49 protein-coding genes (2 of these 49 cut by a window edge) are annotated in these 56,597 nt (G+C 71.6%); 30 read left to right on the top strand and 19 right to left on the bottom strand.

Annotated elements, in window-relative coordinates:
- From ACZ4Z3_RS33535 to ACZ4Z3_RS33520, 4 genes are all read left to right on the top strand, one after another.
- On the top strand, positions 1-13 hold the 3' end of the coding sequence (locus ACZ4Z3_RS33535) for an amidohydrolase family protein (protein ID WP_468504572.1). Its footprint begins 1,181 nt before the window's first position; 13 of the gene's 1,194 nt are visible here — the last part of the coding sequence; the start codon falls outside the window, past its left edge; its stop codon occupies positions 11-13.
- Between the two features lie 16 nt (positions 14-29).
- Entirely contained in the window at positions 30-1,160 is a 1,131-nt protein-coding gene (locus ACZ4Z3_RS33530; RefSeq protein WP_468504571.1) for an acyl-CoA dehydrogenase family protein, read from the top strand.
- Positions 1,161-1,343: 183 nt separating this feature from the next.
- Positions 1,344-2,228, top strand: coding sequence for an acyl-CoA dehydrogenase family protein (locus ACZ4Z3_RS33525; RefSeq protein ID WP_468504570.1), 885 nt, complete (start codon positions 1,344-1,346; stop codon positions 2,226-2,228).
- Between the two features lie 504 nt (positions 2,229-2,732).
- Positions 2,733-3,260 carry an ATP-binding protein gene (locus tag ACZ4Z3_RS33520; protein WP_468504569.1) on the top strand — a complete coding sequence of 176 codons (528 nt, stop codon included), beginning with the start codon at positions 2,733-2,735 and terminating at the stop codon, positions 3,258-3,260.
- A gap of 511 nt (positions 3,261-3,771) precedes the next feature.
- Here ACZ4Z3_RS33520 and ACZ4Z3_RS33515 read toward each other — a convergent pair.
- Positions 3,772-4,704 (bottom strand): cyclase family protein, encoded by a 933-nt coding sequence (locus ACZ4Z3_RS33515; protein WP_468504568.1) that lies wholly within the window; start codon positions 4,702-4,704, stop codon positions 3,772-3,774.
- A gap of 105 nt (positions 4,705-4,809) precedes the next feature.
- Between ACZ4Z3_RS33515 and ACZ4Z3_RS33510 the strand changes: the two genes are divergently transcribed.
- The 4 genes from ACZ4Z3_RS33510 to ACZ4Z3_RS33495 all read left to right on the top strand — a co-directional run bounded on the left by ACZ4Z3_RS33510 (position 4,810) and on the right by ACZ4Z3_RS33495 (position 9,667).
- Entirely contained in the window at positions 4,810-5,730 is a 921-nt protein-coding gene (locus ACZ4Z3_RS33510; protein ID WP_468504567.1) for an SDR family NAD(P)-dependent oxidoreductase, read from the top strand.
- Between the two features lie 296 nt (positions 5,731-6,026).
- Complete coding sequence (locus tag ACZ4Z3_RS33505; RefSeq protein ID WP_468504566.1) at positions 6,027-7,160, top strand: acyl-CoA dehydrogenase family protein; 1,134 nt, start codon at positions 6,027-6,029, stop codon at positions 7,158-7,160.
- 64 nt (positions 7,161-7,224) lie between these two features.
- On the top strand, positions 7,225-8,274 hold the full coding sequence (locus ACZ4Z3_RS33500) for a Zn-dependent alcohol dehydrogenase (protein WP_468504565.1): 1,050 nt from the start codon (positions 7,225-7,227) through the stop codon (positions 8,272-8,274).
- Between the two features lie 181 nt (positions 8,275-8,455).
- Entirely contained in the window at positions 8,456-9,667 is a 1,212-nt protein-coding gene (locus ACZ4Z3_RS33495; protein WP_468504564.1) for a glycosyltransferase, read from the top strand.
- A gap of 88 nt (positions 9,668-9,755) precedes the next feature.
- Here the strand turns inward: ACZ4Z3_RS33495 and ACZ4Z3_RS33490 are convergent, their stop codons facing one another.
- Complete coding sequence (locus ACZ4Z3_RS33490; protein ID WP_468504647.1) at positions 9,756-10,793, bottom strand: GlxA family transcriptional regulator; 1,038 nt, start codon at positions 10,791-10,793, stop codon at positions 9,756-9,758.
- Positions 10,794-10,870: 77 nt separating this feature from the next.
- On the opposite strand from ACZ4Z3_RS33490, the gene ACZ4Z3_RS33485 reads away from it, so the two are divergent.
- Entirely contained in the window at positions 10,871-12,232 is a 1,362-nt protein-coding gene (locus tag ACZ4Z3_RS33485; protein ID WP_468504563.1) for an MFS transporter, read from the top strand.
- A gap of 106 nt (positions 12,233-12,338) precedes the next feature.
- On the top strand, positions 12,339-12,881 hold the full coding sequence (locus ACZ4Z3_RS33480; protein ID WP_468504562.1) for a hypothetical protein: 543 nt from the start codon (positions 12,339-12,341) through the stop codon (positions 12,879-12,881).
- A 78-nt stretch (positions 12,882-12,959) separates the two neighbouring features.
- On the opposite strand, the gene ACZ4Z3_RS33475 is transcribed toward ACZ4Z3_RS33480, so the two are convergent.
- The 3 genes from ACZ4Z3_RS33475 to ACZ4Z3_RS33465 all read right to left on the bottom strand — a co-directional run bounded on the left by ACZ4Z3_RS33475 (position 12,960) and on the right by ACZ4Z3_RS33465 (position 16,878).
- Entirely contained in the window at positions 12,960-13,619 is a 660-nt protein-coding gene (locus ACZ4Z3_RS33475; RefSeq protein ID WP_468504561.1) for a flavin reductase family protein, read from the bottom strand.
- Positions 13,620-13,739: 120 nt separating this feature from the next.
- Positions 13,740-14,567, bottom strand: a complete 828-nt coding sequence (locus ACZ4Z3_RS33470; RefSeq protein ID WP_468504560.1) for an enoyl-CoA hydratase/isomerase family protein — start codon at positions 14,565-14,567, stop codon at positions 13,740-13,742.
- Between the two features lie 58 nt (positions 14,568-14,625).
- Complete coding sequence (locus ACZ4Z3_RS33465) at positions 14,626-16,878, bottom strand: acetate--CoA ligase family protein (RefSeq protein ID WP_468504559.1); 2,253 nt, start codon at positions 16,876-16,878, stop codon at positions 14,626-14,628.
- Between the two features lie 232 nt (positions 16,879-17,110).
- On the opposite strand from ACZ4Z3_RS33465, the gene ACZ4Z3_RS33460 reads away from it, so the two are divergent.
- The gene (locus ACZ4Z3_RS33460) at positions 17,111-17,293 is read left to right on the top strand and encodes a hypothetical protein (protein ID WP_468504558.1); all 183 of its coding nucleotides are present in this window, start codon (positions 17,111-17,113) and stop codon (positions 17,291-17,293) included.
- A 13-nt stretch (positions 17,294-17,306) separates the two neighbouring features.
- Here ACZ4Z3_RS33460 and ACZ4Z3_RS33455 read toward each other — a convergent pair whose 3' ends face one another.
- The gene (locus ACZ4Z3_RS33455; RefSeq protein WP_468504557.1) at positions 17,307-18,515 is read right to left on the bottom strand and encodes a flavin-containing monooxygenase; all 1,209 of its coding nucleotides are present in this window, start codon (positions 18,513-18,515) and stop codon (positions 17,307-17,309) included.
- Between the two features lie 305 nt (positions 18,516-18,820).
- On the opposite strand from ACZ4Z3_RS33455, the gene ACZ4Z3_RS33450 reads away from it, so the two are divergent.
- From ACZ4Z3_RS33450 to ACZ4Z3_RS33430, 5 genes are all read left to right on the top strand, one after another.
- A complete protein-coding gene (locus tag ACZ4Z3_RS33450) occupies positions 18,821-19,267 on the top strand; it encodes a DoxX family membrane protein (protein ID WP_468504556.1) in 447 nt (148 codons plus the stop codon).
- The gene (locus tag ACZ4Z3_RS33445) at positions 19,267-19,692 is read left to right on the top strand and encodes a Zn-ribbon domain-containing OB-fold protein (RefSeq protein ID WP_468504555.1); all 426 of its coding nucleotides are present in this window, start codon (positions 19,267-19,269) and stop codon (positions 19,690-19,692) included. Before ACZ4Z3_RS33450 ends, ACZ4Z3_RS33445 begins: the two co-directional genes overlap by 1 nt.
- A 35-nt stretch (positions 19,693-19,727) precedes the next feature.
- Positions 19,728-20,396 carry a GNAT family N-acetyltransferase gene (locus ACZ4Z3_RS33440; RefSeq protein ID WP_468504554.1) on the top strand — a complete coding sequence of 223 codons (669 nt, stop codon included), beginning with the start codon at positions 19,728-19,730 and terminating at the stop codon, positions 20,394-20,396.
- Positions 20,397-20,484: 88 nt separating this feature from the next.
- Positions 20,485-21,318 (top strand): class I SAM-dependent DNA methyltransferase, encoded by an 834-nt coding sequence (locus ACZ4Z3_RS33435; protein WP_468504553.1) that lies wholly within the window; start codon positions 20,485-20,487, stop codon positions 21,316-21,318.
- A gap of 37 nt (positions 21,319-21,355) precedes the next feature.
- Positions 21,356-22,144, top strand: a complete 789-nt coding sequence (locus ACZ4Z3_RS33430; RefSeq protein ID WP_468504552.1) for a DUF5995 family protein — start codon at positions 21,356-21,358, stop codon at positions 22,142-22,144.
- 127 nt (positions 22,145-22,271) lie between these two features.
- On the opposite strand, the gene ACZ4Z3_RS33425 is transcribed toward ACZ4Z3_RS33430, so the two are convergent.
- Positions 22,272-22,958, bottom strand: a complete 687-nt coding sequence (locus ACZ4Z3_RS33425) for a pyridoxine/pyridoxamine 5'-phosphate oxidase (protein WP_468504551.1) — start codon at positions 22,956-22,958, stop codon at positions 22,272-22,274.
- Positions 22,959-22,993: 35 nt separating this feature from the next.
- Complete coding sequence (locus ACZ4Z3_RS33420; protein WP_468504550.1) at positions 22,994-24,199, bottom strand: thiolase C-terminal domain-containing protein; 1,206 nt, start codon at positions 24,197-24,199, stop codon at positions 22,994-22,996.
- A 125-nt stretch (positions 24,200-24,324) separates the two neighbouring features.
- On the opposite strand from ACZ4Z3_RS33420, the gene ACZ4Z3_RS33415 reads away from it, so the two are divergent.
- Entirely contained in the window at positions 24,325-25,521 is a 1,197-nt protein-coding gene (locus ACZ4Z3_RS33415; RefSeq protein ID WP_468504549.1) for an acyl-CoA dehydrogenase family protein, read from the top strand.
- Positions 25,521-26,021, top strand: a complete 501-nt coding sequence (locus tag ACZ4Z3_RS33410) for a nitroreductase family deazaflavin-dependent oxidoreductase (protein WP_468504548.1) — start codon at positions 25,521-25,523, stop codon at positions 26,019-26,021. Before ACZ4Z3_RS33415 ends, ACZ4Z3_RS33410 begins: the two co-directional genes overlap by 1 nt.
- 153 nt (positions 26,022-26,174) lie before the next feature.
- Here ACZ4Z3_RS33410 and ACZ4Z3_RS33405 read toward each other — a convergent pair whose 3' ends face one another.
- On the bottom strand, positions 26,175-26,822 hold the full coding sequence (locus tag ACZ4Z3_RS33405; RefSeq protein WP_079049852.1) for a TetR family transcriptional regulator: 648 nt from the start codon (positions 26,820-26,822) through the stop codon (positions 26,175-26,177).
- Between the two features lie 268 nt (positions 26,823-27,090).
- On the opposite strand from ACZ4Z3_RS33405, the gene kbpA reads away from it, so the two are divergent.
- The 4 genes from kbpA to ACZ4Z3_RS33385 all read left to right on the top strand — a co-directional run bounded on the left by kbpA (position 27,091) and on the right by ACZ4Z3_RS33385 (position 33,129).
- Entirely contained in the window at positions 27,091-28,020 is a 930-nt protein-coding gene (gene kbpA / locus ACZ4Z3_RS33400; RefSeq protein WP_468504547.1) for an AfsK-binding protein KbpA, read from the top strand.
- A 303-nt stretch (positions 28,021-28,323) separates the two neighbouring features.
- Positions 28,324-30,669 (top strand): protein serine/threonine kinase AfsK, encoded by a 2,346-nt coding sequence (gene afsK, locus ACZ4Z3_RS33395; RefSeq protein WP_468504546.1) that lies wholly within the window; start codon positions 28,324-28,326, stop codon positions 30,667-30,669.
- Between the two features lie 423 nt (positions 30,670-31,092).
- A complete protein-coding gene (locus ACZ4Z3_RS33390; RefSeq protein WP_468504545.1) occupies positions 31,093-31,662 on the top strand; it encodes an RICIN domain-containing protein in 570 nt (189 codons plus the stop codon).
- Between the two features lie 180 nt (positions 31,663-31,842).
- On the top strand, positions 31,843-33,129 hold the full coding sequence (locus tag ACZ4Z3_RS33385) for an acyltransferase family protein (protein ID WP_468504646.1): 1,287 nt from the start codon (positions 31,843-31,845) through the stop codon (positions 33,127-33,129).
- Here ACZ4Z3_RS33385 and ACZ4Z3_RS33380 read toward each other — a convergent pair.
- Positions 33,119-33,688, bottom strand: a complete 570-nt coding sequence (locus ACZ4Z3_RS33380; RefSeq protein WP_468504544.1) for an RICIN domain-containing protein — start codon at positions 33,686-33,688, stop codon at positions 33,119-33,121. The two genes, ACZ4Z3_RS33385 and ACZ4Z3_RS33380, sit on opposite strands and share 11 nt — an antisense overlap.
- Before the next feature lie 444 nt (positions 33,689-34,132).
- Positions 34,133-34,297: a hypothetical protein gene (locus ACZ4Z3_RS33375; RefSeq protein ID WP_468504543.1), complete on the bottom strand. Its 165-nt coding sequence runs from the start codon at positions 34,295-34,297 to the stop codon at positions 34,133-34,135.
- 281 nt (positions 34,298-34,578) lie between these two features.
- Between ACZ4Z3_RS33375 and ACZ4Z3_RS33370 the strand changes: the two genes are divergently transcribed.
- On the top strand, positions 34,579-36,069 hold the full coding sequence (locus tag ACZ4Z3_RS33370) for an alpha/beta hydrolase (RefSeq protein ID WP_468504542.1): 1,491 nt from the start codon (positions 34,579-34,581) through the stop codon (positions 36,067-36,069).
- A gap of 102 nt (positions 36,070-36,171) precedes the next feature.
- Here ACZ4Z3_RS33370 and ACZ4Z3_RS33365 read toward each other — a convergent pair whose 3' ends face one another.
- Positions 36,172-39,210, bottom strand: coding sequence for an MGH1-like glycoside hydrolase domain-containing protein (locus ACZ4Z3_RS33365; protein WP_468504541.1), 3,039 nt, complete (start codon positions 39,208-39,210; stop codon positions 36,172-36,174).
- A 429-nt stretch (positions 39,211-39,639) separates the two neighbouring features.
- Between ACZ4Z3_RS33365 and ACZ4Z3_RS33360 the strand changes: the two genes are divergently transcribed.
- Together ACZ4Z3_RS33360 and ACZ4Z3_RS33355 are read left to right on the top strand one after the other, a co-directional pair.
- Positions 39,640-42,165, top strand: coding sequence for a GH32 C-terminal domain-containing protein (locus ACZ4Z3_RS33360; protein ID WP_468504540.1), 2,526 nt, complete (start codon positions 39,640-39,642; stop codon positions 42,163-42,165).
- 147 nt (positions 42,166-42,312) lie between these two features.
- Complete coding sequence (locus ACZ4Z3_RS33355) at positions 42,313-42,831, top strand: hypothetical protein (protein ID WP_468504539.1); 519 nt, start codon at positions 42,313-42,315, stop codon at positions 42,829-42,831.
- Positions 42,832-42,862: 31 nt separating this feature from the next.
- Here the strand turns inward: ACZ4Z3_RS33355 and ACZ4Z3_RS33350 are convergent, their stop codons facing one another.
- The 3 genes from ACZ4Z3_RS33350 to ACZ4Z3_RS33340 are packed head-to-tail and all read right to left on the bottom strand — an operon-like array spanning position 42,863 to position 45,243.
- The gene (locus tag ACZ4Z3_RS33350) at positions 42,863-43,642 is read right to left on the bottom strand and encodes an enoyl-CoA hydratase/isomerase family protein (protein WP_468504538.1); all 780 of its coding nucleotides are present in this window, start codon (positions 43,640-43,642) and stop codon (positions 42,863-42,865) included.
- Positions 43,639-44,055 (bottom strand): Zn-ribbon domain-containing OB-fold protein, encoded by a 417-nt coding sequence (locus ACZ4Z3_RS33345; RefSeq protein ID WP_468504537.1) that lies wholly within the window; start codon positions 44,053-44,055, stop codon positions 43,639-43,641. The genes ACZ4Z3_RS33350 and ACZ4Z3_RS33345 overlap by 4 nt, the downstream gene beginning before the upstream one ends.
- A gap of 39 nt (positions 44,056-44,094) precedes the next feature.
- Positions 44,095-45,243: a lipid-transfer protein gene (locus tag ACZ4Z3_RS33340; RefSeq protein WP_468504645.1), complete on the bottom strand. Its 1,149-nt coding sequence runs from the start codon at positions 45,241-45,243 to the stop codon at positions 44,095-44,097.
- 116 nt (positions 45,244-45,359) lie between these two features.
- Between ACZ4Z3_RS33340 and ACZ4Z3_RS33335 the strand changes: the two genes are divergently transcribed.
- A complete protein-coding gene (locus tag ACZ4Z3_RS33335) occupies positions 45,360-47,036 on the top strand; it encodes a FadD3 family acyl-CoA ligase (RefSeq protein WP_468504536.1) in 1,677 nt (558 codons plus the stop codon).
- A gap of 249 nt (positions 47,037-47,285) precedes the next feature.
- Here the strand turns inward: ACZ4Z3_RS33335 and afsS are convergent, their stop codons facing one another.
- Both afsS and afsR read right to left on the bottom strand, forming a co-directional pair.
- Complete coding sequence (gene afsS / locus ACZ4Z3_RS33330; protein WP_249828919.1) at positions 47,286-47,519, bottom strand: regulatory protein AfsS; 234 nt, start codon at positions 47,517-47,519, stop codon at positions 47,286-47,288.
- Between the two features lie 209 nt (positions 47,520-47,728).
- Positions 47,729-50,779, bottom strand: coding sequence for an SARP-family global regulator AfsR (afsR, locus tag ACZ4Z3_RS33325; RefSeq protein WP_468504535.1), 3,051 nt, complete (start codon positions 50,777-50,779; stop codon positions 47,729-47,731).
- A gap of 199 nt (positions 50,780-50,978) precedes the next feature.
- On the opposite strand from afsR, the gene ACZ4Z3_RS33320 reads away from it, so the two are divergent.
- From ACZ4Z3_RS33320 to ACZ4Z3_RS33310, 3 genes are all read left to right on the top strand, one after another.
- On the top strand, positions 50,979-52,229 hold the full coding sequence (locus ACZ4Z3_RS33320) for an amidohydrolase family protein (RefSeq protein WP_468504534.1): 1,251 nt from the start codon (positions 50,979-50,981) through the stop codon (positions 52,227-52,229).
- A 44-nt stretch (positions 52,230-52,273) separates the two neighbouring features.
- Positions 52,274-53,176, top strand: a complete 903-nt coding sequence (locus ACZ4Z3_RS33315) for an LLM class F420-dependent oxidoreductase (protein WP_468504644.1) — start codon at positions 52,274-52,276, stop codon at positions 53,174-53,176.
- Between the two features lie 117 nt (positions 53,177-53,293).
- A complete protein-coding gene (locus ACZ4Z3_RS33310; RefSeq protein WP_468504533.1) occupies positions 53,294-53,998 on the top strand; it encodes a LuxR C-terminal-related transcriptional regulator in 705 nt (234 codons plus the stop codon).
- A gap of 154 nt (positions 53,999-54,152) precedes the next feature.
- Here the strand turns inward: ACZ4Z3_RS33310 and ACZ4Z3_RS33305 are convergent, their stop codons facing one another.
- Both ACZ4Z3_RS33305 and ACZ4Z3_RS33300 read right to left on the bottom strand, forming a co-directional pair.
- Positions 54,153-54,944, bottom strand: coding sequence for a hypothetical protein (locus ACZ4Z3_RS33305; RefSeq protein WP_468504532.1), 792 nt, complete (start codon positions 54,942-54,944; stop codon positions 54,153-54,155).
- Between the two features lie 160 nt (positions 54,945-55,104).
- Positions 55,105-55,842: a hypothetical protein gene (locus tag ACZ4Z3_RS33300; RefSeq protein ID WP_468504531.1), complete on the bottom strand. Its 738-nt coding sequence runs from the start codon at positions 55,840-55,842 to the stop codon at positions 55,105-55,107.
- A 194-nt stretch (positions 55,843-56,036) separates the two neighbouring features.
- Here ACZ4Z3_RS33300 and ACZ4Z3_RS33295 point away from each other — a divergent pair, with 194 nt between their 5' ends.
- Positions 56,037-56,597, top strand: partial view of an SDR family NAD(P)-dependent oxidoreductase gene (locus ACZ4Z3_RS33295; RefSeq protein ID WP_468504530.1) — the 5' portion only. Its footprint extends 195 nt past the window's final position; only the first 561 of its 756 coding nucleotides appear in the window; it begins with the start codon at positions 56,037-56,039; its stop codon lies off the right edge, out of view.

Below are 56,597 nucleotides of genomic sequence, written 5' to 3'. Positions count from 1 at the left end.
CCTCGACACGTGACGGGCGGCCCCCGGTCATGGATCTGGCGTACAGCCCCGAGGAGGAGGAGTTCCGGGCCGGGCTGCGGGAGTGGCTGGCGAAGGTCCTGCCCGCCCTGCCGCCGAAGCCGTCCCCCGACGACTGGCCCGCACGGCGCGCGTACGACCTCGGCTGGCAGCGGACGCTGTACGACGCCGGGTACGCCCACGTCCACTGGGACGCCTCCCCGACCGTCCGGCTGATCTTCCTGGAGGAGACCGAGAAGGCCGGCGCCCCCTACGTCGGCGCCAACTTCGTCGGACTGCTGCACGCGGGGCCCACCATCGCCGCCGAGGGCACCGCCGAGCAGCGGGCGCGCTGGCTGCCGCCCGTGCTGCGCGGTGAGGAGGTGTGGTGCCAGGGGTTCAGCGAACCGGACGCCGGATCCGACCTCGCGGCGCTGCGCACGCGTGCGTACCGCGACGGCGACGACTATGTGATCACCGGGTCCAAGATCTGGACCTCCCACGCGGAGGTCGCCGACTGGTGCGAGCTGCTGGTGCGGACCGACCCGTCGGCGCCGAAGCACCGGGGCATCTCCTGGCTGGCCATGCCCATGGACGCGCCCGGGGTGACCGTACGGCCGCTGCGCACGCTCGCCGGGTCCACCGAGTTCGCCGAGGTGTTCCTCGACGAGGTCCGGGTCCCCGTCGCCAACCGGGTCGGCGAGGAGAACGACGGCTGGCGCGTGACCATGGTGACCCTGTCGTTCGAGCGAGGCACGGCCTTCGTGGGTGAAGTCGTCGCCTGTCGACGGGTATTGGGGGAGGTCGCACGGGAGGCGCGGGCGAACGGGCGGTGGGACGACCCCGGTGTCCGGCGCCGGCTCGGGCGGCTGAACGCGGAGTTCCGGACGCTGTGGCGGCTCACCCAGTGGAACGTCAGTGAGGCGGAGTCCTCCGGAGGGGTGCCGGGGGTGGGGGGTTCGGTCTTCAAGCTGAGGTACTCGCGGGCCCGGCAGGAGCTGTACGACGCGGCGGCGGAGGTGCTGGGGCCGGAGGGGGTCGATCTCGGGCGGGCGTGGGTGCTCGATCGGCTCAGTTCGTTGTCGTACACGATCGCGGCGGGGACGTCGGAGATTCAGCGGAACATCGTGGGCGAGCGGATTCTTGGGCTGCCGAAGGGGTGAGGTTTTGGCCGGGGCGCCTGGGGGGTGGGGGTGTGCGGTGGGTTGGCGGGTGCGGGTTGTGTGTGGCTGGTCGCGCAGTTCCCCGCGCCCCTGAAAGACAGGGCCGCGCCCTGCTTTCGACGCGCAGTTCCCCGCGCCCCTTGAAAAGCGTTGGTGTGCTCGGCTCTGACTGGGGGTCCTTGGATGCGGTTTCGACTTGATGAGCAGCAGCTTGACTTGAAGCGTGCTGTGCGGGGGTTGCTTGATCGGCGGTTCGGGCGGGACGCCTTGCGGGAGGGTGCCGACGCTCCTCGGATCAATCGGGGGCTCTGGCGGGAGCTGGGGGACGCCGGGTTCTTCTCGCTGCGGTTGCCGGAGGCTGAGGGTGGGGTCGGGCTGGGGCTGCCCGAGGCCGTGTTGGTGTTCGAGGAGGCGGGGCGTGCGCTGCTGCCCGGGCCACTCGTGGCCACGCATCTCGCGGCGGGAGTGGTGCCGGGGGCAGCGACCGGGGAGACCGTCGTGACCACCGTCGGAGGCGGGGGCCTGGTGGAATGGCTGGACGCGGCCGACGTGGTGACGGGGGACGCGACCGGCGCGGTCGCGGTGCGGTCCGTCGACCCGTTGACGCCGCTGCACCGGGTCCCGGCGGGCTCCCGTGCCGCCGAGCCGGACGGCCTCCTCGTCCTGCTCACCGCCGCCGAGCAGCTCGGCACGGCCGTGCGGACCAGTGAGGCGGCCGTGCAACACGCCCGGACCCGCGAGCAGTTCGGGCGGCCCATCGGCGCGTTCCAGGCGGTCAAGCACCTCTGCGCCGAACTGCTGGTCCGCGTGGAGGTCGCCAGGGCGGCCGTCTACGCGGCGGCCGTCACCGCCGACCCCGTGGACATCGCGGCGGCCCGGCTGCTGGCCGACGAGGCGGCGGTGCGCGGCGCCCGCGACTGTCTCCAGGTCCACGGCGGTATGGGGTTCACCTGGGAGGCCGACGTACACCTGTGTCTGAAGCGGGCGTGGGTGCGGGCAGAACGTGGCGGATCGGTGACGGACAGTGAGGAAGTGCTGGCGGGGGAACTGTTGGTCGAGTCCCGTTGACCGCGCTGACCAGGGTCGCTGTGAAGTCCGTGGCGGCATCATGAGTGAATGTCGCGGAACGTGGCATACCGGAATTACCGAGTGTTGATACCGGGTTGTGTCCTAGGTGTGACTTGTCACGGCCTGGAGTCGGAGTCTTACTCCGGTACCTTCTGGGGGATGCGAGTGGTTCCGAGGCTCAGCCGGCCCGGTGTTGCCCCTGTGGCGGCCCCGGACGCGGCGGTGCCCGTCGCTCGTGAAGTGGGCCGGAGGCGCGTCACTCCGGTCTGTTCGACTCCCCGCGACGAGCGTCGCACAGTATGCCCCAGGCGTACTCCTTCGCGCTGGAATATGCCCGAAGCGCTTGTTGGGGTGACTGTACGTCAACCATGCTGTCTAGTAAGGGGATCACGTTCCGTGATCCCGGTGCCGACGGCAGTGGAGTCGGCCGAGCAGAAGATGACCACGATCGTGGCCCCGGAGGGGCGTGCGGCGATGTGTCCGCCGGTTCGGATGGTGTGAGCGGTGCAGGTGCTTCAAGTGCAGCTGGAGATCCGGCCCGACCCCGCAGAAGTGGGTCGCGCCCGGAGATGGGCCCGTTCACGGCTCGCCGGGTCCGGGATAGGGGACGACGAGCCGCTGGGCGAGACGCTGATCCTGCTCGTCTCCGAGCTGGTCACCAACGCGGTCGTCCACACCGGGCGGCCGGCTGTGCTGCGGCTGCTGCTGTCCGGGCTCCGTGACGGCTCCGCCGACACGGTCCGCCTGGAGGTCGCCGACGCCAGCCCGTGCCCGCCGGCGCCCCGCTGCGCCGACGGCGACGAGACGGGTGGGCGCGGCCTCGCGCTCGTCGAGGGGCTCGCCGACCGGTGGGGCTGGAGCCACGAGGGCATCGGCAAACGCATCTGGTGCGAACTGGACCGCGCCACCCCCGGCCCGCCCGGAACGGCCGGCGCGGGCGGCGTCGCGACCCCCGCCGGGTGCCCGTCGGGCCGCGCCGTCACCGGCGTGGCGGCGGTGTCCCGCGGCGGACTGGCGTACGGGGCGGTCTAGGGCGGGGCGGACTGGCGTACGGGGTGGTCGGGGGTGGGCGGTCCAGGCCGGGCTTGGGCGGGGCGGGGTGGTTCTCGTCCCGCTGTGCGTCTGCCCGTGTGCGTGCGCATCTGCCGTGTGGCGCGCATTTCCGGCCCGGCAGGCGCCCGGCGCGCGCCTCGGTGTCGCATGCGCCTGCGCGTCGAAGCACGGCATCGGGCCTCTCGCTCGCAGTGGCGGCTGTGTGCGCCGGGGGTGCTCCCGTACGCGGGCGCCGGGAGCCGGGCCCTGCGGCCCAAATCCCCGAACGGGTGTTGACGTACCGTGTCCGTTTGATCACGCTTGTGGTCATCGATTCGCCGCGAGGGGACGACGAGGGCTTCGGTGACGGAAGTCCTCGGCGAGTGTGGGTCGTGTTTCGGCGTCGGCTCCCGACCGGGCCCGGGGAGCGGGGCGGGTACGCCGAGGCCGGATGGCGGCGCGCGGTGCCGAGCTCGGGGCGGGCAGCGGCGCGCCGCCCACCGATCCCGTCTCACAGCACCGCCACCGGGGCCACCGGTGCGCCCGTACCGCCGACGAACGGCTCCGGCATCGCCGACAGCAGGAAGTCGTACCGGCCCGCTTCTCCACAGGCTGTGGACAACTCCTCCAGGTTCCAGTTCTGGCCCTGCGGCATCCCCATCTCGACCAGGTGCAGCGCGTGCACCGGGAGCCAGAGGTCCTCGATCTCCGGCGGGAAGATCTCGAAGGTCATCGTGTCGTTGGCGACGGCGGCGACGTCCCGCGCGTGGAACCACTCCGGGGTGCGGATCGACAGCCCCGGTGACGGGAACGCGTACCCGTGCTTGTCGCCCGCGAGGTACGCCTGGACCTGCCCGGTGCGGACGAGGACGATGTCGCCCGCGCGGACCCGTACCCCGGCCGACTCCTCCGCCGCGTCCAGGTCCTCCGGTGTGACCGTGTGGCCGCCGGGCAGCCGGCCGGTGTCGAGGCCCAGGGCGCGCGGGACGTCGAGGAGCACGCCGCGCGAGACGATGTGGCGGGCCTTGTCGATGCCGGCGAACGCGGCCCCGGCGTGCGGGGTGATCGTGTCCGCCGGGCGGCCGTTGTAGACGCGGCCCGAGTGGGAGACGTGGGTCAGGGCGTCCCAGTGGGTGCCCGCCTGCAGGCCCATCGTCACGGCGTCGTCGCTGCACGCGACCGTGCCCGGCCCGAAGATCTCCTGGTTGATCTGCACCATGACGTGCAGCGGATTGACCCGGCCCGGGATCATCCCCGTCTGCACACCGTCCTGCCTCAGGGGCAGCGCGAGCGGGACGCGGCGACCGGAACGCACCGAGCCGACGGCCTCGCGGACCACGTCGTCGGTGATCAGGTTGAGCGTGCCGATCTCGTCGTCCGCCCCCCAACGCCCCCAGTTGTTCACGCGCTTGGCGATCTCGTGGAACTCCGTGGGCAGTGACATCGGCCCTCCCCGGGGCTTGTGTCGGTGTATCTGACGGGTCGTAGAATCGGCGTGCGAGCAAATCTAACGGTCCGTCAGAAACCGCGATGAGGGGAAGGGGCCGGGGTGGGAAACTTCTTGGCAGGCAAGGTCGTCGCCGTCACGGGCGCGGGACGGGGGATCGGCCGCGCGGTCGCCCTCGCCGCGGCGGCGGAGGGCGCGCGGGTCGTCGTCAACGACTACGGCGTGTCCGTCGACGGCTCCGAACCGACCAGCTCCGTCGCGGAGACCGTCGTCAAGGAGATCGAGGCGGCCGGGGGCGAGGCCCTCGCCGTCGCCGACGACATCTCCACGATGGCGGGCGGGCAGCGGGTCGTGGACGCGGCGGTCACCGCGTACGGGCGGATCGACGGGGTCGTGTGCGTCGCCGGGATCCTGCGGGAGCGGATGCTGTTCAACATGTCCGAGGAGGAGTGGGATCCGGTGGTCGCCACGCATCTGAAGGGCACGTTCACGGTGTTCCGGGCGGCGTCGGCGGTGATGCGGAAGCAGCGGGCCGGGACGTTGATCGGGTTCACCAGCGGCAACCATCAGGGGTCCGTGTCGCAGGCCAACTACAGCGCGGCCAAGGGCGGGATCATCTCGCTGGTGCGGAGCGCGGCGCTCGGACTGCACCGGTACGGGGTGACCGCGAACGCGGTCGCGCCGGTCGCGCGGACGCGGATGTCCGCGGGGGTGCCGGTGGAGTTGACCGACATCGGTGAGCCGGAGGACGTGGCGGCGTTCGTGGTGTACCTGCTGTCCGAGCGGGCCCGGGAGGAGCGGATCACCGGGCAGGTGTACACGGTGGCGGGGCCGAGGATCGCGGTGTGGGCCCAGCCGAGGGAACTGCGTTCGGCCTGGGCGGAGGGAGGGTGGACGCCGGAGCGGATCGCCGAGGTGTTGCCCGGGGTGGTGGGGGTGGATCCGATGCCGATGCTGGGGCGGGTGGAGGAGATGGCGCGGGCCGCGGCGGCGGGGGCGCGGCCGAACGAGGGCGCCTCATAGCTCGGGGCCGCGGGGTGTCGGGCGGCTGCGGGTGGAGTGTGGCTGGTCGCGCAGTTCCTCGCGCCCCTGGGGGGTGGGGGTGTGGGTTGTTCGGTTTGTGCGGGTGGGTTGTGGCTGGTCGCGCAGTTCCTCGCGCCCCTGGGGGTGGGGGTTTGCGTTGCTTGGTTCGTGTGGGTGGTTCGTGGCTGGTCGCGGAGTTCCTCGCGCCCCTGTGCGGAGTGGGGGTGCGGCTTTGATGTCAGTTGTTCTGCCTGGGTGACAAGGGTTCGTGCGGTCGACCGGAGGCGGTGTGGGGCGTGGACTTTGGGGTGGAGGACGGGGCGTTTCGGGGGGAGGTGCGGGCTTGGCTCGCGGAGCATGCCGGGGCGGCCGGGGACCGGCGGGACTGGGAGCGGACGCTCGGGGCCGACGGGTGGATCGGGCTCGGGTGGGCGGAGGGCGGGTACGGGAACCGGACGGCCACGCTCGTGCAGCAGGTCGTGTGGGCCGAGGAGTACGCGCGTGCCGGTGTGCCGCCCAGGTCGGGGCACATCGGGGAGAAGCTGCTCGCGCCCACCCTGATCGCCTTCGGGACGCGGGAGCAGAAGGAGCGGTTCCTGCCGCCGATAGCCCGCGGTGAGGAGCTGTGGTGCCAGGGCTACAGCGAGCCCGGCGCCGGCTCCGACCTCGCGGCCCTCCGCACCAGGGCCGAGCGCCGCCCGGACGGGACGTACACCGTCACCGGGCAGAAGATCTGGACCTCGCTCGCCCACGAGGCGGACTGGTGCTTCGTGCTGGCGCGCACCGAACCCGGGTCGCGGCGGCACCACGGGCTGTCGTTCCTGCTCGTGCCCATGGCGCAGCCGGGCCGCGTCGAGGTGCGGCCGATCCGGCAGATGACCGGCACGAGCGAGTTCAACGAGGTGTTCTTCGACGGGGCGCGCGCGACCCACGTCGTCGGCGGCGAGGGCGACGGCTGGCGGGTCGCCATGGGCCTCCTCGGCTTCGAGCGCGGCGTGTCGACGCTCGCCCAGCAGATCGGGTTCGCTCAGGAGCTGCGCGACGTCGTACGGGCCGCCGTGGCGAGCGGCGCCGCCGACGACCCCGTCGTACGGGAGCGGCTCGTACGGCAGTGGGCCGAGCTGCGGGTGATGCGGTGGAACGCCCTGCGGACGCTGGGCGGTTCGGAGGAGCCGGGCGCGCCGAGCGTGGCCAAGCTGCTGTGGGGGCGGTGGCATCAGCGGCTCGGCGAGCTGGCGATGGAGGTGCGGGGCGCGGACGCGGCGGTGGGGCCCGTGGAGTGGTCGCCGGGTGCGCCGTACGCACTCGATCCGCTGCAGCACCTGTTCCTGTTCAGCCGGGCCGACACCATCTACGGCGGTTCGGACGAGGTGCAGCGCACGATCATCGCCGAGCGGGTGCTCGGTCTGCCGAGGGAACCGAGGGGTTGAGGGGCGTGACGACGGTGCGGAGGGCGAGGGTCGGCCTGTCGACGGTGGGTCGGGAGGTGCCGGCGTGAGAGGCGTCGTGTTCGACGGGAAGCGGGTCGAGGTCGTCGACGATCTCGACGTACGGGAGCCGGGGCCCGGCGAGGTGCGGGTCGCCGTCGCGGCGGCCGGGCTCTGCCACAGCGATCTGTCGGTGGTGGACGGGACGATCCCGTTCCCGGCGCCGGTCGTGCTCGGGCACGAGGGCGCGGGCGTCGTCGACGCGGTCGGCGCCGGCGTCACCCATGTCCGGCCCGGTGACCATGTGGCGCTGTCCACCCTCGCCAACTGCGGGACCTGCGCCGACTGCGACCGGGGGCGGCCCACCATGTGCCGTCGCGCGATCGGGCGCCCGGAGCGGCCGTTCACCCGCGGCGAGGAGCCGGTGTTCCAGTTCGCCGCCAACTCCGCCTTCGCCGAGCGGACGGTCGTCAAGGCCGTGCAGGCCGTGCGGATACCGGACGACATCCCGTTGTCGTCGGCCGCGTTGATCGGGTGCGGTGTGCTGACCGGGGTCGGCGCGGTCCTCAACCGGGCGCGCGTCGACCGGGGCGAGAGCGTGCTCGTCATCGGGGCCGGGGGCATCGGGCTCAACGTCATCCAGGGGGCGCGCCTCGCGGGCGCGACCCGGATCGTCGCGGTCGACGCCAACCCGGAGAAGGAGGGCGTCGCCCGGCAGTTCGGCGCCACGCACTTCCTCACCTCCGCGGACGGCGCACGGGAGGTCGTGCCGACCGGTGTCGACCACGCCTTCGAGTGCGTCGGCCGCGTCGAACTCATCCGCCAGGCGATCGATCTGCTGGACCGGCGGGGGCAGGCGGTGCTGCTGGGCGTACCGGCGGCCACGGCCGAGGCGTCCTTCCGGGTCTCCTCCCTGTACCTGGACAAGGCGATCCTGGGCTGCCGCTACGGATCGTCCCGGCCCCAGCGGGACATCGCGCTCTACGCCGAGCTGTACCGCGAAGGGCGGCTGCTGCTGGACGAGCTGGTGACCGCCACGTACCCGGTGGAGGACTTCGCGAAGGCGGCCCAGGACGCGGCGGAGGGGAGGGTCGCGCGGGCGGTGCTCACGTTCTGAGCCGGGGGAGGGAGCCGTGGGCGCGCCGCTGAGCGCCGGGGCGCAAACAGAAAGGCAAGGAGTCACCGAACTCCTTGCCGTGCTCAACTTATAGCGCACGGGGGGTCTTGCGGCAAGGGCCCGGTCGTACCGCAGAATCACCGGCCTGAGCGGGAGTTCGGCGGAGATCGGGAGTGGTGGAGTGCGCGTTGTGCTGTCGACCTACGGGTCGCGGGGGGACATCCAGCCGATGGCGGGACTGGCCGCGAGTCTGCGGGAGTGGGGCGCCGAGGTACGGGTGTGCGGCCCGTCGGACGAGGAGTTCGAGAAGCTGTTCGCCGGGATCGGCGTGGAGATGGTGCCGTACGGGCCGTCGGCGCGGTCGCTGACGAAGGCGGCGCCGCCCGCCTCGACGATTCCCGAACGTGCCGCACAGGTGATCGCCAGCCAGTTCGAGGTGATCACCGCGGCGGCCGAGGGCTGGGACGTCCTCGTGGCGACCGGCATGATCCCGGCCGCGGCCGGTGCGCGCTCGGTGGCCGAGAGACTCGGCATCCCCTCGGTGTCCGTGACCTTCCAGCAGCTCACGCTGCCGTCGCCGCAGCGCCCGCCGCTGGCGTACCCGGGGCGTCCGCTGCCGCCGGACGTGACCGACAACCGGGCGCTGTGGGACCTCGACGCCGAGGCCGTCGACGCGCTGTTCGGGGAGGCGCTGAACACCCACCGGGCCGCGGCCGGGCTGACCCCGGTGGACGGTGTCCGCGACCATGTCGTCGGCGACCGGCCCTGGCTGGCGACGGACCCGGTCCTCGACCCGCCGACGGAGATGCCGGACTTCGACGTCGTCCAGACCGGCGCGTGGTTCCTGCCCGACGAACGGCCCCTCCCGGACGGGCTGTCGGCGTTCCTGGACGCCGGCGACCCCCCGGTCTACGTGGGATTCGGCAGCATGCCCCTGCACGCCTCGCGGGACGTCGCCCGGGTCGCCGTCGACGCGGTGCGGGCTCAGGGCCGTCGGGTGCTCGTCGGGCGCGGCTGGGCCGATCTCGCCCTGATCGACGAGCGGGACGACTGCCTCGCCGTCGGCGAGGTCAACCACCAGGCGCTGTTCGGGCGGGTGGCCGCCGTCGTCCACCACGGGGGCGCCGGCACCACGACCACGGCCGCCCGGTGCGGCGCGCCCCAGGTCGTCGTACCGCAGCTGGCGGACCAGCCGTACTGGGCGGGCCGGGTGGCGGCACTCGGCATCGGCGCGGCCCACGACGGCCCCGTCCCGACCTACGCGTCCCTGTCGGCCGCGCTGGAGGTGGCGCTCGCCCCGGAGACGGGGGAGCGGGCGGGGGCGGTCGCCGCCACGGTCCGCACCGACGGGGCGGCGGTGGCCGCGCAGCTGTTGCTCGACGGGGCCGTGTGAGGACGGTCGGGGGCGCCCACGGGGTCGGGTGACGGCGGACGGGCGCCGCCGCCGGAGCCCCGGTCGGGACTGTCGCCGAAGGTCGCGGTCAGGGCTGTCGCTGAGGGGCCGCCGGTGTCGCTCCGCCCGAGCGGAACGTGCGCCGGTACGCCGTCGGGGTCACCCCCAGGGCCCCCTGGAGGTGCTGGCGCATCGACTGGGCCGTGCCGAACCCCGCGTCGTGGGCGATCTGGTCGATGGACAGGTCGGTGGACTCCAGGAGGTGGCGGGCCCGTTCGACGCGCTGCCGGGTCAGCCACTGGCCGGGGCTGACCCCGACCTCCTCCCGGAAGCGGCGCGTGAACGTACGCACCGACATGGCCTCCTGCCGGGCCATGTCGCGCAGTTGGATCGGCTCGTGGAGGCGGGCGAGGGCCCAGGCGCGGGCGGCGGTCGTCCCGGCGGCCTGCTGCTCCGGCAGGGGCCGCTGGATGTACTGGGCCTGACCGCCGTCCCGGTGCGGCGGCACCACCGTGCGGCGGGCCACGTCGTTGGCGACGGCCGTGCCGTGGTCGCGCCGGACCAGATGCAGGCACAGGTCGATGCCGGCGGCGACACCCGCCGAGGTGAGGATGTCGCCGTCGTCGACGAACAGCACGTCGGCGTCCACCCGTACCTTCGGGAACAGCCGCTGGAAGTGCTCGGCGTGGTACCAGTGCGTGGTCGCCGGGCGGTTGTCGAGGAAGCCGGCGGCGGCCAGGACGTAGCCGCCGGTGCAGATGGAGACGAGCCGGGTGCCGGGGCGGATGTGGGCGAGGGCGGCGGCCAGTTCCGGGGTGAGGACGCCGTCCTCGTAGACCGGGCCCAGCTCGTGCGAGGCGGGCACCACCACGGTGTCCGCGGTCGCCAGGGCTTCCGGTCCGTTCGCGATGAGGACGGCGAAGTCGGCGTCCGTCTCCACCGGTCCCGGCGGCCGGATCGAGCAGGTGACGATCTCGTACAGGCGTCGGCCGTCCGCTCCCCGCGCCTTGCCGAAGATGCGCTGCGGGATCCCCAGCTCGAACGGCAGCAGGCCGTCCATGGCGAGGACGACGACACGGTGCCGGGCACCGGGCCGGGCGGGCTTGCGGGATGGCTCCGGGGTCATCGTCATGGCCCGATCCTAACGAATGCTGTCCTTCGGGCCACTCGTTCCGGAAGATCGCAGGTCCGAAGCTTGTCCGCATGACGCAGAGAGCCGACGACGCACCCGCGCTCGCCCGCACCACCACCGATCAGCGGCCCCACGAGTCCCGCCCCCCGAAGTCCTCCCGAGTGCACCGCGCATGGTTCGTCGCGGCCGTCACCTTCGTGACGATCATCGGCGCGGCGGCCTTCCGCTCCCTGCCGGGTCTGCTGATCGACCCGTTGCACGACGAGTTCCACTGGTCCCGCGGCACCATCGCGTCCGCCGTGTCGATCAACCTTGCGCTGTACGGGCTGACGGCGCCGTTCGCCGCCGCGCTGATGGACCGCTTCGGCATCCGCCGGGTGGTCGCGGCGGCCCTCACGGTGATCGCGATCGGCGCCGGTTCGACGGTGTGGATGACCTCGGCCTGGCAGCTGATGCTCTGCTGGGGCCTGCTCGTGGGGCTCGGCTCCGGCTCGATGGCGCTGGCGTTCGCGGCGACGGTCACCAACCGCTGGTTCACCGAGCGGCGCGGCCTCGTCTCGGGCATCCTGACCGCCGCCTCGGCCTCCGGGCAGCTGATCTTCCTGCCGCTGCTGTCCTGGATCGTCACGGAACACGACTGGCGGCCCGCCGCCGTCACCGTGGCCCTCGCCGCCCTGGCCGTCGTCCCCTTCGTCTGGCTGCTGCTGCGCGACCACCCGGCGGACGTGGGGCTGAAGCCGTACGGGGCGACGGAGTTCGTGCCCAAGCCGGCGCCCGTGCCGGGGGCGGCGCGCAGGACGATCCGGGTCCTGATCTCGGCGGCGCGGACCGGCCCCTTCTGGCTGCTCGCCGGCACCTTCGCGATCTGCGGGGCCTCCACGAACGGCCTCATCCAGACCCACTTCGTGCCCGCCGCCCACGACCACCACATGCCCATCACCGCGGCGGCCTCCCTGCTGGCCGTCATCGGCGTCTTCGACGTCGTCGGCACGATCGCCTCGGGCTGGCTCACGGACCGCTACGAGCCGCGGCGGCTGCTGGCCGTGTACTACGCGTTCCGCGGCCTCTCCCTCCTCTTCCTGCCGCATCTGCTGGCCCCCTCCGTGCACCTCCCGATGATCTTCTTCATCGTCTTCTACGGCCTCGACTGGGTCGCCACCGTCCCGCCCACCATGGCCCTGTGCCGTGAGCACTACGGCGACGACAGCGCCATCGTCTTCGGCTGGGTCCTCGCCTCCCACCAGGTCGGCGCCGCCCTCGTCGCCTTCCTCGGCGGCCTCGCCCGCGACACCTTCGGCGAGTACGACGTCGTCTGGTACGCCTCCGGGGCGCTGTGCGCGGTGGCGGCGCTGATGGCGCTGGTCATCCGGCGCCGACGGCCGACCCCGACAGCGACCACCGGGGGCGGGGGCGTGGCGGTGGCCGGGGCCTGAAGTACGGCGGTTCCGGGCGGAACCCGCCCTGCGGCGGTTCCGGGGTGGGGCGGGCGCAACCGTTTCGGGGCGGGCACACTCCCTTTAGGCGGGGAGGGTGCTGGTGATGTCCATGGCGAAGGCGGAGACGGCGGGCGAGGGCGTGGCCCGTGGGAGCGCCGAACCGTCGGCGGTGTCCATGGCCGTGCTCGGGGTCGAGGGCGCGCTGGTGTGTGCCGCGCTGTTCGTCGCCGTGCTCGGCGCCCAGTCGGGCCCCGGCGGCGGGGAGCCCTTCGCGGCCCTCGCGGTCGTTCCGCTGATGCTCGTGCTGATCCTGTTCGCCGGTGGCCTGCTCACCGCCGCGTACGTCGTCCCGGCGGTGCGCCTCGCCCACTGGACCGCGCGGCAGCTGACCGGCCGCACCGCCTGGTGGTGGATCCCGCCCGCCTGCACCCTGTGGGTCCTCCCGGCCCTGGCCGTCCCCGCCTGGCACCTCGCGGGCCTCGGGCTCTACGCCGTGGCCCTGCCCCCGGCCCTGGCGGTGCACGTCACCGTCGTACGGGCCCGAGCGGGCCGGCCCGTCCAGCCCTGCGCGGCGATCCTCTCCTGGGGCGCGCTGGCCGCCGGGTGCGTGGTGATCGGCGGCGGGGTGGTCGTGGCGGTGGGGTGAGGGCCAGAGGGGGCCCCGGCGCCTCAGCCGGTCGTGAAACCGCGGGGTGTCTCAGCCTGGTGTGAAACGGCGGGGGTCTCAGCGTGTTGTGAAGCCGCCGAAGCGGCCGCGGTGGAACAGCAGGGGTGCGCTCGACGCCTCGTCGGCGTCGGCGGTGCCCAGGGCCTCCACCCGGCCCACCACGATCAGATGGTCCCCTCCGGGGTGCACGGCGTGGATCGCGCAGTCGATCCAGGCGGCGGCGCCGGCGAGGCGGGGCGAGCCGGTGACGGGGGCCGGGTCGTGGACGACACCGGCGAACTTGTCCGACCCGCTCACCGCGAAGCGCCGGCACAACTCGCCCTGATCCGCGCCGAGTACGTTCACGCAGAAGACGCCGGCGCGAGCGATGAGGGGCCAGGTCGTCGACGTACGGCCGACCATGAAGACGACGAGGGGCGGGTCGAGCGAGAGCGAGGAGAAGGACTGACAGGCGAAACCGGCGGGGCGGGGCGCCGGCCCTGGGATGTCCGGGGTGGTGTCGGGCGCCGGTGGGGCGGTGATGACCGTCACGCCCGTCGCGAAGCTGCCCAGGACGCGGCGGAACTCCGCCTGGTCGACCGGCACCCGCTCGCCCTCGCGGACACAGCGCAGCTCGGGGCGGGGCAGTGCTTCGACCGGGCGCGAGGGCGCGGTCGCCCGCGTCCGGTCGGACCGTAGATATCGGACGGCGGCCGCCGCCATTCCCGCATGTCCCATCACAGCCCCATTGAAACTGACGGACCGTCAGAAGTGAAGGGCCGCAACGGCCGCGCGTCGCCCGCCGTGCCGGTCGCTCCGGCGGTGATCGGTCCGTCGCTTTCCCCGGGGGCGGGGTGTTCAGCGGCCCTCGAAGCGGGGCGCGCGGCGTTCGGTGAAGCTCGCCACGCCCTCCTGGGCGTCCGCCGTAGTCATGTTGATCTCCTGGGCGGCGGCCTCGGCGGCGAAGGCGGTGGCGCGGTCGGCGTCGAGGGAGGCGTTGACCAGGTGCTTGGTCAGCGCCAGGGCCCGGGTGGGGCCGGCGGCCAGGCGCCCGGCCCACTCGCGGGCCGTCTGCTCCAGGGCGGCGGCGGGGACGACCCGGTTGACCAGGCCGAGCCGTTCCGCGTCCGCTGCGGACAGGGCGTCGCCGAAGAACATCAACTCCTTCGCGCGCTGCGGCCCGATCAGCCGGGACAGGAGGTAGGCGCCGCCGCCGTCGGGGACGAGTCCGCGGCGGACGAACACCTCGATGAAACGGGCCTCCTCGGCCGCCAGGACCAGATCGCAGGCGAGGGCGAGATGCGCGCCGATACCGGCCGCCGTGCCGTTCACCGCCGCCAGCACCGGCTTCTCGCAGTCGAGGACGGCCGCGACGAGCCGCTGGGCGCCGAGACGGATGGTGCGGGCCACGTCGCCGGCGACCCGGTCGGCGGGGCGGGCCGCCCCGCCGCGCAGGTCGGCGCCCGCGCAGAACCCGCGGCCCGTCGCGGTGATCACCACGGCCCGCACGGCGGGGTCCGCGGAGGCGTCCGAGAGCAGCTGGACGAGACGGTCGCGCTGGTCGGGGGTGAGGGCGTTCATCGCCTCGGGGCGGTTGAGAGTGATCCACGAGACGGCGTTGTCAGTGGCGTGCAGTATCAATGAGTCACGGGATTTTTCCGTACGTTCAAGGGGGGAAGCGGACATGTGGGTGCTCCATCTGTCACGGGGTGCGACGGCCTTGTCCGGTGTGGTGGGTCGGCGTTCAGCGGCACACCGCCAGCGCGTCCAGGGCCACGGCGCCCTGCCCCCTCGGCAGCACCATCAGCGGGTTGATGTCCAGCTCCGCGATCTCGTCCCCCAGTTCCAGCGCCATCCGCTGCACCCGGAGCACGACCTCCACGAGCGCGTCGACATCGGCCGGGGGTGCCCCGCGGACCCCGTCCAGCAGGGCCCGGCCGCGCAGTTCGGCGAGCATGGCGCGCGCCTGGTCCTCCCCGAAGGGCGGCACGCGTACGGCCGCGTCGTGGAGCACCTCGACGAGGACACCGCCGAGTCCGACCGTCACCGTCGGCCCGAAGAGGTCGTCGTGCGTGACCCCCACGACCATCTCCACACCCCGCTCGACCATCTGGCAGACGAGCACCCCGTCGAGCGACACGTCCTCGTAGCGGGCGATGTCGGTGAGTTCGCGATAGGCGTCACGGATCTGGCTCGCGGAGGTCAGCCCGATCTTCACCAGGCCGAGTTCCGTCTTGTGGGCGATCCGCGCCCCGGACGCCTTCATCACCACCGGGTAGCCGACGAGGCTCGCCGCGCGCACGGCCGCCGCCGCGCTCGTCACCAACTGCTCGCGCGGCACCCGTATCCCGTAGGCGCGCAGCAACTGCTTGGCCGCGTGCTCGCTCAGCTGCTGCCCCGGCCGCATCAGGGCCTTCGCCTTGCGGAAGGAGGGCGACGGGGAGCGCGGCGCCTCGTCGAAGGGGGAGCGGTAGGCGGTGGTGAAGCGGGCGTGGTCGAGGTGGGCGCGGACGGCGGTGATGCAGTTGGCGAAGGTGCGGAAGGTCGCCACCTTCGACGACCCGAGCAGCGTCTTCCGGTAGGCGTCCTCGGTGCCCACCGGCGACCCCCACACCACGCACACCAGCTTGTCGGTGCGTTCGGCGGCGTCCACCAGGTCCTGGGCGAGCTTGTCGCTCATCGGCGGGAAGGGGCCGGTGATGGGGCAGATCAGCACGCCGACCGCCGGGTCGTCGAGGATCGCGTCGAGGATGCGGGGGCCGCGCCAGTCGCCCACCGGGTGCCCGCCGTTGTCGACCGGGTTGGCCACGTTCAGATAGCCGGGGATCCACTGGTGCAGTTCGGCCTGCTTGGCCTCCGACAGCGTCGGCAGGCGCAGCCCGGCCTCCGTCGCCAGGTCCGCGAAGTGCGCGCCCGTACCGCCCGAGATCGAATAGACGACGACACCGTCGGCCACCGGACGTGACGGGGCCCCGGCGCGCGGACGCCGGGCCCGCGCCAGCAGGGTGGCCGTGTCCTGGAGTTCGTCCAGCCCGTCCACGCGGATCACGCCGTACTGCCGCATGGCCGCGTCGACCACCGCGTCCGCGCCGGTCAGCTTGCCGGTGTGGGTGGCGGCGGTGCGGGCGCCGGCCTCGGTGCGGCCGACCTTCACGGCCACGACGGGCACCCCCCGGCGGGCGGCCCGGTCGGCGGCGAGGAGGAAGGAGCGGCCGTCCTTGAGGCCCTCGATGTAGCAGGCGATGGCGCCCACCTCGGGGCGCTCGGCGAAGTAGGAGATGAAGTCGGCGGTCTCCAGATCGGCCTCGTTGCCGGTGGGGGCCCAGTGGGAGAGGCGGATGCCGAGTTCCTGGAGGGAGAAGACCGGGCGGCCCTGGTGGCCGGACTGGGTGATCAGCGCGATAGCGGGCCCGTCCAGGTCGTCGCGGAAGCGTTCGAAGGCGTTGAGGTTGGTGTTCGGGCCCAGCAGCCGCATGCCTCCTGAGCGGGCGACGGCCGCGGCCAGCCGCTCCTGGGCGAGGGCGCCCTCCTCGCCGGTCTCCGCGAACCCGGAGGCGAAGGCGACGGCGAACTTCACCTTGGCCTCGGCGAGTTCGTCGATCAGCGGGAGGGGGTCGGAGACGAGCAGCACGGCGAGGTCGACCTGTTCGGGCAGGTCGGCGACGGAAGGGGAGCAGGGGACGCCGAAGACGGAGGGGCGCGTCGGGTGCACCGGGTGGAGCCGGGCGCCGACCCGTTCGGCCCAGGCGAGCAGCTGCCGGGTGATCCCGGTGTTGGGGCGGCCCTCCGCGTCCGAGGCGCCCACCACGGCCACGGACTCGGGGCGGAAGAACCGGTCCAGATCGGGGACGGCTGCGTACAGCGGGCGCCCGCTGACGTCCAGGTCGCCGGCCTCGGCAGGTCTGCCGTGCACGATCTGCTGGGGGGTCTCGCCGCAGGCGATCGCCCGGGCCCGGCGGGAGTCGGTGGTGAGGGTGCCGTGGGTTGATCCAAGCATCGGTCCGCCCGCTCCTGTGTGACAGCCAATTCACTGAGGTGACGCGGTCACGTATCACTCATCCAACTGACGCAACGTCAGATTTCAGATTACTGAACTGACGCTGCGTCAGGAATGGGTGTGCGGGCAAAGTTACGTGGCGGTACGGGGATTTGTACCCGCCGGGGGTGGCCGTCAGACGTATACGGCTGCGGTCGGCTTCGACGGCCGGGCGGCGTCGAAGGTCGGCCGGGTGTCCACCGTCGGCCGGATTCCGCCTCCGGGCGGCTGCGACCGTCGGCTCGTCCCGGCCGCCCGACTGTCGACCAGGATCACACCCGGCGCGACCGGAGCGGTGAGCGGCCACCCGGTGTCCGGGCGGTTCGCGTTCGACCCGGACACGTCGAACAACACGGCGGTGCTGGCGGTGAACTGATCTCGGCGCCCCCTCAGCGCGCGACGCGTACCTGGACGGTGACCGCGTCGCGCGTGGCGACGCCTCCGGTGCGGGCGACGGCCTTGGCGATCTTCTCGGCGTCGAGGGCGAGTTCGCGGAACATGCCGCTGATGGGGTTGGTGAAGCCGGTGAAGTACAGGCCGGGCGCGTTCCGCGGGGAGCGCGCTCCGTGTACGACCGGCTTGCCGCGCCCGTCCAGGACGTCGAGATGGCCGAGCAGTCCCTCCAGGGCCCGGCGGTAACCGGTGGCGGCGATCACGGCGTCGGTCTCGACGTGCGAGCCGTCGGCGAGGACGACCTTGCCGTCCTCGAACTTCTCCACCGCGGCGACGATCTCCACCTTCCCCTTGCGGACGGCGTCGATGATGCCGACGTCCTGGACGGGGATGGAGCCCTCGTTGACCCGCGAGTACAGGCCGGAGGTGGGGCGGGGCAGCCCGTGCGCGGACAGGTCGGGCACGCTGAGCCGGGCCATCGGCTTGGCGATCCGGTCCACCAGGGCGACCGGGAGCCGCCGCACGAGGACGGCGCTGTACTGGGCGGCCCAGCCGGCCGTGGAGCGGCGCACGATGTGCGGGGCCGTCCGCACCGCGAGCCGTACCCGCTTCGCCCCGCCCTCGACGAGGTCGACGGCGATCTCGGCGCCGGTGTTGCCGATACCGACGACGAGGACGTCACGGCCGGCGTAGGGCTCGGGGTTGCGGTACGCGGAGGCGTGCGACAGGTCGCCGGTGAAGGTGTCGCGGCCGGGCCAGTCCGGGATGTGCGGCGTGTGGTTGTAGCCGGTGGCGACGACGACCGCGCCGGCGGTCAGCTCACGGCCGCCGGTGGCGCGCAGCAGCCAGGTGCCGTCGGGGTTCCGCTCCACGCGGGTGACCTCGACGCCGGTCACGATCTCCAGCGCGTGGACCTCGGCGTACTTCTCCAGGTAGCGCACCACGTCGTCCCGCGCCACCCACCTGCCGAAGCGGCGCGGTATCGGCAGGCCGGGGAGCGCCGACAGCCGCCGGGTGGTGTGCAGGCGCAGCCGGTCGTAGTGGCGCCGCCAGGACGCGCCCACCGCGTCGGACTTCTCCAGTACGACGGCCCGTATCCCCCGGGCACGCAGCGCGTGGGCGACGGCCAGCCCGCCGGGACCGCCACCGATCACATAGACCGGGTGGTCGGAGGCGGGGGTCGCGGAAGCTCTGGAGTCGGCCATGAGCCGAGCGTATTCACGTCCATCATTGATGGGTCTCGGTCAAGACCGGAATTGGTTGCGGATTGATCACGGCTGAGGAGGAGCGCGTGAGGTCTGTGGCGTAGGTCTCCCGGAATATGGCGGGCGCGTGGCGTGGGTGGGGGTGGCGCGGAGCCCCGGTGTGCGCCGCGTCCCCGTGGTCCGCACCTCATGCCGCTGTCGCCGGGTTGTGCGCTTCCCGCTCCACGTCTTGCGCTTCCCCCTCCCGTCCGCTGAACTGACGTACCGTCAGAAACTCCGCGCGGACGCGTCGAAGGGCGGCAGCCATGGACTCGGTCTGGCTCTCCGGTGGTGAATGGCTGGCTGTGCTGCGGATTGGGCTCGGGCTGTGGTGGCTGGAGAGCTGGCGGCACAAGGACAAGAAGACCTGGTTCCAGGGCGCCGGGATCGCCTGGGCGGCCGGGGTGGCCGGGAAACACAGGTGGGAAGCGGTGCGCACCGGCTTCGACGTGGTGGTGAAGCCCCGGCCCCGGACCATGGCGTATGTCGTCGCGTACGCCGAACTCGCCCTCGGGCTCGGCCTGATCCTCGGCTTCCTCACCCCCGTGGCGCTGGTCGGGGGGCTGCTGCTCAACCTCGTCTACTTCGTGCTGATGATCCACGACTGGGCCGAGCAGGGGCAGAACTCGATGATGGCGCTGATCTCGGTCGTGGCGCTGTTCGGGATGTCGTGGCAGAGCTGGTCGCTCGACAGCGCGCTGGGGCTTTTCTGATGGGCTCCGGCGGGACCGGCGGCCGGTTCGATCTGCCGGAGGCCGACGCCTTCAGCCGTACGTACTGGGACGCGGCCGCCGAGGGGCGGCTGCTCGTACGGCGGTGCGGGGCCTGCGGGCGGGCCCACCACTACCCCCGTGAGTTCTGCCCCCACTGCTGGAGCGAGGACGTGCGCTGGGAGGAGGCGAGCGGCCGGGCCACGCTGTACACGTGGTCCGTCGTCCACCGCAACGACCTGCCGCCCTTCGGGGAACGGGTCCCGTACGTCGCCGCCGTCGTCGACCTCGTCGAGGGGCCGCGGATGATGACCGAGGTCGTGGAGTGCGCGGCGGCGGACCTGCGGGTGGGGATGGAGGTGAAGGCGGTGTTCCGGGAGGCCGGGGGGTTCCGGGTGCCGGTGTTCAAGGTGTGCGTGACCCCGTAGGGCCGGGGCGGACGGGCCTCGGTTTCAATGGCGGTGTGAGTCGTACTCCTGAGTCGTGTGCCGATGAATCGCCCGCCGAGTCCGTCGGGTTCGTAGGGTCCGCCGGGGCCGCCGAGTCGTCCGGGGCCGCGTCCCGTGCCGAGGTGCACGGGCACGGGCTCGTGCTGTGTGCCTGGGACGCCGAGTCCGACGCCGACGTGGACGCCTGGTTCCGGGGGCGTTCCGACCCGGAGTTCCGGCGGTGGAACACGCCCCTGATGCTGGACGACGGGCCCGCGGGGGCGCGTGAGTCGTTGCGGCGGCGCGCGGAGACCGACGCGGAGGGGAGCACCGCGACGTTCCGGGTCGCGGACGCGGAGAGCGGGGTCACGCTCGGACAGGTCGGGTTCAGCGGGATCGACCGGCTCATGCGGCGGGCCATGATCGGCTACTGGGTGCTGCCGGAGGCCCGCGGCCGGCGGGTCGCCCGCCACTCGGTCGACCTCGCCACGCGCTGGGCCTTCACCGAACTCGGCCTCCACCGCATCGAACTCGACCACGCCCTCGGCCACGACGCGTCCTGCCGGATCGCCGAGCGGTGCGGGTACCCGTACGAGGGGACCCTGCGCGGGGCGATGTGGGAGGCGGGACGGCACGACGCCTTCCGCGACGCCCACCTCCACGCCCGCCTGTCCACCGACCCAGCGCCGGGCGGAGACCTATAGCGAGGCCCGAGCGGGAACGTCGGGCCCCGGCCGAAGCGGGCGTAAATCCGCGTGCGGGCGGCGGGCCTTCCTCGGTACGGTCGTGAGAATGCGTGCAGAGGGACGTGACCACGGAAACGTACAGACACCCGACCACGACGTGAGGACGCAGGCCCCCGACGACGGGTACGCCACTGTCGACGACCCCGACGGCCACTTCGGTGAGGCCATCGCCGCCCACTACGACGAGACGTCCGCCGAGATGTTCACCCCGGAGACGGTCGATCCGGCTGTGGCGTTGATCGCGGAACTAGCCGAACAGCCCGGGCACAAGCCCCGCGCGCTGGAGTTCGGCGTCGGCACCGGACGCATCGCCCTGCCTCTCGCCCGCGCGGGCGTCCCCGTGCACGGCATCGACATGTCGCGCGCCATGGTGGAGCGGATGCGGGCCAAGCCCGGCGGGGACGCGATCGGCGTGACCATCGGGGACTTCGCCACCGCCCGCGCGGACGGCGAGTTCACCGTCGCCTACCTCGTCTTCAACACGATCAACAACCTGCTCACACAGGACGCCCAGGTCGACTGCTTCCGCAACGCCGCCGCGCACCTCGTGCCCGGCGGCTGCTTCGTCATCGAGGTCGGCGTGCCGGCGCTGCGCAGTCTGCCGCCGGGGCAGGACGCGGTGCCGTTCCATGTGGGCCCGGACCGGCTGGGCTTCGACACGTACGACGTGGCCACGCAGGGTATGCGGTCGCACCATGTGCGCGTCGTCGACGGGCGGGCGACGCACCACTCGATCCCGTTCCGTTACGTGTGGCCGGCCGAGCTGGACCTCATGGCGCGGCTCGCCGGGATGCGGCTGCGCGACCGCTGGGAGGACTGGGACCGGCGGCCGTTCACCAGCGACAGCACCCGGCATGTGTCGGTGTGGGAGAAGGAATGAACCGGTGGGGCCGAGGCGCACGGGACGGGAGCGGGACATGGCGGCAGGGAACATAGACGAGGTCGTGGACGGGCTCGCCGAGGTCGTGCGGGACGCCCGCCGCGCCGGCGACCGGATCGGCTACTTCGCGGCGCTGTACCGGCAGGTGACCGTCGAGGTCCGTACGGCCATCCATGAGGGGCAGTTCGACGACGGCGCCCGTATGGACCGGTTCGACACGTACTTCGGGAACCGCTACTTCGAGGCGTACGACGCCTGGCGCGCCGACCGGAGCGGGCCGCGCTGCTGGCGTGAGGCGTTCGGGCTGCTGGACGACTCCGACACGGTGATCGTCCAGCATCTGTTGCTCGGCGTGAACGCGCACATCAACCTCGACCTGGCCGTCGCCGCCGCGCGGACCTGCCCCGGTGCGTCCATCCACGCGCTGCGGCGCGACTTCCTGCTGATCAACGACATCCTCGGGCGGGTCGTCCTGGAGGTGCAGGACTCGATCGACGCCCTGTCGCCGCTCCTGTCGCTGCTGGACCGGATCGGGGCCCGCACCGACGAGCGGATCCTCGACTTCAGCATCCGCCGGTCCCGTCAGGAGGCCTGGCACGACGCCGTGCTGCTCGCCGGCCAGACCGAGGAGGAGCAGGCGGAGACCATCGAGCGGCTCGACATCCGGGCCGCCGTACTGGCCCGACTGATCGCCCGCCCCGGCGGCCTCGTCCGACCGGCCCTGGAGCTGATCCGCGCAACCGAGAGCGACGACGTCCCGGCCGTCATCGCCCACCTGGACAGAGCGATGGAACGGCCCGCCACCCGGCGAAGCACGGACGACTGAGCCCGGCCCCGGCCCCGGCAGGGCACGGCCGCTGAGCTCGGCTCTCCCGCCCGGCAGGGTGCGCACGGCTGAACCAGGCCCCCGGCCCCGCAGCCGCCCAGGGCCTCTCCCCAGGCGTCCGCGTGCCTCACGGCCACAACAGTTCCGTGGCCCAACCCCCCTCCGCCCTGCGGTAGACGAGCCGGACGTGGCGTCGGCGGGCGTCGCCCTGGAAGAACTCCACCTCGTCCGGCTCGACCGTGTACGCCGTCCAGGACGGTACGAGCGCGTCCGGCTCCCGTTCGGCCCGTGCCCACGCGTCGTCGGACGCCCGCTCCAGCTCCGCCAGGGAGGGCAGGACCGCGCTCTGCTGTCCCACGAGGGCCGCGGCCAGCGCGCCCGTCGAGCGGGCGTGCAGGTCGGCCTGGGCGAACGCGGCGGGGGCCACCGCGACCCGGCCGCGCACCCGCACCTGCCGCCCCCGCACGGGCCAGTAGAAGCCGAGGGCCGCGTACGGGCGGGCCGCGAGGTGCCGTCCCTTGCGGCTGCCGGAGTGCGTCGCGAAGTGCCAGCCGTGCTCGTCCACGTCGTGCAGCATCACCGTACGGACGTCCGGGTTGCCCTCCTCGTCGGCCGTGGCCAGCGACATCGTGTGCGGCTCGGGCTGCCCGGCCGCGACCGCGTCCGCGAACCAGGTGGTGAACAGGGGGACCGGTGCGGCGGGCGCCGTGGCCGGGTCGAAGCCGGGCAGCTCGGTGACCTCGGGGTCCCAGACCCGCAGGGTTCGCAGCAGCTGGACGAAGTCGGAGGGGGCGTCGGCGCCGGGAGTGCTCATGCGCCGATTCTGCCGGGCCGGGTCAGGCCGGGCCCTCACCCCCGTCCCAGGACCACCGTCCCCGACGAGCAGAACCAGCCTCCCGTGCCGGAGGCGACGGCGAGCCGGGGGAGGTCGCCGCCGGGGGAGCGCAGCTGCCGCTCGCCTGCCTCGCCGCGCAGCTGGCGGACGGCCTCGACGAGGAGGAAGAGGCCGCGCATACCGGGGTGCTGGGCGGACAGGCCGCCGCCGTCGGTGTTGACGGGGAGGTCCCCGGCGAGGGTCAGGCGGTTCTTCTCCACGAAGGGGCCGCCCTCGCCCTTCGCGCAGAAACCCAGGTCCTCCAGCGTCACCAGCGTCATGTAGGTGAACGCGTCGTAGATCTCCGCGAAGTCGATCTCGGACGGGCGGACCCCGGCGCGTTCGAAGGCGAGACGGCCGCTGACCGCCGCCGGGGAGACGGTGAAGTCGGGCCACTCGGACATGGTGGTGTGGGAGACGTGCTCCCCGGTGCCCAGGACCCAGGCGGGGGTGGTCGGACGACAGTCCCGTACGTACTCCTCGGCCGCCAGGACGACCGCCGCGCCCCCGTCGGAGCGGACGCAGCAGTGGAGCTTGGTGAACGGGTCCGCGATCGGCGCGGAGGACAGCACGTCGTCGACGGTGATCGGCGTGCGGAACATCGCCTCCGGGTTCACCGCCGCGTTCGCCCGCGCCTGCACGGCCACGGAGGCGAGCTGCTCCAGGGTCGTCCCGTACTGGTGCATATGGCGGCGGGCGGCCATGGCGTACTTGGCGATCAGGGTGTGCCCGTAGGGGACCTCGTACTGGAGGGGGCCGCGGGCGCCGAAGGAGAGAGTGCCGGTGCGGCGGCCCGCCCTGATGTCGGCGCGGGCCGTGGAGCCGTACACGAGCAGCACGACGTTGGCGTGCCCGACGGCGATGGCGTCCGCCGCGTGCGCCGCCATGACCTCCCAGGTGGCGCCGCCGACCGAGGTGGAGTCCACCCACGTCGGCCGCAGCCCGAGGTACTCGCCGACCTCCACCGGCGCCAGCGTCCCGAGGCCCGCCGACGCCAGCCCGTCCACGACGGTGTGCTCCAGGCCGGCGTCCGCCAGGGCCCGGCGGGCGGCCTGCGCGTGCAGCGCGTACGGCGTCGCGTCGTCCACGCGCCCGCAGTCGGCGAGCGCGACCCCCACGACGGCCACCTCGCGGCGGCCGGCCCTTCCCCTGCGGATCCCCGGTACGGCGGCAGCGGTCATGGACCTGACGGTACATCAGATTCCCGGCGCGGGGGACCTGTGCTTCCGTCGCCTCCCGCTCTAACATGACGCACCGTCAGATCGATGTCGGATCGAGCAGAGGGTGAGCAGAGGGGGACCCGCCCATGGACGCCCGCTTCACCGCCGAGCAGGAGGAGATCCGCCGCACGGTAAGGGAGTTGTTGCTCAAGCGCAGCGGCCCGGAGGACGTCCGGGCGGCCGTACGGACCGGCGAGGGATACGACACCGCGCTGTGGACGACGCTCGCCGAACAGCTCGGCCTGCCGGGGCTCGCGCTCCCCGAGGAGTACGGCGGGGTCGGCTGCTCGGTCACCGAACTGGCCCTCGCATGCGAGGAACTGGGGCGCGGCCTCACCCCCTCGCCGCTGCCGGCCACCGCCCTCCTCGCGGCCCCCCTCGTCCTCGCCCTCGGCACCGACCGCCAGCGCGACCGGCTCCTCCCGCGCCTCGCCACGGGCCGCCTCACCGCCGCGCTCGCCGTCCCCGGCGCCGCCCTCGCCACCGCGCTCGCCCTGACCGGCGACAACCACGGCGCGTGGGCCGGCGGCGGCCGCGCCGGGGGAGTGCAGGCACGGCGGTCCGGCGACGGCTGGCGACTGTACGGGGAGGTCACGCAGGTGCTCGACGGGCACAGCGCGGGCCTGCTCCTCGTGGCCGCCCACACCGGCGGCTTCGCCCGGTCACGCACACTGCTCTACCTCGTCCGGGCGGAGGCGACGGGGCTCGTACGGGTACGGCAGACCGCCCTCGACGAGACCCGACCGGTGGGCCGGATCCAACTGCGCGACAGTCCGGCCGAGTTGCTCGGCGAGGACGACGAGGCGGACGTACCGGCGGCGCTCGCCGGGGTGGGCGACGCAGCCGCCGCCGTCCTCGCCGCCGAGGCCGTCGGAGCGGCCGGCCGGGCCCTGGAGCGGACCGTCGCCCACGTGGGGCAGCGGGAGCAGTTCGGGCGGCCGATCGGATCGTTCCAGGCGGTCAAGCACCGGCTGGCGGACGTGTACGTGGGTGTGCAGGCCGCCCGGTCGGCGGCGTACTACGCGGCGTGGAGCGCCGGCGTGCGCGGCGAACGGGTCGGCGGGCAGGCCCTCGCCCAGGCACTGGAGGCGCTGCGGACCGCCGCCGCGGAGGGCGTCCAGTTCCACGGCGGCCTCGGTTTCACCTGGGAACACGAGGCGCATCTGTACGTCAAGCGCGCCACGGCGGGCGCGCTGCTCCTCGGCCCCGTGCACCGGTTGCGGGGGCGGGCGGCGGAGCTGGCGGGCATGTTCGGCGGCGACGACGAGGAGGTGCGGGGCTGATGGCCTCGAAGAGCGCGAGTGGCCTGAAGGACGCAGGCGTGCGATGGGTGCAGAAGGTGTCGTCCGCTCCGGCGTTCGCGCGGGTGGCGCCCCATGTCATCCCCGCCCTGGACCGGGCCGTGCACCGGATGACACGGGGCAAGGTGCTCCTCAGCGCGCAACTGCTGCCGGGGATCGTCCTGACCGCGACCGGGGCGCGGAGCGGGGTGCCGCGCCGCACACCGCTGGCCTGCATGCCCGAGGAGGGCGGCCGCAGCTGGCTGCTCATCGGCTCCAATTTCGGCCGGACCGACCACCCCGCCTGGACCGCGAACCTCCTGGCCCACCCCGACGCCGTGATCAGCTGGAAGGGCGAGGACATCCCGGTCACCGCGCGGCTGCTCCAGGGCGAGGAACGGGCGGCGGCGTGGAAGGAACTGCTGCGCTTCTGGCCGCCGTACGCGACCTACCAGGCCCGGGTGGAGCGGGAGATCCGGGTGTTCCGGATCAGCCGGCGGTGAGGGGCACGGGGGTTCCGGATCGTCCGGCGGCGGTGAGGACGCGGTGTTCCGGATCGCCCCGGCGACGGTGAGGACGCGGCGGGCGGTGTCCCTCGGTGAGGGTGCCGCCCGCGTGACAGGATCCGCGTCCGGGACCGCCCGGGGTGCTCCCGGCTACTTCGTGGGCTTCTTGCCGGTGATGCCCAGGTGCACCAAGAGGGCCAGGTTCGGCTTCAGTTCGGCCTGCTTCACGCCCCAGGACTGGAAGCCCTTCTGGTGCGAGGAGACCGAGGCGAGCATGGCCACGAGGGAACCGGCGAGGGCGCCCGGGCTCACGTCCTTGTCGACCCGGCCCTTGGCCTGGAGCTCCTTCACCGTCTCCGAGAGGGAGTTGGTGACCGAGTTCAGGATCTTCATGCGGATCTTGTAGAAGCGTTTGTCGCCCTCGGCGGCGCCCAGGTCCACGACGCGGAGGATCGCGTCGTTCTTGCGCCAGAACTCCAGGAAGCCGTCGACGAGTTCCTGGGCGGTCTGCCAGCCGGCCTTGCCCACCCAGGAGCGCCCTTCGAGGAGCGACGTCAACGTGGCTCCCTCGGCGGCCATTTGCTCCGCGATCTCCAGGACCGCGCCCTCGACGTCCGGGAAGTACTGGTAGAAGGTCGCGGGCGAAGTCCCCGCCTTCCGGGCGACATCGATGACTTTGACGTCCCGGTAGGGGGAGGAGCTGAGCATCTCGCTGAGGCAGTCGAGCAGCTTCTGCCGGGTCGCCTGCCCACGTCGGCCGGCCACGCGGCCGTCGACGGTACGCACTTGTCCTGTCATGCCGTCAGCTTACCGAGGGGTGATCGGAGCGCGATTCGGCCGACTGCAAATGGGGCGTACGGGCTTCACCACAGGCTTCTCGCGACGCTACGGGCAACGGGGTGGCGGGTTTCTTTCGCTGCGTGGGAGGAGCGGGACGGGCGGGGACACCGGGACTGGCGGGGACACCGGGACGGGCGGGTACGCCGGGGCGTGCCCCGGCTCCGTCGGCCACCCGCACGCACGCGCTCCGCGCGCGGTGGGCGTGGGGCGCCGTTAGCTTGGCGGTATGTACCCCGAGGGCGTTCCGTGCTGGATCGATGTGCAGCTTCCCGACGTGGAGGCCGGGAAGCGTTTCTACGGCGAGCTCTTCGGGTGGACGTTCAAGGTGGCTCCCGGCGACGGGGCGCACGAGGTCTGGGCTTACCTCCCCGCGCCGTCCGCCACACCGTCGACCACTCCCTCCGCCACACCGTCCGAGGCCCCCTCGGACGTTCTCCCGGACGCCTCCTCGGAGGTCCCCCCGGACGCCTCCTCGGACGTCCCTCTCGCCCCCGTGGCCGCGCTCGTGCCCAAGCCCGACGGGCGGATGCCCACCGTGTGGACGCCGCACTTCGCGACGCCGGACGCGGTGGCGCTCACCGCGCGGCTCACGGCGGCCGGCGGACAGGTGATCACGACGCCGACCCCGGTCGGGGACCTGGGGGTCGCCGCGCTGGCCACGGATCCGGAGGGGGCCGTGTTCGGGCTGTGGCAGGCGGGCACGCACCCGGGGTTCGGGCGGCGGCACGAGCCGGGGACCTTCGCCTGGGCGGAGTTGTACACGCGGGACACCGAGGCGGCCAACGCCTTCTACGCGCACCTCTTCCACGACGCGCTCTTCGGGCCCGACGCCGACCCCGACTTCGGGCGGGCCGCCGTCACCGAGGTGTTCCCCGCCGAGATGCCGCCGCACTTCCTCGTCCACTTCGGTACCGAGGACTGCGAGGCCGCCCTGGGCGTGGTCACCCGGCTCGGCGGTCGGGTCCAGGTGCCGCCGTTCGACACGTCGTACGGAAATGTGGCGGTCGTCACGGACAATCAAGGCGCGTCGTTCGCGCTGCTCCAGCGGAGGGCCGGGGGCGACTGGCGGGAGGCGCCGCGGGAGGAGGGTCAGAAGGAGCAGGACCCTGACGATCTGCGGCGAGAAGGGGACGAAGGGCGCGAAGACGAAGGCTGAGAGGCTGTGGCGCCAATGTCGTACGGGTAGGCATGGGGGAGTGTTCTGGGGGCGGACGAGGGGGTTGTGCGCCGGTGGTACGCCACCGTTCGCGGTGTTCCATCATGCGGTCTCCCGCTTCCCACGGGGCGGACGACGTGGTTTTGTCCTGAGACACCCCGTTCCGCCCCTGGGTTCGCAACCTGCCCCCGGTACAGGAAGAATCGGGGTGCGTGCCGCCAGGGCGGTGCGGTGGTGAGACGCTGCACGGGGTCGCGCACACAACGTGGGTGACGCGGGCCGTACGGGGAGGTGGCAGGGCAAGTGGATCAGCTGACGCAGCACGATCCGCGGCGGATCGGGCCGTTCGAGGTGCTGGGACGGCTGGGTGCCGGCGGCATGGGGCTGGTCTATCTGGCGCGCTCGGCGTCGGGTCGGCGCGTGGCGATCAAGACCGTGCGGACGGAGCTCGCGGAGGACCAGCTCTTCCGTGTGCGGTTCACGCGCGAGGTCGAGGCGGCCCGCGCGGTGTCCGGCTTCTACACGGCGGCCGTGGTCGACGCCGACCCGCGGGCCGCCGTGCCGTGGCTGGCGACCGCGTACGTCCCCGCGCCCTCGCTGGAAGAGATAGTGAACGACTGCGGACCGCTGCCGGTCCAGGCCGTGCGCTGGCTCGCCGCGGGTGTTGCCGAGGCCCTCCAGTCGATCCACGGCGCCGGTCTCGTCCACCGCGACCTCAAGCCGTCGAACGTCCTCGTCGTCGAGGACGGGCCCCGGGTGATCGACTTCGGTATCGCCTCCGGCGTCTCGAACACGCGTTTGACAATGACGAACGTCGCCGTCGGTACGCCCGCGTACATGTCCCCCGAGCAGGCGAAGGACTCGCGCAGCGTCACCGGCGCCAGCGACGTCTTCTCGCTCGGGTCGATGCTCGTCTTCGCGGCCACCGGACACGCGCCCTTCCACGGCGCCAACCCGGTCGAGACCGTCTTCATGCTGCTGCGTGAGGGCCCCGACCTGTCCGGGCTTCCGGACGACCTGCGGCCCCTCATCGAGTCCTGTATGCAGATGGACCCGACCGCGCGGCCCAACCCGGCCGACCTCCAGGCGCAGCTCGCCCCCCATCTCTTCGGCTCCGGGTCCGACGACAGCGGTACGGCGTCGGCGTGGCTGCCCGAGAAGGCCGTCGGCCTCATCGAGTCCCGCCGCGGCGGGCGCCCGTCCCCCAAGCCGGGCCAGACCCCCGGCGGCCGTAGTGGCGGGGGCCGGCCCACGGCCCCGGCTCCCGTGCCGCCCCCGCCCTCGTACGACCCGGCGCCCGTCTCGGTCGGCGCACCCGACACCGGGCCGGTACGGCTCGCCGGCGCGCAGGTGCCCATCGGGCCCGGCCCGCGGGTCGCCGACGCCCGCGCCGCCGCCGTGAAGGCGCCCCCGCCCGAGGCGGGCCTCGCCGCGTCCTGGTCGCGCCCCCGCGCCGGCGTGAACGGCGCCGACCCGGCGCCCGCCGTGACCGCCCACCCCGCGCGCGAGCCGGCCGCCTCCGGCTGGCGCCCCTGGCGTTTCCGCATGTCGAACGACGTGTGGGGCACCCCGTCCGTCGCCGGTGACCTCGTCTACGTCACCTCCTTCGAGGTGCACGCCCTGGACGTGGCCACCGGGCGGCGCCGCTTCAAGACCCGTGACGTGGCCTGGTCGATGGCGGTCGCGGACGGCCGTATCCACGCCTCCGACGGCCCCACGCTCTTCGCGCTCGACGCACGGGAGGGCGCCGACCTGTGGCGGCTGTCCACGGACGCGTGGGTGTACTCGCTGAAGGCCGACCGGGGCACCGTCGTCACCGCCACGCGAGGCGGCGGCGTCCAGGGCTGGGAAGCCTCGAACGGGCACAAGCTCTGGGAGATCACCGGCACCCAGACCGACTTCGAGTCCCCCGAGGCCGGACCGCTCGTCCACGACGGCACGGTCTACGTCTGGAAGGACGCCCGGCTGCGCGCCCTGGAGGCCCGTACGGGTGAGGAGCGCTGGTCGTACCCCATCGGCGACGCGGCGTCCTGCGGCGGCGTCCCGGTCCGGCTGACCCCGGCGGCGGACGGCTATGTGTACGTCTCGGCGGGCAGCCGGGTCCTCGCCATCGACGTGGCGAGCGGCCACGTCCGCTGGCACTTCGAGGCACCGGCGGTGTTCCTGTCCGCGCCGACGTTCGCGCCGGGCCCGGCGGTGACCGGCGGCGGCGTCTACCTCGCCGACTACCTCGGCACGGTCTACGCCCTCGACGCGACCGACGGCCGCGACCGCTGGCGCATCGCGACGGAGTCCCGCTCCTCCCTGGAGCCGGTCCTGGTGGCCGCCGGCCATGTCCACGTCGGCAGCGGCAAGGGGCTCTACACCCTCGACGCCGTCACGGGCACGCCGAAGTGGCGCTTCCAGGCGGGCGGCGAGATCGTCGGCGCCCCGTCGGTGGCGGAGGGCCGCATCCACTTCGGCTCCACCGACCACCTCCTCTACACGCTGAAGGCGGACGACGGCCGCCTGCGGTGGAAGCTCGCGACGGGCGGGGAGATCACCGGCTCCCCGGTGGTCAAGGACGGCGTGGTGTACGCGTGCAGCAAGGACCGCTGCGTGTACGCGCTGGACGCGGAGAAGGGGACGGGGACGGCGCGCACGAGCTGAGCGCCGGGTGCGTGGTTACTCCGGCGGTACCTCGAAGCATGACCCGGGGAACGTCGAGGGCGGGCGTGCAGCATCGCGTCGGTGGCGCGGGCGTGCTCTGTCCGCGCCTCGAAGGAGTGCCCTGAGGAAGGTCGTGGCAGGGGCGGATCCGGCGCCGACATGACCAGTTCAGTGGATGGCCGCGGGCACAGGGGGATCGGGAGCCCGCGCCGCAGAGGCCGCTGCCTCGGTGAGCGCGACTCGCCGCGGATCGACCCGCGCAGAACGCTCGATGAAGCGGGCGGTGCCTTCTCCTGTCAAGAAAGCGCTTTCAGTCAATCTCCCAAATGATCTAGCGGTTCGCTCGGAGCCTTTGGTTGAGTACTCGCAGTCATGCCAAGGCCACCAGACGTGAGGAAATGTCGTATGGGTACATCTCGCATCATGAAGGTCGTCGCGGTCGTTGCGATCGGAGCGCTGACGGGGATGGCCAGTCCGGCGCTCGCTTCGGCACAGTCGCCGAGCGGCTCCTGGACCCCGAACCCCCTATCACTGTCGACCCTTGAAGGACAGGCAACAGCAGCCCCGATCGTCGGGCTCAGAAACGCGAAGTCCGGCAAGTTCCTGCAGCCCACGGGCAACAGCACGGCGAACGGCGCCAAAGTCGTCCAGCAGCCCGGAGATGATCAGAATTCCTCGCAGTACTGGGACATGATTCAGGACGGCGACTACTTCAGCTTCGAGAACGGCCGCTCAGGCAGGAATCTGGGAATCGACGGTGCCAGCACGGCCAATGGTGCGTCGGCGATCATCGCGAACGGATCCGGTGACACGAACCAGGACTGGGTGATCGTCCCAGTGTCGGGCGGCCAGACGGACGATGCCAGACTGCAGAACCGCAAGAGTGGCAAGTGCCTGGGTATTTCCGGCGCCAGCACCGCCAACGGCGCGCAGGCCGCACAGTTCACTTGCGACGGGTCGGAGAACCAGCGCTGGATCCTTGACTTGCTGTGATCTCCAGGGCCAGACGCGCTTCAGCCGCCGTGCCGTTGGCACGGCGGCTGAAGCGGTAGTTGCCCGCTCCCAGGGCCCTTCGGACCAGCATCGGGCGCCTTGGCAACTGCCCTCAATGACTGCAAGACCCTCGAAGGAGCAGAACTGAACACCCGAGATCGTCAGCACGTGAGTACGGGTATGAACCCCTCGCTCTCGGCGTCGTCCCGATTAACCCTGTCCGGTTCGTCGCGGCTCGGCTGGCTCGACGCGTTGCGCGGCATCGCGGCGCTGGTAGTGGTGTTCGACCACTCGTCGTACTCATTCATGGCCGAGTTCCGGCGAGAGCTGATGCCGGAGTTCAACACAAGCCGTTACGGCATCATGGTGTTCTTCCTGGTCAGCGGCTACATCATCCCTGCTTCACTGGAACGCAGGGGCTCCGTGAAAACGTTCTGGATGGGCCGTCTCTTCCGTATCTACCCTCTGTGGGCGGCCGTCGTGACGGGCATGGTGGCGGCCGCGGCGCTGGGCGTGGCGGAAATCCGCGACTTCGGCGGACAGAACGTCGCCTCGGTGGCCGCAGCCCATCTCATGCTGTTCCAAGAGCTGTTGGGAACGCCCAATCTACTGCTCGTTCTCTGGACACTCTCGTACGAGATGGCCTTCTACCTGCTGGTGGTCGCCCTCTTCACCGTCCGCTCGCACCAGCGGTCCATCGCGGTCGCGGTCACCTTGGCGGCGCTCGCCGCGCTGAGCGTGGCAGCAGGTTTCGTGCTGCCGGCCTCAGCCCTCTCCGATGCCCTGGGCACAGGCCGGCTCATCGCACTCACGTCGGTCGTCATGGTGGTGGCCATCTGCTGCGCGTGCTTCGGGTCGACCGCGCTGCGCGTGTTCGGGGGCGTGCTGGGCGGGGTTCTCGCCATGGTCCTGGTCGCCTTCAACGGCACGGTCCCGGTGTGGGAGGGCCTCGTGATCCTCGCCGTGATGTTCCTCGGTACGGCGGTCTATCGGGCAGACACCGGTCAGAGCAGGTGGCCGTACGTGGGGTGCGCGGCCGCTGTGGTGGTCGCCTGCGCGATCGGGAGCGCATACGTCGACGGCGACGGCGGTCACTTCACCAGACGCGCGTGGATCCTGTCCTTTCTGCTGGCCGTGGTCACCTTCGGCATCGGCCTGTTGCTGCGCCGTCGGCGGATCCCGCGTCTACTGGCGGGACTGGGTACGATCAGCTACTCGGTTTACCTCGTGCACCCGCTGCTGCTGGCGGTGAGTGACAGCACGATCGGCCGCCAGCGGCACGACGACCTCGTGCTCGAAGTCGTCTTCTATGTCGTACTGTTGCCCCTCTGTGTGCTGACCTATCGCTGTGTCGAGGCACCGGCCCAGAGATGGGGGCGAAATCTGGCACGCCGTGACGCCCCGGACCGGCCGGTGTCCGGGGCGTCGTCAAAGGCGGAGCAGACAGGCCGGGTGGCTAGCGGGTGATCAGCGACCAGCCCTGATTGGTCGAGCCGTCGCAGCCGAACTGGGCGGCTACGGCGCCGTTGGCGGTGCTCGCGCCAGAGATGCCGAGGCACAGTCCGCTCTTACGGTTCTTGAGCTCGAAGACGGTGTCGTTGCGCCAGTTGAGGGTCCAGTCCTGGTTGAGGTCGCCGGACGGGTTCGCCTGGATGGCCACCGCGCCGGGTGAGGTGCTGGCGCCATTGATTCCGGCGTTCAGACCGGAGTTGTCATTCCAGAAGGTGGTGAAGGAGCCGTCGGCGACGAGCCACCACGACTGCCAGGCACCCGAGGAAAGGGGCTGCTGAACGAGGTTGGCACCCACGGAGGTGCTGCCGCCTGCGGGCTGCAGGTACTTCTGGGACTTGAGGTTACGCAGGCCCAGGGGCTCAGCGGCAGCCTTGGCCTTGATGCTGGAGGATGTCAGGGGCGTCGGCTCGCTGCTCTTGGGCGACTGCGTGTCGGCGAGCGCGGGACTGGCCACAGCCAGCAGGCCGCCGACCATGGCCGCGATGATGACGTTCCTGCTTCGTCTGGTGCTCATGCAGCATCTCCTTACCAGTGGTGCTCCTGGGGTGACCATGAGTACTCAATCAGGCCGCCAGGAGGATTCGCTAGGGCGTTCGAGAAGATCGACTGAGAGCGCTTTCTTGACGGATGCTCGCTGCGTGTGCGGGCCGGATTCGGCGGTGGTGTCGTTGCACCCGACGTGGGCGGGTCGAATATCTCTCCAGATGAACGCCAACCAGCGCCAAGGCCCTCAGTCCGGGGTGGGGCGAACGGCACCACCGCACGAGTTCGGCTTACTGGAAAACGACCCTCCGTTTTATGGCGAGGCTGAAAATGGCCCCCTTCCGCGCGACCTCTGGTGCCTGTCCGGGCTTCGCGGCCTGGGTACGCGACCAGCCAGGTGTTGTGTCCTTTCTCTCCGTAGCGGGAGCGAGTCAGCGGCGCGGACGGGAGCCGGCGGGAGAGACCGCGACAGAATTCACGTCGTCGGCTCACCGCCTGGGACGTGCGGCTCCAGTGGCCTCACGGTGGCGGTCGCCCAGCAGTGCGAGTGGTAGCAGTGGCGTGCCGGGACGCGACAGCCGTCGTCGCCGACGAGGACGTGGTCGGGCCACGCGTGGAACGGCCCGACTACCTCGATCACATCTCCCTGGAAGACGACGCGACTTATATCCAGGTATGGGCACAGGCGCCGTCGCCTCTGACGCGGGTGTTCGACCGGTCACGCAACGAACCCAGTTGAGGAAGACGTCGCTGGGACGGTCGCGGTTGTGCGACTCAGGGACCATCTGTCACGCCGGCCCCTCCATCCACGGGCGGAGAAACTTCCGGCCATGCGATGGACGCGCCCAACTCCCGTTCACGGCATGGTCAGCGCTTACCAAAACCCTGACCCCGAGGACCGTCCCTGTGCGAAGAAGTCGAATGGCCCTCCTCCTGGCCGCCGGTGTCGTCGGCACCCTGGTTCCCGTGCTCGCCCCCACCACGGCGCCCGCCACGGACAGCAATCCCCTCGGCCAGTACCACCGGCAGAAGCCGGCGTGGCACCGTTGCGCCAAGACGCTGCCTGCCGCCTTCCAGTGCGCCAGGATCAAGGTTCCGCTCGACTACAGCCGCCCGGGCGGCAAGAGGATCACCCTCGAGATATCGAGGATGAGGACGAGCACCAAGAAGGAGCGCCGCGGGGTGCTCCTGTTCAACCCGGGTGGCCCGGGCAGTGAGGGCCTCGACATGTCGGCGGAGATGGCGAAAATACTGCCGAAGTCCGTGACGAGGAAGTACGACCTTGTGGGCTTCGACCCACGGGGCGTCGGCCTGAGTTCCCCCGTCACCTGTGGCCTGACGTCCAAGGAGCAGAACCGGGAGCGGCCCTACAAGGCCGAGACGTTCGCCAAGGACGTCAAGTGGGCCCGGACCGTCGCCGAGAAGTGCTACGCCGAGCAGGGCGACACGTTGCGGCACATCACCACCCGCAACACGGCTCGGGACATGGACGTGATCCGTGCCGTGCTCGGTGAAAAGAAGATCTCCTACCTCGGGATCTCGTACGGCACCTACCTCGGTGCGGTGTACACGCAGATGTTCCCGAAGCGGTCCGACCGCTTCGTGCTGGACAGCGCCGTCGACCCGACCTGGGTCTGGCGCGGCGTCATGCAGGGCTGGGCGGAGGGCGCTGAGCCCGCGTTCACCAGGTGGATGAAGTGGACCGCCGAGCGGAACTCCGAGTACAGGCTGGGTGAGACTCCCGAGGCGGTCCGCAAGACGTTCTACGACCTGGTCGCCCGGGCCGACCGCGAGCCGATCCGCTTCGACGGCACCTCACTGACGGGCGCCGACATCCGCTCCGAGAGCCGCATGAGGTTCTTCTACCTGCGCGACGCCGCCGAGTGGATCGCCAAGGTGAAGAAGGCCGCCGGGAGCAGCGCTCCGTCCGCAGGCCAGGATCTCAAGACAACATCCCCGCAGGCTTCGCCGTCGTTCGGCCGTGCCGTTCCCTCGGACAACGACGGGGCTCTCTTCTGGTCCATCGCCTGCGCCGACACGCGCGACTGGCCGCGTGATCCGGAGCAGTACCGCCGCGACGCGATCCGGGACAAGGCCACCTATCCGCTGTACGGCGACTTCACGTCCAGCATCAAGCCGTGCGCCTTCTGGAAGACGCAAGGCAGTGAGCCCGCCACCGTGGTCGACAACAAGGTCGGCGCGCTCATCCTGCAGTACGAGTGGGATCCCCAGACGCCGCTGGCCAGCGGCCAGGGCCTGCGCCGTGCCATGAAGGGGGCGAAGATGGTCACGGTCGCCGGAGGTGTCGGACACGGCGTCTACGGCTCGTTCACGTGCGCCGACAAGACGGCCACGGCCTTCCTGGCCACCGGCAAGCTGCCGGCGAAGGACGTGACCTGCAAGGGGCGGTGAGCGCCCGGCGGCCTCCGCCCGAGAACGCCCCGGCCCGAGAACGCCGAAGTCCGCCGCGGCCCCGAAGGGCCACGGCGGACCGGCGGTCACACGCTCAGGGCGTCAGGAGGTGAACGGTGTGGAACCGTCTTCCGCCGTGATGCTCCACAGATGGTCGGCGGTGCCGTTGTCGTCCCACTGCACGGCCTGCGCCCCGGACGACGTGGACATCCCGTCGATCCCGAGCACCAGGCCGCTGTTCTTGTTGACCAGCTTGGCGTAGCCACCGCCCGCGTCGACGATGGACCACAGATGGTCGGCGGTCAGCGTGTCCCCCCACTGCAGCGCCGCCGCGCCCGCGATCTTCGACGCGTCCTTGACGCCGAGCACCTGGCCGCTGTTGGTGTTGAAGATCTTGTAGTAGCCGTTCTCGGCCGGGGCGATCTTCCACCAGTGGTTGGCGCTGTCACTGGCGCTCTGCTGCTGCAGGGCACCTCCGGCGGCGATCGAGGAACCGGCGATCCCCAGCTCCAGGTTGCTGTTCTTGTTGACGATCTTCACCCGCGGTGTCTCCGGGTACCAGGACTCCAGCTCGGTGACACCGACGAACTTGCCCGCCTGGGGAGTGAAGACCACCCGGAACTGGGAGGTCGTGACCGTCGGGAAGGTCACCTCGTTGGCGTTGTTCGCGACCGGCGCCGCCGGGCTCTTGGTCTGGCTCGGGACGTCCACCCAGGCTCCGTCCTTGAGGTACTGGACGGTGTAGCTCGCCGACACCCGGATGTTCGCGCCGTCGTCGTAGGTGTAGAACTTCACCTCGTTGATCTTGCGGGGCGCCCCGAAGTCGACACCGAGGTGGTCGGTGGCGTTCGGCGAGCCGGAGTTGCTCCACCGGTTGTCGGGGATCTTGTCGTAGCGGATCCAGCCGTCCGTCGCCCGCAGCGGCGCGTCGAACGTGGTGGGCTTGCAGGTCTGGCCGCTGTGGCAGTGCGGGCCGTTGGAGACGATGTTGGTGTAGGAGGCGAACGCCTTCGGGTAGGGCTGCGTGACCGTGCGGCCCAGCCAGTCCTGTTCGGCGGTGAGCGGGTTGGCCGCCACGTTCATCAGCCGCGGCGGCTGTGCCGGGGTGACGGGCGCGGCCACGTTCACGGTGGTGTTGCCGAGGGTCGCCGACTGGTGGATGCGGACGCCGTCCTGGAAGATCTGCAGCCCGCTGCCCTTGCCGTAGTGCGTGCCGTCCCGGTCCCAGCGGATCGAGTAGGTGTGGCCGTGGTACGGGAGGCTCTCCACCGCGAAGTAGTCCCAGCCCGACGGGACCAGCGGCTTGAGCACCAGAGTGTTGTCCGCCTGCGGCTTGATGCCCAGCAGTCCGGTGAGCACCAGGTCGTTGAAGCTGGAGTGGTTGTAGTGCTCGCTGAAGTTGAACCCGTCGTAGATCCAGTCGCCGGTGTCACCGTTGGCGGCCTCGGCGATGTACGGCTTGCCGTCCTTGTGCTGGAGGTCGGCGAACTGGGCCAGCATCGTCTGGTAGTCGGCCTTGGTGACGTAGCTCTGCGCGGGGTAGTCCTGGAGCAGGTTCGCGAGGCCGGTCAGTACCTGGCTGGTCTCGAACGGCCAGCTCGGGCCGTTCCAGTGGCAGCAGTTGGCGTCGTCGCGCTTCTGCACGGCCGGTATCGCCTGGTAGTTGAAGTACGGGTTCGCGGTGATCCGGTCGATCTCGGCGAAGCTCGTGCCCTTGGCGAACTTCAGCGTGTTGGCGCCGGCCTTCATCGGGACCTGCACGGTCACGGACTGCGACTCGGAGAACTTCTGCCAGGCCCCGGTGGGCGCGTAGCTGACCGTGATCGGGTTCGCGGTGTCGTCGTTCACGATCAGCTTGTGGGTCGACGTGCCGGAGGTGCCGTTGGCGTAGTGCACGGTCACGGGGTACGTCCCGGCGCCAGGCGCGTCCACGGTGAAGGTCACGTAGCTGTCGTCGAAGTCGATCTGCCCGACGTACTTGCCGTTCGAGGCCGTTGACCCGTTGAAGATGTTCGCGTGGTTGACGGTGGCCTGCTCGGCCTCGAAGTCGTGCACCCGCTCCAGCGTCGTGGGCCCGAACGGCGCCTTGAACCGCTTGGCGTCGGTCAGGTACTTCCACGCCGACGAGTACTGCGCGTCGGGCAGGTTGAACGCCCAGGGGGCGTAGCCCATCAGCTCCCGCCAGGTCGCCCTCTTCTGCTTCAGGGTGCCGTTGGTGGTGTCCGTGTTGTAGAGGTGCATGAAGAAATTGCGCTGCGGGTCCCACAGCGCGTTCTGCACGGCGGACTTGAGCTGCGCGGCCTTGGCGTCGTAGTCGTTCGCGGTCGCCGTGTCACCGTTCATGGTGGCGATCTTGCTGATCGCCTGGGCGGCGGCGTACATGTACGCGTTGATGGTGGGCCGGTAGCCGCGGCCACCGCTGAACCAGTTGCTGCTGTGCATCGACGTCTCGGTGTACTCCGTGGCGTCGGACAGCGGGCTCTGGTGGTACAGGTCGCTGGTGGACTGGGTGCCGTTGACCGTGACGTCGGCGTTGAAGTTGGAGTCCCACCGCTTGTACAGCGCTATGAGGTGGGGGAGCGCGGACTTGATCTGCGCGGCGTCCCCGGTGGCGAGGTACCGCTGGTACGCGGCACTCGTGATCCACTCGCTGAAGTTGCGTACGCCCGAGTTGCCCGCCCCGCGCAGCCAGAAGTCCAGGTAGTCACCCGCGTAGGCGCGGTTGTGCAGCCAGCGGCCGTCCAGCAGGTGGTAGCCGGTGGCGTCCGGGAGCGCGGTGTACGGGTTCCCGGCGTACCCGATCGGCACGTCGTACTCGGTCGACACGTACCCGGTGCCCGGCACGGTGTAGCGCAGCGCGCGCTTGTAGGTGCTCCACCGGTAGTAGTAGACGTCGTCGATGTCGTTGTCGGGGGTGTCGACGAAGGGGATGTTCTCCTTGTACCACTGGGGTTCGTCGAGCTGGTTGGCGGCGAGGATCGCGTTCTTGTCCAGCGCGACGGCGTTGGGGTCGTCGGCGGCCTGGGCGGACGTGGCGCCCGGTCCGGCGGACAGCAGACTGATGGACAACACCGAGCCGCACAGGGCGGCGAGGGCGCGGCGGCTGCGTCTGGGGCGGTTGCGCATAGAGGTGTCCTCCATTGGGCACTCATGCGATGGTTCGACGTTCGAGATATCGAACGGTGTTCGAGGGGTTGGGAGACGGTAGTGGCGGCGCTGTCCGAAAGTCAATGCTGTACATAAACGTGATGTAAGGGTCGGTGGCGGTCTGCCGAACCGTGCGCGGTCAACGGGAAAACCCTGGGTTGATGTGAATTGCCCCCTGCGGGACATCTCCTCCACCTCGCCTCTGAGGGGTCGTTGGGTGGGTGCGCCGCCCAATCCCGCCAGAACCATTGACGTGTTGGCCGGGCGGCGCCCATCATCGGGCAACTCGATGTCATCGTTGACATGTGTCATCGATGACATCCCTGGCCGGCGGTGTGGACGACAGCGCGGGCCAGGGTGCCACATCGTCGGGTCGCTCGCCGCAGGCTGTGCTGCGAGGGCGGCCGCAGCCCAGGAGTCGCCATGAGCTCTGGACGTGTACACCGGCCTGCCCGCGTGCGGATGATCGCGGCGACGGCTGCCGTCTGCGCCCTGTCAGCCGCCCTGCCGGCCCCTCGGGCCACCGCGGCCGACGCCCCGCCGTACTCCGAGACCTACCGTCCCCAGTTCCACTTCACCCCGGAGAAGAACTGGATGAACGACCCCAACGGCCTGGTGTACTACAAGGGCGAGTACCACCTCTTCTACCAGTACAACCCAAGCGGCGACTCCTGGGGCGACATGTCCTGGGGCCACGCCGTGAGCACGGACCTCGTGCACTGGACGCAGCTGCCGCTCGCCCTGTCGCACGACGACGAGGAGATGGTGTTCTCCGGCGGTGCCGTCGTCGACACGGACAACACCACGGGGTTCGGCACCAGGGAGAACCCGCCCATGGTGGCGATCTACACCAGGCACGACAGAACCACCGGCGTACAGTCCCAGGCGCTCGCCTACAGCACCGACCGCGGCCGTACCTGGACCAAGTACCAGGGCAACCCCGTCATCGACATCGGCTCCCGGGACTTCCGCGACCCCAAGGTCCAGTGGTACGCGCCGACCAGGAGCTGGCTGATGACGGTGTCGCTGTCCGCCGAGCACAAGGTGCGGTTCTACTCCTCCAAGAACCTCAAGGACTGGACGCAGCTCAGCGAGTTCGGCCCGGCCGGCGCCACGGGCGGGGTGTGGGAGTGCCCCGACCTGTTCCCCCTCGCCGTCGACGGGGACCCGGACAACGTCAAGTGGGTCCTGGTCGTCAACCTCAACCCGGGCGGTATCGCGGGCGGTTCGGCAGCCCAGTACTTCGTCGGCGACTTCGACGGCACGAAGTTCACCCCCGATGACGACGGCACCTACACCCCGCCCGCCGGGACCGTCGTGCAGGACTTCGAGGGCGGCGACTTCGGGTCGTGGACGGCCACGGGCACCGCGTTCGGGCCGGGACCGGCGGCCGGGACGCTCGACGGGCAGCAGACCGTCACCGGCTTCGACGGCAAGGGCCTCGCCAACAGCTTCCACTCCGGGGACGCCACCACCGGCACCCTCACCTCCCCCTCCTTCACCGTCGACAGCCCCTATCTGAACTTCAAGGTCGGCGGCGGACGGCACCCGCACCGGCCCGGGAAGGTCCTCGCCGACTTCGACGGCGGCACCTACGGCGACTGGACGGCGACCGGCGACGCCTTCGGCCCGGCACCGGCCACCGGCACGCTTCCCGGCCAGCAGCAGGTCTCCGGCTTCCAGGGCGGCGGCCTCGTCAACACCTTCCTGAACGGCGACGCCGCCACCGGCACCCTCACCTCGCCCGAGTTCACCCTCGACAAGCGGTACGTCACCTTCCTCATCGGCGGCGGCAACCACCCCGCCGGCTCCGCCGACCCCACCGTCCTGGAACTCCTCGTCGACGGCCAGGTCGTCCGCAGCGCCACCGGAAGGGACGCCGAGGCACTCGAAGCCGCCTCCTGGGACGTCCGTGACCTCGCCGGAAAGAAGGCGCGGATCAGGGTGGTCGACGACAACACGGGCCGTTGGGGCCACATCAACGCCGACCAGATCGCGCTGTCCGACACCCCGGCCCGGCCCGGCTCCCAGGAGACCTCCGTCAATCTGATCGTCGACGGCCAGGTCGTCCGCAGCGCGACCGGCACCGACAGCGAGAAGCTGGACTGGGCCTCCTTCGACATGCGTCCCTACCTCGGCAAGAAGGCGCGGATCCAACTCGTCGACATGAACACCGGAGGCTGGGGCCACATCCTCGCCGACCGGTTCACCGCAGCCGACACCCCCGCCCGCTCCGTCCTGCGACGTGCCCAGTGGGCCGACTACGGCCAGGACTACTACGCGGCCGTCTCCTGGGAGAACGCTCCGGGCGGCCAGCGGTACATGATCGGGTGGATGAGCAACTGGGACTACGCCGGCGCCGTCCCCACCTCCCCCTGGCGCGGAGCGCAGAGCATCCCCCGCCAGATGGCGCTGCGCACCGTGGACGGCCGTGTCCGGCTGACCAGCGAGCCGGTCAGCGGCGTGAAGTCCCTGCGGCAGGCCCCGGCCACCGCGACCCCGGGCACCGTGACGAACACGTCGAAGCCGTTGACCGGTCCCGCCGGGGACGGCAAGACGCTCGACATCGAGGCCACGTTCTCCCTCAAGGACGCCGAACGCTTCGGGCTCAAGGTGCGCACCGGCGCCGCGGGCGAGGAAACCGTCATCGGCTATGACACCAGGGCCCAGGAACTGTATGTCGACCGCACCCGCTCCGGCGCAGTCGACTTCGGCGGCACCTTCCCCGGCATCCAGACCGCACCCCTGAAGGCGGTGAACGGCAGGATCAAACTGCGGGTCCTTGTCGACTGGTCGTCCGTCGAGGTCTTCGGCGGCAGCGGAGAAGCGGTGATCACCGACCAGATCTTCCCCGATCCCGCCAGCCAGGGGGTCCGGGTCTTCGCCGAGAACGGCTCGGTGAAGCTGGACAAGGCCACCGTCTGGCACCTGGGCTCCACCCACGGCTGAGGTGACGGCCCTCCGCCCCGGAGGGCAACCGCTTGCCCCGGAAGTCGTGGCCGAATCGCTGCTATCGTGGCGTGCACCTGCCAGCAATGTGCTGGCAGTTCGCCATTTGGGCACTCATTTCGCAACGTTTCAACGGGGGTTGAACACGTGAAGTCCCGTCACATCCGTGCCGTCGCCGTCTTCGGTATCGCCGTCATCGCCCTCACCGGAGCCCGCGGCTCCGGCGGTGGAGGCTGCTCGGGCGGCTCGTCCTCGTCCAGCTCGTCCAGCTCCAGCGGCGGCTCCAGCAGCTCCGGCGGCTCCGACAGCAGCTCCTCGTCCACCTCGGGCGGCAGCAGCACCGTGGGAACCGGCGGCTCGTCGAGCTCCAGGCGCGGCGCCGCGAAGGACCTGAAGATCGAGACCTGCACCTACGACAACGGCCTCGTCTCCCGCGTCCGCGCCACCAACAGCAGCTCCACCGCCACGTACTCCTACACGTTCGACCTGGAGTTCACGGACGCGAGCGGCTCCGTGCTGCATACCGCCGAGGACAACCTCATCCCCTCGGTGCCGCCGGGCGAGTCCGCCACCATCGACGTGAAGGCGCCCGCCGGCGCGGTCGAGGACGGCGGCGCGAGCGGCGGCAGCTGCAAGCTGACCGACCTGGAGCGCTCCTCCTTCTGAGGCCCTGCTTCTGAGCCCCCCCGCCGGGGGCTCACCGCACCCGGAACCCGCCCGGCCGGCGTCCGGCGAACAGCCCGGACTGCCGGTCGGCGGGCAGGTTGCCCAGGGAGATCAGGTGCGGCGCGAGCGCCAGGGCGTGCGCCCGCGCCGCCTCCTGGGCGGCCCAGCAGGCCCGTACCGTGCCCTGCACGGCCTCCGTCGGGTACCCGGCGGCGACCTCCGCGCACCGCAGGGCCGCCGCCACCGCCTCGCCCGGTTCCGTCACCTCCGACACCAGCCCCACCTCGTACGCCCGGCGCGCCGACATCCGCTCGGCGGTGCCCATCAGTGCCATGCGGGTCGCCTCCCCGAAGGGCATCCGCTGCGCCATCAGGATCGACTCGAAGGCGCTGACCATGCCGTACGTGGTGTGGGGGTCGAAGAACGTGGCCGTCGAGCCCGCGATCACGAACTCCGCCTCGCCCAGCAGATAGAACGCGCCCCCGCAGGCCATGCCGTCGACGGCCGCGATCACCGGTTTCCAGAAGTCGTTCGCCTTCGGGCCGATCGCGAGCAGCGGATCGTCGATCGCGTAGGGGGAGTTCGGCTGGGGTACCTCGGCCGCCGTGTCGCGGTCGAGGCCCGTGCAGAACGCCCGCCCGCCCGCGCCGGTGACGACGACCGCCCGTACGGTGTCGTCGAACCGCAACTCCCGCCAGGTCCGGCCCAGCCGCTCGGCCATCACCGCGTCGATCGCGTTGAGCTTCTCCGGGCGGTCCAGGGTCAGCAGCGCGACACCGGTGTCCTTGTCGGTGGTCAGGCGCACGGTCACGGGCGCTCCAGAACCCACTGGGGCAGGCCCTCCGGGGTGAACACGGCCTGGACGCGCGCCCCGATGCGGATGCGGTCGGCGGGCACGGAGTCCAGGCGGGCCCCCGCCTCGCTCACCAGGTTGCCGACGAGCCGGATGCGCGGGGCGTCGGCCAGCTCGACGAGGATCACGTTGTACGGGGCCTGCTCGGCGTAGTCCGGGAGCAGCGGCGGGTGCGGCAGCACGTACGACCAGATGCGGCCCCGGCCGCTCACGGGCCGCCACTCGTGGTCGAAGGACCGGCAGTGCGGGCAGCAGGGCCGGGGCGGGAAGCGCGGCTCGCCGCAGTCGGCGCAGGACTGGACCCGCAGTTCGCCACGGGCGGCGTACTCCCAGAAGGGGGCGCCGTCGACGTCCACGACCGGTGTCAGCATGCCCTCAACTCCTTCAGCTCCGTCAACTCCCCGGTCTTCTCAGTTCCGCAGCAGCAGGGCCGAGGTCGGTACGCCCTCGCCCGCCGTCACCAGGCAGGTCGCGGCGCCGGGCACCTGGGCGGTGCTCGTGCCGCGCAGCTGCCGTACGCCCTCGGTGATCAGGTTGAACCCGTGCACGTACGCCTCGCTGAGGCCGCCCCCGGAGGTGTTGAGGGGGAGCCGGCCGCCGATCTCCAGGGCGCCGCCCTCCGTGAAGGCGCCGCCCTCACCACGGGCGCAGAAGCCGTAGCCCTCCAGGGAGAGGGGGATGAGGGCGGTGAAGGCGTCGTAGATCTGGGCGACGTCGACGTCGTCCGGGGTGAGGTCCGCGTGCTTCCACAGATGCCGGGCTGCGGTCCAGGCGGGGCCGGTCAGCGGGTCGTCGTTCCAGTAGTTGACCATGCCGTGGTGCTGGGCGGGCAGGCCCTGGGCGGCGGAGTGGACGTAGACGGGGGTCCGGCGGCAGTCCCGGGCGCGCTCGGCCGAGACGAGGACGCACGCCAGCGCGCCGTCCGTCTCCAGGCAGTTGTCGAACAGGCACAGGGGCTCGCTGATCCACCGGGAGGTCATGTACATCTCGCGGGTCAGCGGGCGGTCGTACATGATCGCGGCCGGGTTCTGGTTGGCCCGGTTGCGGCAGGCCAGGGCGACGTTGAAGAGGTGGTCGCGGGTGGTGCCGTACTCGTGCATGTGGCGACGGGCCAGCATGGCTATCTCGTCGGCGGGCCGCAGCAGCCCGAAGGGTCTCGTCCACTGGGCGGGGGTGGGCAGTTGGACCGTGGTGTTCTTCCACGGGCGGGGGCCCGAGCCGCGTTTGCGGGACCGCCAGGCGACACCGACCGTGGCCTGGCCGGAGGCGATCGCGGCGGCCAGGTGCGCGACCGTGGCGCACGAACCGCCGCCGCCGTAGCCGACCTTGCTGAAGAAGGTGAGGTCCCCGAGGCCGAGGGCCTTTGCCACCTCCACCTCGTCCGTCTCCTCCATCGTGTACGAGGCGAGCGCGTCGACCTCGTCCGGCGCGATCCCGGCGTCGTCGAGCGCCGCGAGGATCGCCCGGCACGCCAACGCGCGCTCCGTCTCCGGGAGATGTTTGGCGAAGGAGGTCTGGCCGATGCCGACGATCGCTGTCGCGTCCTTGAGCACGGCCATGGGAGCCATGGGGCACACCTCCGCACCGGGGCGTCGCTCGCTGCTGACAGTCCGTCAGCGTACAGCTAATCTGACGGTCAGTCAGCTACTGGGATTCGGGTGTACGGAGGCCGGCTGTGCGCGGTGACTCGGAAGGACGCGGTGACGCGGAGGTACGCGGTGACCTGGAGTGGGGGACCATCCCGGGACTGGTCCGCGCCGCCGCCCAGCGGTACGGCGACACCGAGGCGGTCGTCGAGGGGCGGACACGCGTGTCGTACGCCGACCTCGGCGCACGCGTCGAACGGGCGGCGGCCGCGTGCGTCGCCGCCGGGGTGCGACCCGGCGACCGGGTGGGCATCTGGGCGCCCAACTCCCTGGACTGGATCACCGCCGCGCTCGGCGCCGTCTGTGCCGGGGCGGTGCTCGTCCCGCTGAACACCCGCTTCAAGGGCGCCGAGGCCGCGGACGTCCTGGCCCGCAGCCGGGCCAAACTCCTCTTCGTCACCGGCACCTTCCTCGGCACCTCCTACGTGGCGTCGCTGCGGCGGGCGGCCGGGCAGGGGGTGCTGCGGCGGACGGCGGGCCCGGCGGTGGTGGGCGGTGGGCCGCTGCCCGGCCTCCCGCACCTGGAACAGGTCGTCGTCCTCGCCGACGACGCCCCCGCCGACTTCCGCACCTGGAAGGACTTCCTCACGGGCGGCGACGGCATCCCGGCGGCGACGGTACGGGCGCGGGCGGCGGCACTGGACGGCGACTCACCGTCCGACATCATCTTCACCTCCGGCACGACCGGCCGCCCAAAGGGCGCCGTCATCACCCACGCCCAGACCCTGCGCGCGTACGAGGTGTGGTGCCGGCTGGCCGGGCTCCGCCGGGGCGACCGCTATCTGATCGTCAACCCCTTCTTCCACACCTTCGGCTACAAGGCCGGGGTGATCGCCTGCCTCATGCGGGGCGCGACGATGATCCCGCAGCCCGTGTTCAACGTGAGGACGGCCATGGCCAACGTGGCCGCCGAACGCGTCTCGGTCCTCCCGGGCCCGCCCACGCTCCACCAGTCGCTCCTGGACCATCCCGACCGCGACGACTACGACCTCTCCGCCCTGCGCCTGGTCGTCACCGGCGCCGCGGTGGTGCCGCTGCGGCTCGTCGAACGGCTGCGCACGGAGCTGCGCGTCGAGACCGTCCTCACCGCGTACGGGCTGTCCGAGGCCAGCGGCATCGTCACGATGTGCCGGCGCGGCGACGAGCCGTCGGTGATCGCCTCGACCTCCGGGCGCGCGGTCCCCGGCACCGAGGTACAGGTCGTGGACCCCTCGGGCACCCCGCTGCCGCCCGGCTCCCCCGGCGAGGTCCTCGTCCGCGGCTTCAACGTCATGCGCGGCTACTTCGAGGACCCCGGCGAGACCGCCCGCGCCGTCACGGACGACGGCTGGCTGCGCACCGGCGACGTCGGTGTCCTCGACGACGTGGGCAACCTCCGCATCACCGACCGGATCAAGGACATGTTCATCGTGGGCGGCTTCAACGCCTACCCCGCCGAGATAGAGCAGCTCCTCGGCCTCCACCCGGACGTCGCCGACGTCGCCGTCATCGGCGTCCCCGACGCCCGCCTCGGCGAGGTCGGCAAGGCCTTCGTGGTCCGCCGGCCGGGCGCTCTGCTGACGGCGGACGACCTGATCGCCTGGTCACGCCGTGAGATGGCCAACTACAAGGTGCCGAGGTCGGTCGACTTCGTCGGCGAACTGCCGCGCAACGCGGGCGGCAAGGTGGTCAAGGGCGAACTCCGGTCCCGGTGCCGGGCGATGTGATCCCCCGCCGGGCCCTGAACCCCGGTTCCCGGATCCCGGTCCCCGGACGCCGGTCCCCGGTCCGCGGCTCCCGGTCCCCAGATACCGGTCCCCGGTCCCCGCACCCAGACTCCGGACCCAGACTCCGCCCCCGGCGGGCAGCGGCCCCCCCCGACCGCCGTCCGCCCCCGGTACCCGCACCCGCACACGACTCGGCCGCGGTGGCTCCCCCTCCGCGCCACCGCGGCCGATCCCCGTCGGGATGGAGGTCTACTTGCCGCCGCCCAGGTTGAGGGCGGGCGGGGCCGGCGCGTGGTTGTCGAGCGTGGTGATCGTGTCGTCGACCGGCGGCGCGGGCGCGTGGTTGTCGAGCGGGGCGACCGGGTCGCCCTTCGGCGGGGCCGGCGCGTGGTTGTCGAGCGTGGTGATCGTGTCGTCGGCGGGCGGGACCGGCGCATGGTTGTCCAGCGCGGCGTTCTCCGGCTTCTTCTTCTTGTCGCTCATGCTGACGAACTCTCCCCTGGTTCGAGTGAAGGCTGTACGGGCCCCGGTCCGGCGGCTCCCCCGAGGGGTCGCCGGACCGAGGCCGGGTCGGCCCTCACACAGGATCGTGAGGGCCGACGACCCGCCTGCCCCCCGACGCGACGGATCACTGCGCTGAGCATGGCAGGCGCGCATAAACAATCGATGAACGCCCCCGCCCACGAGGGGCCTCAGGCCGCGGAGGCCGGTGAGAGCAGTGCCCTCACCTCGGCGGCCTCCGGGGCACCGACCTGCTCGTACAGCGTCAGGGCCTCCCGCCAGCAGGCGCGGGCGCGGTCCGCCTGGCTGAGGGCGTCCAGCGACCGCCCCAGAGCCGTCAGGACGTTGGCGCGCATCCGGTCGCCGCCGATGCAGCCGATCGCCAGGGCCTGTTCGGCGTGCTGGGCCGCCCTGGCCGGGCGGTGGCCCGCCAGATGGGCCTGGGCGATACGGAAGTGCGTCGTCCCCTCCCACAGGCGCTGACGGTTGGTCCCGAACATCTGCAGGGCCTCGGCCAGTTCGTCCAGCGCCTCGGAGGTGCGCCCCGCCTCCGTGAGGGCGAGCCCCAGGGCGTAGCGCGCGTTGGCCAGCCGCAGGGTGAGCCCCAGGCGGTCGTACAGGTCGATGCCCTGCTGGGCGAGGGCGATCGCGCGGCCGGTGCGGCCCATGGCCAGGTGGACCCGGGAGAGGTTGCACAGCGCGCTCGCCTCCAGGGGCCGGTTGCCCGCCGCCCGCGACCCCTCTATGGCCGCGAGGAGACAGTCCTCGGCGTCGGCGTTCCGGCCCTGGATCAGCGCGATGATCCCCCGGTCGTTGCTGGCCCAGTAGAGAGCGGTGGGGTCCTGGGCCCGCTCGGCCAGGTGCACGGCCCGGCGCGCCTCGTCCTCCGCGTCGTCGTAGCGTCCCGCCACCAGGTGCACGTTGATCAGCGTCGTCCGGGCCCGGCCCTCCGTACGGGGGTCGCCGGCGGCGCGGGAGGCGTCCCTGGCCGCCAGTGCGGCGGACTCGTACTGCTTCGAGTTGGCTCCCGACTCGCCGAGGTCCTTGGCGGCCCACAGCAGGTCCACGCCCCGGCGCAGCCGGTCGGTGGCGAAGGCCTGACGGGCGCAGGCCAGCAGGCAGTTCGCCTCCGAGTACAGCCAGTCGAGGGCCTCCTGGCGGCCGCTGAAGCGCAGCCCCGGGTACTCGGTCGGCTCCAGGTCGTCCGCCAGCCGGTCCCCGGGCCGCTCGATCGCGTACACCTCCGCCGCCGTCGCCAGATAGAAGTCCAGCAGCCGGGACATGGCCGCGTCCCGCTCACCGGGCGGCTGCTCGTCGCGCTCCGCGCAGGCACGCGCGTAGAGCCGCACCAGATCGTGGAAGCGGTAGCGGCCGGGAGCGGCGGACTCCAGGAGGGAGGTGTCGACGAGGATCTCCAGCAGGTCCTCGGTGTCCTCCGGGGAGAGGTCCAGGACGGCGGCCGCGGCGGCGAGCGAGATGTCCGGGCCGTCGGCCAGGCCCAGCAGGCGGAAGGCACGGGCCTGGGCCGTCTCCAGCTGGCCGTAGCCCAGTTCGAAGGTGGCCTTCACGGCCAGGTCGCCGGCCTGGAGCTCGTCCAGCCGCCGGCGCTCGTCGGCGAGCTTCGCCGCGAGGACGGACACCGTCCAGGTGCGGCGGGCGGCGAGTCGGGACGCGGCGATGCGGATGGCGAGCGGCAGGAAACCGCAGGCGGCGACCACGTCGAGGGCGGCCTTCCGCTCGGCGGCGACCCGCTCCTCGCCGACGATCCGGGTGAACAGCTGGAGCGCCTCGTCCGGGGACATGACGTCGAGGTCGACGAGGTGCGCGCCGGCCAGGTCGACCATGCGCACCCGGGCGGTCACCAGGGCCGCGCAGCCCGCGGTGCCGGGCAGCAGGGGCCGGACCTGGGCGGCGTCACGGGCGTTGTCGAGGAGGACCAGGACCCGGCGGCCGTCCAGGACGGACCGGTAGAGCGCGGACCGCTCCTCCAGGGAGTCGGGGATCGCCGAGTCGGCGGTGCCGAGGGCCCGCAGGAAGGAACCGAGGACGGTCTCCGGGTCGGCGGGCCGGGCGCCGGCGCCCTGGAGGTCGACGTACAGCTGTCCGTCGGGGAAGGCCGGCCTGGCCTGGTGGGCGACGTGCACGGCGAGGGTGGTCTTGCCGACGCCGCCGATGCCCGCGAGCGCGGAGACGGCCATGACCTGGCCCTCGGCGGCGGACGCCGCCGACAGCACCTCGCTCAGCTCCGACACGAAGGACGACCGGCCCGTGAAGTCCGGTACGGTCGCCGGGAGCTGGGCCGGGCGCACGGCGGTGGCGGAGGACTCGGCGGCGAGCGGGGCGGAGGGCTCGGCGAGGGTCGGGTCGGCCCGCAGGATCCGCTGCTGGAGTTCACGCAGGCCGGGCCGCGGGTCCACGCCGAGTTCGTCGGCGAGCAGGCGGCGGGTGTCGGCGTACACGGCGAGGGCCTCGGCCTGCCGGCCGCTGCGGTACAGGGCCAGCATGAGCAGTTCCCGCAGCCGCTCCCGCAGGGGGTGCGCGGCGGTCAGGGCGGTCAGCTCGGACACGGCCTCGGCGTGGCAGCCCTGCTCCAGGTCCATGTCGAGCCGGGACTCGACGAGTTGGAGCCGCCATTCGTCGAGACGGGCCCGCTGGGTCTCCGCGTACGGGCCGGGCACGCTCGCCAGGACCTCGCCGTCCCACAGGCCGAGCGCCTTGTTCAGCAGCAGACGGGCCTGGTACAGGTCCCCGGAGCTCTTGGCCTTCTCGGCGTCGGCGGCGAGGTCCTGGGCGACGGCGAGGTCGAGCGCGCCGCCGGACAGGGAGCGGATCGCGTAGCCGCCGGACTCGCTGACCAGGACGTCGGGGGAGAGGGCCTTGCGCAGCCGGGACGCGTAGGTGCGCACGGCGGCCAGCGCCTGGGACGGCGGGTCGTCGCCCCACAGCGCGTCGATCAGTTCGCTCGCGGTGGCGGTGCGGCCCTCACGGAGCAACAGCGCGGCCAGCAGGGCGCGTTGCTGCGGTGAGCCGGTGGCGAGGGGCTCGGTGCCGCGCCAGGCGCGCACGGGTCCGAGCACGCTGAACCGGAGCGCCGCGGCAGTCCCGGCCTCCGGTTCCGGGGCCGCTTCCGGATCCGGATCCGTCGGTCCGGGCGCCGGCAGCGGAATCCGCTCTTCCCCGGAACCCCGCTGCTCCGGCACCCGCGGCTCACCAGCCTCCGGCACTCGCGACTCACCGCCCATCGACGCCCCCCAAGGCCCTCTGATATCCAGGCCAGTTTGCCTTGTTCATGGCAGATACGTCAGCCGTGCGAGACCCCGATCACAGGGAGCCGTCCGGGATGTCACCAGGTCCACACAACCTCTCCTCGACTCTCCGGGAACGCGGCAATGACCGCCACGGGAGCTGACGATCCGTCAGATCAGCGCTACCGTGGCGCACATGGAGACCATGGAGAGCGAGACGGTATTCCCGAAGATCATCTCGGTCGACGACCACACAGTGGAGCCCCCGCACGTCTGGCAGGACCGGCTCCCCAAGAAGTACCGGGACATCGGCCCCCGCGTCGTCCGCGCGCCATTGAAGGAGATGACGTTCCTCGGCGGCCGTTTCCGGCCCGTCATGGGCGCCCCCGGAGACGACGGCCCCGTCGGCGACTGGTGGGTGTACGAGGACCTGCACCGCCCCCTGACCCGCCTCGACACCGCCGTCGGCTACTCCAGGGACGAGATCAAGCTGGAGATCATCACCTTCGAGCAGATGCGCCCCGGCTCGTACGACGTGGAGCAGCGCCTCGCCGACATGGACGTCAACCACGTCCAGTCCGCCGTCTGCTTCCCGACCTTCCCGCGCTTCTGCGGCCAGACCTTCACCGAGGCCGCGGACCACGAACTGGGCCTGCTGGGCGTGAAGGCGTACAACGACTGGATGGTGGACGAGTGGTGCGGCCCGAAGGCGCGGGGCCGGCTCATCCCGCTCACCCTCATCCCCCTGTGGGACGCCGAACTCGCCGCCGCCGAGGTCCGCCGCAACGCCGCGCGCGGGGTGCGGGCCGTCGCGTTCTCCGAGATACCGCCGTATCTGGGTCTGCCCTCCATCCACACCGACGACTGGGACCCCTTCTTCGCCGCCTGCGACGAGACGGGCACGGTCATCGCGATGCACATCGGCTCCAGCAGCCGGATGCCGTCCACGTCCGCCGACGCGCCGCCCGCCGTCGGCTCCACCATCACCTTCGCCAACTGCTGCTTCTCGATGGTCGACTGGCTGATGAGCGGCAAGTTCGAGCAGTTCCCGAACCTCAAGGTCATGTACGCCGAGGGCCAGATCGGGTGGATCCCCTACATCCTGGAGCGGGCGGACGTCGTCTGGGAGGAGAACCGCGGCTGGGGCGGTGTGGCGGACAAGGTCCACCGGCCGCCGTCCGAGCTGTTCGCCGAGCATGTCTTCGGCTGCTTCTTCGACGACGCGTTCGGACTGCGCAACCTCGACGCCATCGGCGTGGGCAACGTCCTCTACGAGACCGACTACCCGCACTCCGACTCCACCTGGCCCAAGTCTCGTGAGGTCGGCGAGGCCCAGATGGGGCACCTCGCACCCGACGTCGTCGACCGGATCGTCCGCCGGAACGCCATCGACCTGCTGGGCCTGACCGACGACGGGCTCTGGCCGGGGCCGGGGAGCACGGCGTGAACGGGACCGGCGCGCCCCCGGCGAGGGAGCCGCTCCGCTACGGGATGCAGCTGCCCGTCCAGTCGCAGAGCACGCTCTACGCCGAGCCCTGGGAGGCGGACGCCGGGCCCGAGGATCTGGTGGAGATCGCGCGGGCCGCCGACCGGGCGGGGTTCGACTACATCGCGAGCTGCGACCACGTGGCGATCCCTCGGCGGCTCGCGGAGGCGATGGGCACCGTCTGGTACGACCCGGTCGCCACGCTCGCCTTCCTGGCCGGCGTCACCGAACGCGTCCGCCTGCTCAGCCATGTCGCGGTCGTCGGGCTGCGGCATCCGCTGCTGACGGCGAAGCAGTACGCGACCCTCGACCACCTCGCGGGCGGGCGCCTGATCCTCGGTGTGGGCGCCGGGCACGTGCGGGAGGAGTTCGAGGTGCTCGGCGTGGACTTCGAGCGGCGGGGTGCCGTCCTGGACGAGTGCGTGGACGCGCTGCGGGCGGCGCTCGGCCCGGACGAGTTCCCCGCCCACCACGGGAAGGCGTACGACTTCGAGGACCTGGGCCAGCGGCCCCGCCCCGCGCAGGCCCGTGTCCCGGTGTGGGTCGGCGGCTCCTCCCCGGCGGCCGTCCGTCGGGCCGCCGTCCGCGGTGACGGCTGGCTGCCGCAGGGCGACCCGCGCGACCGGCTGCCGGGGCAGATCGCCCGGCTGCGGCGGCTGCGGGAGGAGGCGGGGGTCACCGCCCCGTTCACGGTCGGCGCGATCACCGAGCCGCTGTACATAGGGGAGCCGGCGTGGGACGTCGGCCGCCGCACGCTCAGCGGCCCTCCGGAGGCGCTCGCGGAGTCGCTCCGGGGGTATGCGGCGATGGGAGTTGACCAGATCCAGGTGCGGTTCCGCAGCCGGGGGCGCGCCGAACTCACCGACCAGATGGGGGAGTTCGGGGAGCGAGTGGCTCCGCTGCTGTGACCGGCCAACCGGGGGAACCTGTCTGACAGCCAGACAATCTCTTATTGAAACTTCGAACAACTGACGCCCGAGTCACGTATGTACGTACGTCATGGCTTCGGCGGAAGGACACGCGAAGTGCGATCCCCCCGGCACGTCCTCACTTCCCAGCACGTCGGCACCACCGTTTCCGCAGCTCCGTCGCGTGGACTGACCGTCGCGCTCGCCTGCGCCGAGGGCGACTGGCCCCACGCCGACTGGCCCGAGCCCGACGATCCGTACGTCACACGCGCGGTGCCCATGGCCCCGCCCTACCGCGGCCTGCGCGCGTCCGGCGCGGATGTCGTGGTCCTGAGCTGCGCCGACCCGTCCGACTCCTTCCCGGAGCTGCTGAGGACGATGGGGGCCATGAGCGCGCCGGTGATCGTGGTGACCCCCCGTAGGGACACCGGGACGGTCGTCGAGGCGTTCCGGGGCGGGGCCGGCTATCTGGTCGAGGGCGACTACTGCGCCTGCATGCTCTCCTCGGCTGTCATGGCCGCGACGGTCGGGCACACCTATCTGTCGCCCGTCGCCTGCGCCGCGCTCCGCGACGCGGCCCAGCGGATGCCGGACGGCGGGGAGACCGGGGAGCGGCTGCGGTCGCTGCTCTCGCCCCGTGAACGGCAGATCATGGAGCTCCTCTCCACCGGACTCGGCGCCCAGGAGATCGGACTGCGGCTGCGGCTGAGCGAGAAGACCGTCCGCAACAACCTCAGCAACATCTACGCCAAGCTCGACGTCCGCGGAGGCACCGAAGCGGTCCTCCGCTGGCTGGGCGCGACCCCCGCGGTCCGCGTGTGAACGCACCCATTCGCAGATGAGAACGAGCCTCCACGTCCATGCGGAGGCTCGCCCGAAATCAGCCGACCGGTGACCGAATTTCACACCGGCCGGCATTCCGTCATTTTCCTTTCAGGGCTTTCGAGGCGTCGGATTCGGCTTGGAGCCGCACCCGCTATTGCACGGAGACATCCGAGAGCGACACCTCGACATCGGTCACGTTCTCGCCGCCCTGACCGAATCCGGGTTCCGCGCGGGCGCTGTTCTCGCTGTTGATGATGCCGTTGGCCTGAGGCGTTCCGCACTTCACGTTGCGCAGCCACAGCCGGCCGTCCGGGGTGCCGCTCTGCAGCAATTGCGGATAGAAGACGTGCACGGTGGTCGCGCCCTCGCTCGGGGAGAAGAAGACCTTCTGGCCGTCCTGCTCCTCCTTGTACGTGGCCTTCAGGAACCCGCTCACGTCGGTGCGCTTGTGGGACCACATGAAGAAGGCGATGTGGTCCGGCTGCACCGTGTCGCTTCGGGTGAAGGAGAACGAGGACGTGGTGTCGTCACGCTTGATGTTGATCTCCTGCGTGGCGAACTTGACGCCGATCTCGAAGAACGAGTTCCCGAGCTTGGTGCTGCCGTCGACGGTGAAGCCGTCCTCGAGCTGGATGGTGCGGGTCACGGAGGCCGTTCCGCTGAAGGACTTGGTCGCCGCGGTGGTGCTTCCGCAGTTGTCGCTCACGCTGGTGACCCGCTCGTTGGGGCCGAGGCTGTCCCGCTTGACCTGGACGTCGACGAACTGGCAGTTCTCCAGTTTGTCCGAGTCCGTGCGGCAGTCCGTGGCCACCTCGTTCGGGGTGGCGGCACCCGCGCTGTACATCAGCGGGACGGCCATGCCGAGGGCGGCGATCGGGGCCAGCACGAGGGTGACGCGCTTCTTCTTGCTGCGGTGGTTGCCGCGGCGCCCGGTGTTCGTCATGCGTGTCTCCTGCAGGGGTGATCGAGCGGAAAAGGCTGGTGGTGAGGTGTTCCCGGGGAGGGGGGAGCACCGTCGGGAGGGGGGGGAGCACCGTCGGGAGGGGGGAGGCGGTGCGGATCCCGTGGGGGTGTCTTGGGGTTCGGGGGCCGGGCGGTGCCGGTCAGCAGTCCTCCAGTACGACCTTGGAGGTGCCGTCCGCGAGTCCGGGCGTGCCCGCGGCGCTCGCCAGGATCACCGGGCCCTCGACGACCTCCTCGGCGACGAAGTTCTGCTCGGGCGTGGGGTTGGTCGCGAAGCCGCCGGGTTTGGCGTCGACATGCACGCGCCACTCGCCGGTCATGCGCTGGATCTTCGGCGTGAACGTCACGTGCATGACCTTGCCCACGGGCACTTCGCGCTGCTCGGACTCGCTGGCTGTGGCCGTCTTGACGGTCATGTCCAGGGTGCCCTTGTGCTTCACCCAGGAGCCGCTGAGCGCGCTGAAGAGGCCGCCGAGAGCACCCTGTTGGGTCGAGGTGTACTTGCCCTGGCCCTGGCCGATCGCCTTCGAGAACTCGGTCGTCACCTTGGCCGGCGCGGTGGCGTTCGGCTCGCAGTTCGGGAAGTCGACGGTCACCTTCTCGGTGGGGCCGTCGAATGTCTCGAACTTGGTTTCGACGAAATCGCAGGTGTCGGACTCGAAGCCGTCCCCGAGGCCGCCGCCGAAATCGGCGGTGGTCTGCTTCTTCCCGTTCAGTACCGCCGTCCTCTCGCACTTCCTCATGATCTGGTCGGCTGTCAGTTCCTCGGCGGCGTTGGCCGAAGGAAGCAGTACGGCGGCAGCGGCGGTGACCGTCACGACCGACGCCCCGATCGCGACGTACCGGACCTTCTTGTTCTTGAACCGCCTCTTCGCCATCTTGCGTTCACTCCTTGGGGGTGGCTTTACCTTCCGACGGAGGATTATTGGGGTCTGCAAAGAATCTCGACAGAGTCAAATATCCCTACTGGCGGGTCACTTGAGTCGCATATGCAAGCGGTCTGTGCGTACCTGACGGATCGTCAGTTCAGCGGTACGCTGACCTCGGCCAACGCCGCGCGAAGGGAGTCCACATGGGCAAGCTCGACGGACGTGTCGTCCTCGTCACAGGTGCCGCACGGGGGCAGGGGGAACAGGAGGCCCGGCTGTTCCGGACGGAAGGGGCCCGGGTCGTCGTCGCCGACGTCCTCGACGACCAGGGCGAGGCCCTCGCCAAGGAGATCGGCGCCCTCTACGTCCATCTCGACGTGGGCCGCGAGGAGGACTGGACGGCCGCCGCGGCCGCCGCCAAGGACGCGTACGGCCGGGTCGACGGGCTCGTCAACAACGCCGGAGTCCTGCGCTTCAACGCCCTCGTCGACACGTCCCTCGACGAGTTCACGCAGGTCGTACGGGTCAACCAGGTCGGCGTCTTCCTCGGGATCAGGACCCTCGCCCCCGAGATCGAGGCGGCCGGCGGCGGCACCATCGTCAACACCGCGTCGTACACGGGCCTGACCGGCATGGCGTACGTCGGCGCCTACGCCGCGACCAAGCACGCCATCGTCGGTCTCACCCGCGTCGCCGCGCTGGAGCTGGCCCGCAAGGGCATCCGGGTCAACGCCGTCTGTCCCGGAGCCGTCGACACCGCGATG

It is taken from the genome of Streptomyces sp. NPDC030296, assembly GCF_055572815.1.
This window is presented reverse-complemented; position numbering and strand designations above follow the sequence as displayed.

Bases quoted from the DNA above. Each gene is read 5' to 3' on its own strand.
- ACZ4Z3_RS33530 (WP_468504571.1), top strand. From the start codon at position 30: ATGGATCTGGCGTACAGCCCCGAGGAGGAGGAGTTCCGGGCCGGGCTG.
- ACZ4Z3_RS33525 (WP_468504570.1), top strand. From the start codon at position 1,344: ATGCGGTTTCGACTTGATGAGCAGCAGCTTGACTTGAAGCGTGCTGTG.
- ACZ4Z3_RS33515 (WP_468504568.1), bottom strand. From the start codon at position 4,704: ATGTCACTGCCCACGGAGTTCCACGAGATCGCCAAGCGCGTGAACAAC.
- ACZ4Z3_RS33490 (WP_468504647.1), bottom strand. From the start codon at position 10,793: ATGACCCCGGAGCCATCCCGCAAGCCCGCCCGGCCCGGTGCCCGGCAC.
- ACZ4Z3_RS33485 (WP_468504563.1), top strand. From the start codon at position 10,871: ATGACGCAGAGAGCCGACGACGCACCCGCGCTCGCCCGCACCACCACC.
- ACZ4Z3_RS33480 (WP_468504562.1), top strand. From the start codon at position 12,339: ATGTCCATGGCGAAGGCGGAGACGGCGGGCGAGGGCGTGGCCCGTGGG.
- ACZ4Z3_RS33475 (WP_468504561.1), bottom strand. From the start codon at position 13,619: ATGGGACATGCGGGAATGGCGGCGGCCGCCGTCCGATATCTACGGTCC.
- ACZ4Z3_RS33470 (WP_468504560.1), bottom strand. From the start codon at position 14,567: ATGTCCGCTTCCCCCCTTGAACGTACGGAAAAATCCCGTGACTCATTG.
- ACZ4Z3_RS33465 (WP_468504559.1), bottom strand. From the start codon at position 16,878: ATGCTTGGATCAACCCACGGCACCCTCACCACCGACTCCCGCCGGGCC.
- ACZ4Z3_RS33455 (WP_468504557.1), bottom strand. From the start codon at position 18,515: ATGGCCGACTCCAGAGCTTCCGCGACCCCCGCCTCCGACCACCCGGTC.
- ACZ4Z3_RS33450 (WP_468504556.1), top strand. From the start codon at position 18,821: ATGGACTCGGTCTGGCTCTCCGGTGGTGAATGGCTGGCTGTGCTGCGG.
- ACZ4Z3_RS33445 (WP_468504555.1), top strand. From the start codon at position 19,267: ATGGGCTCCGGCGGGACCGGCGGCCGGTTCGATCTGCCGGAGGCCGAC.
- ACZ4Z3_RS33435 (WP_468504553.1), top strand. From the start codon at position 20,485: ATGCGTGCAGAGGGACGTGACCACGGAAACGTACAGACACCCGACCAC.
- ACZ4Z3_RS33430 (WP_468504552.1), top strand. From the start codon at position 21,356: ATGGCGGCAGGGAACATAGACGAGGTCGTGGACGGGCTCGCCGAGGTC.
- ACZ4Z3_RS33425 (WP_468504551.1), bottom strand. From the start codon at position 22,958: ATGAGCACTCCCGGCGCCGACGCCCCCTCCGACTTCGTCCAGCTGCTG.
- ACZ4Z3_RS33420 (WP_468504550.1), bottom strand. From the start codon at position 24,199: ATGACCGCTGCCGCCGTACCGGGGATCCGCAGGGGAAGGGCCGGCCGC.
- ACZ4Z3_RS33415 (WP_468504549.1), top strand. From the start codon at position 24,325: ATGGACGCCCGCTTCACCGCCGAGCAGGAGGAGATCCGCCGCACGGTA.
- ACZ4Z3_RS33410 (WP_468504548.1), top strand. From the start codon at position 25,521: ATGGCCTCGAAGAGCGCGAGTGGCCTGAAGGACGCAGGCGTGCGATGG.
- ACZ4Z3_RS33405 (WP_079049852.1), bottom strand. From the start codon at position 26,822: ATGACAGGACAAGTGCGTACCGTCGACGGCCGCGTGGCCGGCCGACGT.
- kbpA (WP_468504547.1), top strand. From the start codon at position 27,091: ATGTACCCCGAGGGCGTTCCGTGCTGGATCGATGTGCAGCTTCCCGAC.
- ACZ4Z3_RS33390 (WP_468504545.1), top strand. From the start codon at position 31,093: ATGAAGGTCGTCGCGGTCGTTGCGATCGGAGCGCTGACGGGGATGGCC.
- ACZ4Z3_RS33385 (WP_468504646.1), top strand. From the start codon at position 31,843: ATGAACCCCTCGCTCTCGGCGTCGTCCCGATTAACCCTGTCCGGTTCG.
- ACZ4Z3_RS33380 (WP_468504544.1), bottom strand. From the start codon at position 33,688: ATGAGCACCAGACGAAGCAGGAACGTCATCATCGCGGCCATGGTCGGC.
- ACZ4Z3_RS33370 (WP_468504542.1), top strand. From the start codon at position 34,579: ATGGCCCTCCTCCTGGCCGCCGGTGTCGTCGGCACCCTGGTTCCCGTG.
- ACZ4Z3_RS33365 (WP_468504541.1), bottom strand. From the start codon at position 39,210: ATGGAGGACACCTCTATGCGCAACCGCCCCAGACGCAGCCGCCGCGCC.
- ACZ4Z3_RS33360 (WP_468504540.1), top strand. From the start codon at position 39,640: ATGAGCTCTGGACGTGTACACCGGCCTGCCCGCGTGCGGATGATCGCG.
- ACZ4Z3_RS33345 (WP_468504537.1), bottom strand. From the start codon at position 44,055: ATGCTGACACCGGTCGTGGACGTCGACGGCGCCCCCTTCTGGGAGTAC.
- ACZ4Z3_RS33340 (WP_468504645.1), bottom strand. From the start codon at position 45,243: ATGGCCGTGCTCAAGGACGCGACAGCGATCGTCGGCATCGGCCAGACC.
- afsS (WP_249828919.1), bottom strand. From the start codon at position 47,519: ATGAGCGACAAGAAGAAGAAGCCGGAGAACGCCGCGCTGGACAACCAT.
- afsR (WP_468504535.1), bottom strand. From the start codon at position 50,779: ATGGGCGGTGAGTCGCGAGTGCCGGAGGCTGGTGAGCCGCGGGTGCCG.
- ACZ4Z3_RS33320 (WP_468504534.1), top strand. From the start codon at position 50,979: ATGGAGACCATGGAGAGCGAGACGGTATTCCCGAAGATCATCTCGGTC.
- ACZ4Z3_RS33315 (WP_468504644.1), top strand. From the start codon at position 52,274: ATGCAGCTGCCCGTCCAGTCGCAGAGCACGCTCTACGCCGAGCCCTGG.
- ACZ4Z3_RS33305 (WP_468504532.1), bottom strand. From the start codon at position 54,944: ATGACGAACACCGGGCGCCGCGGCAACCACCGCAGCAAGAAGAAGCGC.
- ACZ4Z3_RS33300 (WP_468504531.1), bottom strand. From the start codon at position 55,842: ATGGCGAAGAGGCGGTTCAAGAACAAGAAGGTCCGGTACGTCGCGATC.